54 protein-coding genes (1 of these 54 running past the window's edge) are annotated in these 55,220 nt (G+C 66.6%); 25 read left to right on the forward strand and 29 right to left on the reverse strand.

Annotated features, from left to right (window positions below):
* Positions 1-321: 321 nt before the first annotated feature.
* The 3 genes from hslU to AC3WG5_RS12565 form a co-directional block, all read right to left on the reverse strand.
* Entirely contained in the window at positions 322-1,665 is a 1,344-nt protein-coding gene (gene hslU / locus AC3WG5_RS12555; RefSeq protein ID WP_492568931.1) for an ATP-dependent protease ATPase subunit HslU, read from the reverse strand.
* 228 nt (positions 1,666-1,893) lie between these two features.
* Positions 1,894-2,430 (reverse strand): ATP-dependent protease subunit HslV, encoded by a 537-nt coding sequence (gene hslV, locus AC3WG5_RS12560; RefSeq protein ID WP_008955334.1) that lies wholly within the window; start codon positions 2,428-2,430, stop codon positions 1,894-1,896.
* A gap of 84 nt (positions 2,431-2,514) precedes the next feature.
* The gene (locus AC3WG5_RS12565) at positions 2,515-2,760 is read right to left on the reverse strand and encodes an HP1242/YdcH family protein (protein ID WP_492568932.1); all 246 of its coding nucleotides are present in this window, start codon (positions 2,758-2,760) and stop codon (positions 2,515-2,517) included.
* A gap of 135 nt (positions 2,761-2,895) precedes the next feature.
* Here AC3WG5_RS12565 and AC3WG5_RS12570 point away from each other — a divergent pair, with 135 nt between their 5' ends.
* The 9 genes from AC3WG5_RS12570 (at position 2,896) to AC3WG5_RS12610 (ending at position 11,445) form a co-directional block, all read left to right on the forward strand.
* Complete coding sequence (locus tag AC3WG5_RS12570) at positions 2,896-3,591, forward strand: energy transducer TonB (protein WP_492568933.1); 696 nt, start codon at positions 2,896-2,898, stop codon at positions 3,589-3,591.
* A 3-nt stretch (positions 3,592-3,594) separates the two neighbouring features.
* Positions 3,595-4,272, forward strand: coding sequence for a MotA/TolQ/ExbB proton channel family protein (locus AC3WG5_RS12575; protein WP_492568934.1), 678 nt, complete (start codon positions 3,595-3,597; stop codon positions 4,270-4,272).
* The gene (locus AC3WG5_RS12580) at positions 4,259-4,669 is read left to right on the forward strand and encodes an ExbD/TolR family protein (protein ID WP_492568935.1); all 411 of its coding nucleotides are present in this window, start codon (positions 4,259-4,261) and stop codon (positions 4,667-4,669) included. Before AC3WG5_RS12575 ends, AC3WG5_RS12580 begins: the two co-directional genes overlap by 14 nt.
* A gap of 111 nt (positions 4,670-4,780) precedes the next feature.
* The gene (locus tag AC3WG5_RS12585) at positions 4,781-5,935 is read left to right on the forward strand and encodes a TonB-dependent receptor (RefSeq protein WP_492568936.1); all 1,155 of its coding nucleotides are present in this window, start codon (positions 4,781-4,783) and stop codon (positions 5,933-5,935) included.
* Positions 5,899-6,198, forward strand: coding sequence for a TonB-dependent receptor domain-containing protein (locus AC3WG5_RS12590; RefSeq protein ID WP_492568937.1), 300 nt, complete (start codon positions 5,899-5,901; stop codon positions 6,196-6,198). The genes AC3WG5_RS12585 and AC3WG5_RS12590 overlap by 37 nt, the downstream gene beginning before the upstream one ends.
* Positions 6,199-6,304: 106 nt before the next feature.
* Positions 6,305-6,985: a Fe2+-dependent dioxygenase gene (locus AC3WG5_RS12595; RefSeq protein WP_492568938.1), complete on the forward strand. Its 681-nt coding sequence runs from the start codon at positions 6,305-6,307 to the stop codon at positions 6,983-6,985.
* A 111-nt stretch (positions 6,986-7,096) separates the two neighbouring features.
* On the forward strand, positions 7,097-7,648 hold the full coding sequence (locus AC3WG5_RS12600; protein ID WP_014088740.1) for a PAS domain-containing protein: 552 nt from the start codon (positions 7,097-7,099) through the stop codon (positions 7,646-7,648).
* Between the two features lie 599 nt (positions 7,649-8,247).
* Positions 8,248-9,081, forward strand: a complete 834-nt coding sequence (locus AC3WG5_RS12605) for a methyl-accepting chemotaxis protein (RefSeq protein WP_492568975.1) — start codon at positions 8,248-8,250, stop codon at positions 9,079-9,081.
* Between the two features lie 774 nt (positions 9,082-9,855).
* Positions 9,856-11,445 carry a methyl-accepting chemotaxis protein gene (locus AC3WG5_RS12610; protein WP_492568939.1) on the forward strand — a complete coding sequence of 530 codons (1,590 nt, stop codon included), beginning with the start codon at positions 9,856-9,858 and terminating at the stop codon, positions 11,443-11,445.
* Positions 11,446-11,527: 82 nt separating this feature from the next.
* On the opposite strand, the gene AC3WG5_RS12615 is transcribed toward AC3WG5_RS12610, so the two are convergent.
* From AC3WG5_RS12615 to parC, 5 genes are all read right to left on the reverse strand, one after another.
* Positions 11,528-15,793, reverse strand: coding sequence for an ATP-binding protein (locus tag AC3WG5_RS12615; protein ID WP_492568940.1), 4,266 nt, complete (start codon positions 15,791-15,793; stop codon positions 11,528-11,530).
* 3 nt (positions 15,794-15,796) lie between these two features.
* The gene (locus tag AC3WG5_RS12620; RefSeq protein ID WP_482583801.1) at positions 15,797-16,522 is read right to left on the reverse strand and encodes a response regulator; all 726 of its coding nucleotides are present in this window, start codon (positions 16,520-16,522) and stop codon (positions 15,797-15,799) included.
* 216 nt (positions 16,523-16,738) lie between these two features.
* The gene (locus AC3WG5_RS12625; RefSeq protein WP_492568941.1) at positions 16,739-18,085 is read right to left on the reverse strand and encodes a sigma-54-dependent transcriptional regulator; all 1,347 of its coding nucleotides are present in this window, start codon (positions 18,083-18,085) and stop codon (positions 16,739-16,741) included.
* Positions 18,078-19,628 (reverse strand): two-component system sensor histidine kinase NtrB, encoded by a 1,551-nt coding sequence (locus AC3WG5_RS12630; protein ID WP_492568942.1) that lies wholly within the window; start codon positions 19,626-19,628, stop codon positions 18,078-18,080. The genes AC3WG5_RS12625 and AC3WG5_RS12630 overlap by 8 nt, the downstream gene beginning before the upstream one ends.
* Complete coding sequence (gene parC / locus AC3WG5_RS12635; protein ID WP_492568943.1) at positions 19,625-22,000, reverse strand: DNA topoisomerase IV subunit A; 2,376 nt, start codon at positions 21,998-22,000, stop codon at positions 19,625-19,627. The genes AC3WG5_RS12630 and parC overlap by 4 nt, the downstream gene beginning before the upstream one ends.
* Before the next feature lie 73 nt (positions 22,001-22,073).
* Between parC and AC3WG5_RS12640 the strand changes: the two genes are divergently transcribed.
* Entirely contained in the window at positions 22,074-22,541 is a 468-nt protein-coding gene (locus AC3WG5_RS12640; RefSeq protein WP_008955349.1) for a GNAT family N-acetyltransferase, read from the forward strand.
* 149 nt (positions 22,542-22,690) lie between these two features.
* Here the strand turns inward: AC3WG5_RS12640 and AC3WG5_RS12645 are convergent, their stop codons facing one another.
* Entirely contained in the window at positions 22,691-23,440 is a 750-nt protein-coding gene (locus tag AC3WG5_RS12645) for a BPSS1780 family membrane protein (protein ID WP_014088750.1), read from the reverse strand.
* Between the two features lie 219 nt (positions 23,441-23,659).
* Between AC3WG5_RS12645 and tkt the strand changes: the two genes are divergently transcribed.
* The 5 genes from tkt (at position 23,660) to fba (ending at position 29,910) form a co-directional block, all read left to right on the forward strand.
* Positions 23,660-25,648 carry a transketolase gene (tkt, locus tag AC3WG5_RS12650; protein ID WP_492568944.1) on the forward strand — a complete coding sequence of 663 codons (1,989 nt, stop codon included), beginning with the start codon at positions 23,660-23,662 and terminating at the stop codon, positions 25,646-25,648.
* Positions 25,649-25,741: 93 nt separating this feature from the next.
* Positions 25,742-26,755 carry a type I glyceraldehyde-3-phosphate dehydrogenase gene (gene gap, locus AC3WG5_RS12655; RefSeq protein WP_014088752.1) on the forward strand — a complete coding sequence of 338 codons (1,014 nt, stop codon included), beginning with the start codon at positions 25,742-25,744 and terminating at the stop codon, positions 26,753-26,755.
* Positions 26,756-26,823: 68 nt separating this feature from the next.
* A complete protein-coding gene (locus AC3WG5_RS12660) occupies positions 26,824-28,002 on the forward strand; it encodes a phosphoglycerate kinase (protein WP_014088753.1) in 1,179 nt (392 codons plus the stop codon).
* Positions 28,003-28,122: 120 nt separating this feature from the next.
* Complete coding sequence (locus AC3WG5_RS12665) at positions 28,123-28,755, forward strand: LysE family translocator (RefSeq protein WP_492568945.1); 633 nt, start codon at positions 28,123-28,125, stop codon at positions 28,753-28,755.
* 90 nt (positions 28,756-28,845) lie between these two features.
* Positions 28,846-29,910 carry a class II fructose-bisphosphate aldolase gene (gene fba, locus AC3WG5_RS12670; RefSeq protein WP_014088755.1) on the forward strand — a complete coding sequence of 355 codons (1,065 nt, stop codon included), beginning with the start codon at positions 28,846-28,848 and terminating at the stop codon, positions 29,908-29,910.
* Positions 29,911-30,101: 191 nt separating this feature from the next.
* Here fba and AC3WG5_RS12675 read toward each other — a convergent pair whose 3' ends face one another.
* From AC3WG5_RS12675 to AC3WG5_RS12695, 5 genes are all read right to left on the reverse strand, one after another.
* The gene (locus AC3WG5_RS12675; RefSeq protein ID WP_492568946.1) at positions 30,102-32,225 is read right to left on the reverse strand and encodes a 3'-5' exonuclease; all 2,124 of its coding nucleotides are present in this window, start codon (positions 32,223-32,225) and stop codon (positions 30,102-30,104) included.
* A 19-nt stretch (positions 32,226-32,244) separates the two neighbouring features.
* Complete coding sequence (locus tag AC3WG5_RS12680) at positions 32,245-32,613, reverse strand: response regulator transcription factor (protein ID WP_008955357.1); 369 nt, start codon at positions 32,611-32,613, stop codon at positions 32,245-32,247.
* 41 nt (positions 32,614-32,654) lie between these two features.
* Positions 32,655-35,390, reverse strand: a complete 2,736-nt coding sequence (locus AC3WG5_RS12685) for an ATP-binding protein (RefSeq protein WP_492568947.1) — start codon at positions 35,388-35,390, stop codon at positions 32,655-32,657.
* Positions 35,391-35,403: 13 nt separating this feature from the next.
* Positions 35,404-35,604 (reverse strand): hypothetical protein, encoded by a 201-nt coding sequence (locus tag AC3WG5_RS12690; RefSeq protein WP_008955359.1) that lies wholly within the window; start codon positions 35,602-35,604, stop codon positions 35,404-35,406.
* Positions 35,605-35,742: 138 nt separating this feature from the next.
* Positions 35,743-36,906, reverse strand: coding sequence for an HPP family protein (locus AC3WG5_RS12695; RefSeq protein WP_492568948.1), 1,164 nt, complete (start codon positions 36,904-36,906; stop codon positions 35,743-35,745).
* Positions 36,907-37,019: 113 nt separating this feature from the next.
* On the opposite strand from AC3WG5_RS12695, the gene AC3WG5_RS12700 reads away from it, so the two are divergent.
* The 5 genes from AC3WG5_RS12700 to AC3WG5_RS12720 are packed head-to-tail and all read left to right on the forward strand — an operon-like array spanning position 37,020 to position 39,282.
* Positions 37,020-37,157, forward strand: coding sequence for a hypothetical protein (locus AC3WG5_RS12700; RefSeq protein ID WP_008955361.1), 138 nt, complete (start codon positions 37,020-37,022; stop codon positions 37,155-37,157).
* Positions 37,158-37,409 carry a MoaD/ThiS family protein gene (locus AC3WG5_RS12705; RefSeq protein ID WP_008955362.1) on the forward strand — a complete coding sequence of 84 codons (252 nt, stop codon included), beginning with the start codon at positions 37,158-37,160 and terminating at the stop codon, positions 37,407-37,409.
* Position 37,410: 1 nt separating this feature from the next.
* A complete protein-coding gene (gene moaE / locus AC3WG5_RS12710; RefSeq protein ID WP_492568949.1) occupies positions 37,411-37,869 on the forward strand; it encodes a molybdopterin synthase catalytic subunit MoaE in 459 nt (152 codons plus the stop codon).
* On the forward strand, positions 37,866-38,456 hold the full coding sequence (mobA, locus tag AC3WG5_RS12715; RefSeq protein WP_492568950.1) for a molybdenum cofactor guanylyltransferase MobA: 591 nt from the start codon (positions 37,866-37,868) through the stop codon (positions 38,454-38,456). Before moaE ends, mobA begins: the two co-directional genes overlap by 4 nt.
* A gap of 31 nt (positions 38,457-38,487) precedes the next feature.
* A complete protein-coding gene (locus tag AC3WG5_RS12720; RefSeq protein ID WP_492568951.1) occupies positions 38,488-39,282 on the forward strand; it encodes a TIGR00266 family protein in 795 nt (264 codons plus the stop codon).
* Positions 39,283-39,383: 101 nt separating this feature from the next.
* Here the strand turns inward: AC3WG5_RS12720 and aroG are convergent, their stop codons facing one another.
* The 6 genes from aroG to AC3WG5_RS12750 all read right to left on the reverse strand — a co-directional run bounded on the left by aroG (position 39,384) and on the right by AC3WG5_RS12750 (position 43,770).
* Positions 39,384-40,460, reverse strand: coding sequence for a 3-deoxy-7-phosphoheptulonate synthase AroG (gene aroG / locus AC3WG5_RS12725; RefSeq protein WP_085276645.1), 1,077 nt, complete (start codon positions 40,458-40,460; stop codon positions 39,384-39,386).
* Positions 40,461-40,639: 179 nt separating this feature from the next.
* Positions 40,640-41,050, reverse strand: a complete 411-nt coding sequence (gene dksA, locus AC3WG5_RS12730; protein ID WP_008955367.1) for an RNA polymerase-binding protein DksA — start codon at positions 41,048-41,050, stop codon at positions 40,640-40,642.
* Positions 41,051-41,257: 207 nt separating this feature from the next.
* A complete protein-coding gene (locus AC3WG5_RS12735; protein ID WP_008955368.1) occupies positions 41,258-41,563 on the reverse strand; it encodes a c-type cytochrome in 306 nt (101 codons plus the stop codon).
* Between the two features lie 73 nt (positions 41,564-41,636).
* The gene (locus tag AC3WG5_RS12740) at positions 41,637-42,218 is read right to left on the reverse strand and encodes a YggT family protein (protein WP_008955369.1); all 582 of its coding nucleotides are present in this window, start codon (positions 42,216-42,218) and stop codon (positions 41,637-41,639) included.
* 1 nt (position 42,219) lies between these two features.
* The gene (proC, locus tag AC3WG5_RS12745) at positions 42,220-43,023 is read right to left on the reverse strand and encodes a pyrroline-5-carboxylate reductase (protein WP_492568952.1); all 804 of its coding nucleotides are present in this window, start codon (positions 43,021-43,023) and stop codon (positions 42,220-42,222) included.
* A gap of 51 nt (positions 43,024-43,074) precedes the next feature.
* Positions 43,075-43,770: a YggS family pyridoxal phosphate-dependent enzyme gene (locus AC3WG5_RS12750; RefSeq protein ID WP_492568953.1), complete on the reverse strand. Its 696-nt coding sequence runs from the start codon at positions 43,768-43,770 to the stop codon at positions 43,075-43,077.
* A 166-nt stretch (positions 43,771-43,936) separates the two neighbouring features.
* Here AC3WG5_RS12750 and AC3WG5_RS12755 point away from each other — a divergent pair, with 166 nt between their 5' ends.
* Both AC3WG5_RS12755 and AC3WG5_RS12760 read left to right on the forward strand, forming a co-directional pair.
* A complete protein-coding gene (locus AC3WG5_RS12755; protein WP_014088767.1) occupies positions 43,937-44,974 on the forward strand; it encodes a type IV pilus twitching motility protein PilT in 1,038 nt (345 codons plus the stop codon).
* Between the two features lie 235 nt (positions 44,975-45,209).
* Entirely contained in the window at positions 45,210-46,346 is a 1,137-nt protein-coding gene (locus AC3WG5_RS12760; protein WP_008955373.1) for a PilT/PilU family type 4a pilus ATPase, read from the forward strand.
* Between the two features lie 141 nt (positions 46,347-46,487).
* Here the strand turns inward: AC3WG5_RS12760 and AC3WG5_RS12765 are convergent, their stop codons facing one another.
* Positions 46,488-47,702, reverse strand: coding sequence for an EAL and HDOD domain-containing protein (locus tag AC3WG5_RS12765; RefSeq protein WP_294866963.1), 1,215 nt, complete (start codon positions 47,700-47,702; stop codon positions 46,488-46,490).
* 33 nt (positions 47,703-47,735) lie between these two features.
* Between AC3WG5_RS12765 and thpR the strand changes: the two genes are divergently transcribed.
* Complete coding sequence (gene thpR / locus AC3WG5_RS12770; RefSeq protein WP_492568954.1) at positions 47,736-48,272, forward strand: RNA 2',3'-cyclic phosphodiesterase; 537 nt, start codon at positions 47,736-47,738, stop codon at positions 48,270-48,272.
* Positions 48,273-48,511: 239 nt separating this feature from the next.
* On the opposite strand, the gene AC3WG5_RS12775 is transcribed toward thpR, so the two are convergent.
* The 8 genes from AC3WG5_RS12775 to cyaY form a co-directional block, all read right to left on the reverse strand.
* Positions 48,512-49,246 carry an amino acid ABC transporter ATP-binding protein gene (locus AC3WG5_RS12775; protein ID WP_482584334.1) on the reverse strand — a complete coding sequence of 245 codons (735 nt, stop codon included), beginning with the start codon at positions 49,244-49,246 and terminating at the stop codon, positions 48,512-48,514.
* A 5-nt stretch (positions 49,247-49,251) separates the two neighbouring features.
* Complete coding sequence (locus tag AC3WG5_RS12780; RefSeq protein ID WP_014088770.1) at positions 49,252-49,926, reverse strand: amino acid ABC transporter permease; 675 nt, start codon at positions 49,924-49,926, stop codon at positions 49,252-49,254.
* Positions 49,923-50,666, reverse strand: coding sequence for an amino acid ABC transporter permease (locus AC3WG5_RS12785; protein WP_008955378.1), 744 nt, complete (start codon positions 50,664-50,666; stop codon positions 49,923-49,925). Before AC3WG5_RS12785 ends, AC3WG5_RS12780 begins: the two co-directional genes overlap by 4 nt.
* A gap of 246 nt (positions 50,667-50,912) precedes the next feature.
* Positions 50,913-51,818, reverse strand: a complete 906-nt coding sequence (locus AC3WG5_RS12790; RefSeq protein WP_482583779.1) for a glutamate/aspartate ABC transporter substrate-binding protein — start codon at positions 51,816-51,818, stop codon at positions 50,913-50,915.
* 95 nt (positions 51,819-51,913) lie between these two features.
* Positions 51,914-52,648, reverse strand: coding sequence for an amino acid ABC transporter ATP-binding protein (locus AC3WG5_RS12795; RefSeq protein WP_492568955.1), 735 nt, complete (start codon positions 52,646-52,648; stop codon positions 51,914-51,916).
* Between the two features lie 142 nt (positions 52,649-52,790).
* Complete coding sequence (rsmA, locus tag AC3WG5_RS12800) at positions 52,791-53,567, reverse strand: 16S rRNA (adenine(1518)-N(6)/adenine(1519)-N(6))-dimethyltransferase RsmA (RefSeq protein ID WP_008955381.1); 777 nt, start codon at positions 53,565-53,567, stop codon at positions 52,791-52,793.
* Between the two features lie 308 nt (positions 53,568-53,875).
* On the reverse strand, positions 53,876-54,292 hold the full coding sequence (locus AC3WG5_RS12805) for a YqaA family protein (RefSeq protein ID WP_482583776.1): 417 nt from the start codon (positions 54,290-54,292) through the stop codon (positions 53,876-53,878).
* Positions 54,289-54,606, reverse strand: coding sequence for an iron donor protein CyaY (gene cyaY / locus AC3WG5_RS12810; protein WP_014088774.1), 318 nt, complete (start codon positions 54,604-54,606; stop codon positions 54,289-54,291). Before cyaY ends, AC3WG5_RS12805 begins: the two co-directional genes overlap by 4 nt.
* Before the next feature lie 181 nt (positions 54,607-54,787).
* Here cyaY and lptM point away from each other — a divergent pair, with 181 nt between their 5' ends.
* Both lptM and AC3WG5_RS12820 read left to right on the forward strand, forming a co-directional pair.
* A complete protein-coding gene (lptM, locus tag AC3WG5_RS12815; protein ID WP_367180154.1) occupies positions 54,788-54,904 on the forward strand; it encodes an LPS translocon maturation chaperone LptM in 117 nt (38 codons plus the stop codon).
* A gap of 121 nt (positions 54,905-55,025) precedes the next feature.
* Positions 55,026-55,220, forward strand: the 5' portion of a protein-coding gene (locus tag AC3WG5_RS12820) for an aminotransferase class I/II-fold pyridoxal phosphate-dependent enzyme (RefSeq protein ID WP_492568956.1). 903 nt of this gene lie beyond the right edge of the window; 195 of the gene's 1,098 nt are visible here — the first part of the coding sequence; its start codon is at positions 55,026-55,028; the stop codon falls past the right edge of the window.

Raw genomic sequence — 55,220 nt, forward strand, 5'->3', positions numbered from 1 at the left:
TTGTTAAAGAGCGGTGCTGACTGCGTCGTTTCCGTCGCTGCGTCAGCTGAGGAGGCGAACTATACGCCCCGACCCCCACCCCGTCAACGCCTTTTTGCAGAAAAACACCAAAAAAAGCGCCTCCCAGCAAAAATCAGCATGCAAACGCCTGAATAGAAACAACTTACCCGATAGACATTTTTTACCGCCCACCCAACTCACCCGCCTGCCGCGCCGCTTCCGGCCCGCCGGCACCGCGCTGAAAATGCAAAAAGCCGGCGAAATCGCCGGCTTTTTTTGGAAATACCGCTTCCGCACAATCGGAAGCGGTACAGCATCCCGTTACAGCACGTAGCGCGCCAGGTCTTCGCGCTGCGACAGCATGTCAAGCTTGCTGTCGACGTAGGCGGCGTCGACTTCGAAGCGGCCGGTGCGGGCGTCGAAGGAGATTTCCTCGAGCAGCTTTTCGATCACGGTGTAGAGGCGGCGCGCCCCGATGTTCTCGGTCTTTTCGTTGACGTGCCAGGCGATCTCGGCCATGCGCTGGATGCCGCTGTCGGCGAACACCAGCTCGACGCCTTCGGTCGCGAGCAGTGCTTCGTACTGGCGCGTCAGGCAGGCGTCGGTGTTGGTGAGGATCTGGCGGAAGTCGTCGACGGTCAGCGAGGTCAGTTCGACGCGGATCGGGAAGCGGCCCTGCAGTTCCGGAATCAGGTCGGACGGCTTGGCGAGGTGGAAGGCACCGGAGGCGATGAACAGGATATGGTCGGTCTTGACCATGCCGTACTTGGTGGTGACGGTGGTGCCTTCGACCAGCGGCAACAGGTCGCGCTGCACGCCGGCGCGCGACACGTCGGCGCCGTTGCCTTCGCTGCGGCTGGCGACCTTGTCGATTTCGTCGATGAAGACGATGCCGTTCTGTTCGACGTTCTGCAGCGCTTCTTGCTTGATCTCGTCTTCGTTGACCAGCTTGGCGGCTTCTTCTTCGATGACTAGCTTGAGCGCTTCGGCCACGTTCAGCTTGCGCGCCTTCTGCTTGCCGGCGCCCAGGCCCTGGAACATGGTCTGCAGCTGGCTGGAGAAGTCTTCCATGCCCGGCGGGGCGAGGATTTCCATCTTGCCCTGCGGCGCGGCGACGTTGATTTCGATTTCCTTGTCGTCGAGCTTGCCCTCGCGCAGCATCTTGCGGAATTTGAGCCGGGTGGCGCTGTCTTCGGGCTTGCTGGCGGGCGCTTCTTCCTCGCCGGAGAAGAAGCCGGCCGGCTGACGGGCCGGCGGCAGCAGCACGTCGAGGATGCGGTCTTCGGCGGCGTCTTCGGCGCGGTGACGCAGGCGCTTGATGGCGGTGTCGCGGGTGTCCTTGATGGCGATCTCGGTGAGGTCGCGGATGATGGTGTCGACGTCGCGGCCGACGTAGCCGACCTCGGTGAACTTGGTGGCTTCGACCTTGATGAAGGGGGCGTTGGCGAGCCGCGCCAGGCGGCGCGCGATTTCGGTCTTGCCGACGCCGGTCGGCCCGATCATCAGGATGTTCTTGGGGGTGATTTCGCTCTTGAGCGGTTCGCTCACCTGCTGGCGGCGCCAGCGGTTGCGCAGGGCGATGGCCACGGCGCGCTTGGCGGCGTCCTGGCCGATGATGTGCTTGTTCAGCTCGTGAACGATTTCCGGCGGGGTCATTTGGGTCATGGCGTATTTCCGGCAAGGTTGACCGAAGGCGTCGGCCAAGCTGGGGTCCGGCTCCGGCTGGGACCACCGCACACTCTTATATAGAGTCGCGGCGGTCGGATGTTACGGTGGCCCCGAGACGGTCGGGGCGTGCTTTGGCAAACCCCATCGCGACGGGCGTGCCGGCCTCCTCGGTGCGAGCGCCGCTGGCGCTCAGGGGACGGAGGCGGTCGCCGGGTCGATGGGCTTTCAGTCCAGCGTCTCGATCAGGTGGTTGTGGTTGGTGTAGATGCAGATGTCGCCGGCGATCTCCAGCGACTTCTTGACCACCACGGCCGGGTCGAGTTCGGTGTTCTCGAACAGCGCGCGCGCCGCCGACTGGGCGTAGGCGCCGCCGGAGCCGATCGCCGCGATGCCCTGCTCGGGCTCGAGCACGTCGCCGTTGCCGGTGATGATGAGCGTGCTTTCCTTGTCGGCCACGATCAGCATCGCTTCCAGGCGGCGCAGCATGCGGTCGGTGCGCCAGTCCTTGGCGAGTTCCACCGCCGAGCGCACCAGGTGGCCCTGGTGCTTTTCCAGCTTGGCTTCGAAGCGCTCGAAGAGGGTGAAGGCATCGGCGGTACCGCCGGCAAAACCGGCCAGCACCTTGTCGTGATAGAGGCGGCGAACCTTGCGCGCGGTGGCCTTGATCACGATATTGCCGAGGGTGACCTGTCCGTCACCGCCCAGCGCCACGCGCTGTCCACGGCGGACGGAGACGATGGTGGTTCCGTCAAACTGCTGCATGTTCTTGTTCCAATGAAAAAAGCTACCGGCGAGCTGCCAGCAGCTTTTCAGGATATGTAGGCAAGTGGACGGATTGCAAGCGGGTCAGGACACGCCGCCGCGGATCAGCCGGTAGAGTTCGTCCTTCAGCGCCAGACGGGTTTTCTTGAGCCGTTCCAGTTCCACATCGCTGGCGGCCTCCAGCTCGTTCTCGATGCGCACCACGGCCTTGTCGGCCTGCTCGTAGTCCATGAACAGGCGGGTAAAGCGAGCGCTATCCTGCTTGAGCTGGTGGATCTCGTCCTGATCGCCGGGAAACTCGGCGGCGAGGGGGTGATGGTCGATGTGCATGGCACGCTCCGGCAAGTGATGGAAGGCAATAGGGGATGAAACCATGCTACGCCCGACGCCGGATGACCCCGTTGACCTGTATCAAATACGCACAGTCTCCATGTTAATGATAATAATTTGCGTTATCATTCTTGCATGAACTCGCGTACCGAACGTTTTGCCGCCCTGAGCGGCGTCACGCTGCTGCACGTCGCCGCGCTGGCCGGGCAGACCCTGCTGGCCGCTCAACACGTGCCGATCACGCCGCCGCAATTGGCACGCATGGAACTGGTGTCCCTTGTCGCGCCGCATCCGGCCGCTCCGGCGCCGGTCGTGCCGACGGCGCCACACCCCGAACCGAAGCCCAGGCCCGAGCGCCCGGCCGCGCGCCGTAGCGCGGCCACCTCCCAGCCGCTATTGAGTACCTCGGCGCCGCGCCCCAGTGCGGCGACACCGAGCGCCAGGCCGTCCCCGGCCCCGGCGCCGGAGGAGCACCGCAGCGAGGCCACAGCCACCGCCAGCAGCGCGGCCCCGGCCAAAGCGGCCGAGGCGGCCGACGCCCCGATCACCCCGCCGCTCTACCGCGGCGGCTACCTGGACAACCCCAAGCCGCGCTACCCGGCGCTGTCGCTGGAGCTGAACGAGACCGGCACGGTGCGGGTACGGGTGCAGGTGAGCGCCGAAGGCCGCCCGCTGGACGTCAGCCTGGCGCAGAGCAGCGGCTACCTGCGGCTGGACCGCGCGGCGCTGGAGGCGGTGCGCCAATGGCGCTTCGTGCCGGCCCGGCGCGGGCAGGAGGCCATTCCCTTCAACTTCATCGTACCCGTCGATTTTTCCATCAAAAGCCACTGAACCATGAATCTGCTGACCGTATTCCACCAGGGGGACGCCGTGCTCGTGACGGTGTTCATGCTGCTCATCGCCATGTCGATCCTGACCTGGTACGTCATCGCGCTGCGCGCCGTGCAGGGCTGGCGTGCGCGCCGCGACAACAAGTTGGCCGAAGCCGCGTTGTGGAACGCCGCGAACTGGCCGACGGCGGAAGCGGCACTGGCCGAGTCGAATTCGGCCTACGCCAACCTGGCGCGCGACGGCCTGTCGGCGCTGCGCCACTTTCATGCCAACGCGCAGCGCTCGCTGGGGCAGGCCTGCGACCTGAACGAATTCCTCACCCGCGCCATCCGCAAACGGCTGGCGCAGGAGACCGGCCGCCACGAGGCGGGCATGACGCTGCTGGCCTCGGTCGGCTCGACCGCGCCGTTCATCGGCCTGTTCGGCACGGTGTGGGGCATTTACCACGCGCTGGTGAACATCGGCGCACAGGGACAGGTGTCGATCGCGACCGTGGCGGGGCCGATCGGCGAGGCGCTGGTGGCGACCGCCGCCGGCCTGGCGGCGGCGATTCCGGCGGTGCTGGCGTACAACACCTTCATGCGCCTGCAGCGGGTGATGGCGCAGCAGATGGACCACTTCGCGCACGACCTGCACGCGCAACTGCTGACCCAGGCGGGAGAGATCGATGGCGTTCGGTAGTTTCGACAAGGGCGAGCACGCCCCGATGGCGGAGATCAACACCACGCCGCTGGTCGACGTGATGCTGGTGCTGTTGGTGGTGTTCATCATCACCGCGCCGCTCTTGACCAACGCGGTCAAGGTCGACCTGCCGCAGGCGGCGGCGGCCCGCTTCGAGGACAAGCCGGAGGCGATCCGCCTGGCGGTCCAGCCGGACGGCCGCTACTTCTGGAACGACGCCCCGGTGGCGCGCGAGGCGCTGGCGGCGCGCTTCGCCGCCGCCGCGCGCGCCAACCCGCAGGTCGAACTGCACCTGCGCGCCGACAAGAACGCGCGCTACGAGTACGTCGCCGAGGCGCTGGCCAGCGCCCAGCAGAGCGGCGTGAGCCGCATCGGCTTCGTCACCGAAGCCCCCTGATCCACCCCTGATTCCCGCGCGACACGCCCCACGGACCTCCATCACAGAGGGAGGCCGCGGGTCGTCTTGCGCCCGGAATCCGTCACCACCCACCCTTTTGCAGAGGAAACCATGAGCCCAAAGAGCCTGAAGGCTTCGGCCAACGTCGCTCAATCCAAACTGCCGGCCCGGCTCACCGCCGGCATGCTGGCGGCGGCGCTGTCGCCGGCGCTGGCCTACGCCGCCGGCACCACGGCGGACAGCGCCGAACTCGAGACGGTCAGCGTGACCGCCGAGCAGCCGCTGCGCGTCAGCTACAAGACCGAGACCTCGAACATCGGCAAGCAGAAGCAGGCGCTGAAGGACATCCCGCAGGCGATCACCGTGGTCAACCGCCAGTTGCTGGACGACCAGCTGGCCAGCAACCTGAAGGACGCGCTGAAGAACGTGTCGGGCATCACCTTCGCCGCCGGCGAGGGCGGCCGCTCCGGCGACCAGGTCTACCTGCGCGGCTTCGCGGCGTTCCAGGACACCTACCGCGACGGCCAGCGCGACGTGGCGCAGTACAACCGCGACCCGTTCAACGACGAGAAGATCGAGGTGCTGAAGGGGGCGAGTTCGATGCTGTTCGGCCGCGGCAGCACCGGCGGCGTGGTCAACCAGGTCAGCAAGACGCCGTTCGCCGGGGAAAAGCTCGAGGGCAGCCTGAGCGTCGGCACCGACGACTTCCTGCGCATGACGCTGGACATCAACCAGGCCTTCAGCGACACGGCGGCCGCGCGCCTGAACCTGATGGCGACCAACGACGGCACGCCCAACGGCATCGAGGTGGCGAAGCGCTGGAGCGTGGCGCCGTCGCTGGCCTTCGGCCTGGGCGAGCCGACCACGCTGACGCTGTCGCACCTGCACCTGACCGAGAACAACACGCCGATGCTGGGCGTGCCGTACGACCCGAACACGCACCGTCCGATCGACGTGCCGGCCGACCGCTACTACGGTCTGCAGGGCATGAACAGCGAGGACATCCAGACCGACATCTCCACCGTGCGCCTGAGCCACAAGTTGGCCGAAGACCACGAACTGAGCAGCCAGCTGCGCGTCGGCCGCTACGACCGCTGGCTCACCGTGGCCCAGCCGCAGCTGCGCAACGACAGCAACAGCGGCGGCGTCAGCGCCGGCACCCCGGTGACCGACGCCACCCTGCTGCGCTATTCCGGCAAGAACCGCGGCTCGCTCACCGAGGTGCAGGCGTGCGGACCGCCAACCTGTGGACCACCTACAAGCTGAGCGACACCGTCACCGCCGGTTTCGGCGCCTACTACACCGGCAAGCGCTATTCCAGCGACAGCAGCAAGGACCAGTCGGCAGCCAACTACCTGCCGGGCTTCATCCGCTACGACGCGATGCTGGCGTACGAGACCCGCAAGTACAAGGTGCAGCTCAACCTGAACAACCTCACCGACAAGAAGTACTACATCGGCCAGAACACCGGCCACGCCTACGCCGGCAACCAGCGCGAGGCGCAGCTGACCATCGGCTACAAGTACTGAGCCCCCCCGCGTCCGGGCTTCGGCCAACCCCGGGGTTGGCCGAAGCCCTTGCCCCCGACTCCGCATCGAACAACCGCGCCGGCACGGCGCCCGAAAGGCAACGCACATGCTGCTCCACGTCCCCGACGTCCTCACCCCCGAAGAACTGGCGCACGGCCGCGCCCTGCTCGAACGCGCCCCGTGGGCCAACGGCCGCCTCACCGCCGGCAGCCAGTCGGCGCAGGTCAAACGCAACCTACAGCTGCCGCAGGACTGCGCCGAGGCGCGCGAGCTGTCCGCCATGGTGGAGGCCGCGCTCCAGCGCAACAGCCTGTTCTTCTCCGCCGCCCTGCCCAAGAAGGTCTTTCCGCCGCTGTTCAACTGCTACCAGGGCGGGATGGACTTCGGCAACCACGTCGACAACGCGGTACGCGCCGACCCCTTCGGCGGCGACTGGGTGCGCACCGACGTGTCCTACACGCTGTTCTTCACCGGCCCGGACGAATACCAGGGCGGCGAACTGGTGGTCGAGGACTACTACGGCCTGCACCAGGTGAAGCTGCCCGCCGGCGACATAGTGCTGTACCCGTCGACCAGCCTGCACCGCGTCGAACCGGTCACCGCCGGCGCGCGCATCGCCTCGTTCTTCTGGACCCAGAGCATGGTGCGCGACGACGCCAGGCGCAGCCTGCTGTTCGACATGGACAGCGCCATCAGCAGCCTGCGCCGCACGCACGGCGACAACGACGCGCTGATCATGCTCACCGCCAACTATCACAATCTCTTGAGAATGTGGGCCGACATCTGATACCACAGCCGCGTTGACAATGTTCTTGCCGCGCCCGAGGAGCTCATCCACACTGTCATAACAAAGCCTTGGGTGCGCACACCCAGCGGGCAGACAAGATGGGAGAGAAACATGGACGCCACGACGACGGCCAGCCGGGAAGTCACCCTGCAGCCGGACGAACTGATCATCACCAAGACCGACCCCAAGGGCCACATCAGCTACGCCAACCGGGTCTTCATGCGCATCTCCCGGTACGCCGAACCGCAGCTGCTGGGACAACCGCACAACATCATCCGCCACCCCGACATGCCGCGCGGCGTGTACCGCCTGCTGTGGAAAACGCTGCAGGCCGGCCAGGAGTTCTTCGGCATCATCAAGAACTACACCGCCGACGGCGACTATTACTGGGTCATGGCCAACATCACGCCGGATTACGACCGGCACGGCCAGCTGATGGGCTACTACTCGGTGCGACGCTGCGCCACGCGCAAGGCGATCGACACCATGACCGAGCTCTACCGCCGCATGCGCGAGATCGAGGCCAGCAGCGGCAAGGCCACTGCTCCCGACGCCTCGGTGGCCTGGCTGCTGGAAGAGGTCAAACGCCGCCAGTACAGCTCGTTCGAAAACATGGTGCTGGACCTGAACAAACCGGCCCAAGCGGGAGCAGCCCAGCGATGAACACTCCACTCCAGCGCAAACGTTCCCCCTTCATCCGCGACTACATCAAGTTCGCCCTGCTCGCCTTCAACCTGCTGCTGGTGCTGAGCTTCGTCGCCCACTTCTTCGCCCCGGACGGCGCCCAGCCCTACATCCTGGGCCTGGTGTTGCTGTGCTCGCTGCTGGCCTCGGCCTTCATCCAGCGCCAGTCCGGCCGCATCCTGGCCACCCTGGACACCCTGCACGAACAGCTCGGCTACGCCCGCTCGGGCGAACTGCACCACCGCGCCACGCGCACCCAGAAACAGGGCGAGGTCGGCATGGTGGCGTGGGAGCTGAACGACTTCATGGACCTGGTGGAAACCTACTTCAAGGAAATGAACACCTGCTTCGGCCGCGTCAGCCGCGGCGATTACAGCCGGCGCCCGCTGAAGGAGGGCCTGCCCGGCGTGTTCGCCAGCTCGATGGACAACATCGACAAGGCGATCCAGGCCATGGAAGACAACAGCGAGTTCGTGCGGCGCAACCGGCTGTCCTCGCAACTGAACCATCTCAACGCCCCCAACCTGCGCCAGAACCTGGCCGCCAACCAGGCCGACCTCGCCGCCATCAGCGAGGCCATGGAAACCGTGTCGGACATCACCCGCAGCAATGCCGACGGCGCCCGCGAAAGCCTGGAGAGCGCCGCCCGCCTGAGCGGCAGCCTCGACACCATCGCCGCCAGCGTGCACAGCATGAGCGACGCCAGCCATGCGCTGAACCAGGCGTGGCAAGGCATCGAGAGCTCGCTCTCGGCCATCTCCGACATCGCCGACCAGACCAACCTGCTGGCGCTCAACGCGGCCATCGAGGCAGCGCGCGCCGGCGAGACCGGGCGCGGCTTCGCCGTGGTCGCCGACGAGGTGCGCAAGCTGGCAGAGCGCAGCAAGGACACCGCCCACCAGGTGCAGACCGTGCTGGCCTCGCTGTCGGCCCGCATCGCCGACATGCAGAGCAAGTCGCAGCAGGCCGGCGGCGTCGCCAACGAGGTCAAGACCTCGGTCGACGCCTTCCGCCAGCATTTCGCGCGTCTGGCGCAAAGCTCGGACGAAGCGACCAGCCAGGTGTACCGGGTGCGCGACAAATCGCAATCGTCGCTGGTCAAGGTCGGCCACATCATGTTCAAGCAGCACGTCTACCATGCCGTCGAGGAGGGGCAGCAGGCCGGCCCGCCACCGCGCCAGGAGCAGCTGGACGAACACCTGCACGCCTTTGCCGCCACCCGTGCCTACGGCGAATACCGGCAGCCACAAGCCGCCCTAGAGCAATGCGTGTCGTCGGCGCTCAGCGCCTCGCAGCAGCCGGACGGCATGGACGAAAACCAGATCATCCAGTTGATGAGCGAACTGGAGCAGCACAGCCAAGCCATGCTGCAACTGTTCGACCGCATGGCCGACGAGCGCTCCGCCCACTAGCCATGACCCGTGCCGGCGTCTTCCCTGACGGGGCGCCGGCCCTCACCCTCCCCTGCTGCCTCGTGTCACCCGGCGCTTCCTGCGCCGACCGCTGCAACGCTCCTCCCTCCGCCTCCCGCCCCGCCTCTCGACCTGCCGTCGACTCCTGGCCATGCCCTGATTCAGCCCCACCGGTCCCAAGGCGGTACTGCCGTGCCCCAGGATAAGCACCTTTGCAAAGCCCTGACCGCCCAAGCACCGCGACGTCGTTGCGCGGCGTTGCCGTGCTACGTGTACTGCCTGCCGCCGCGCGCCTGGCCAAAATCGCCGCACCGGGTTTTGTCCGCGCCCCGTAAAGACAGCGAGTCCGCAGGGATACACCAGCACTGCAGCGCTCAATCCTGCAAGAGCCCGACATCGCCGGAATACAATTATTTACGTAAATAAATAATGTATTTCATTTTATAAATTACAAACAAAGAAAAGACCGTCATAACTCCACCACAGCGTCAGAAAAATCCGTCCGCAAAATAACCCCCGCTTCACCCCAAAAAAGCACCAACCCATCCGGCCAGGCCATGCCCCATGGGAACCGCCTCCCAGCCCGCCAGGGTTTGAAACAAAAACCAAGGATGCGTGGCCGTTTGTTTACACACATAATTTAAAATCCAACGACCACGGCCCTGACAACAACATCCACACCGCCGTGGCCCGGCTGGCCAGCCTCCCGGCAGACCGGACGACACTCGACACAGACCATCTGGAGCACACCGCATGCGCCTACGCACACGACTAATGATCCTTGTCCTCGCCAGCTTTCTCGGCACCCTGCTCATCGCCGGCCTGGCGCTACACTCGCTGCGCAGCGAGCTCTACAGCCAGAAGAGCGAACAGATCACGGTGGCCCTGCGCATGGCGGAGGGCGTGATGAACCGTTATGGCGCACTGGAACAACAGGGCAAGCTGAGCCGCGCCGAGGCCGAACGGCAGGCCAGCGCCGCCCTCAACATGCTGCGCGTGGACGACCTCTACTTCTTCGCCCGCGACGCCAACAACGTGCTCAAGGTCCATCCCAAGGCGGAACGCGTGGGCAAGGAGGATCTCGGCAGCACACTGCCGGACGGGCGCACCACGGTGGCGGCCTACGAGGAGGCGCTGGCGGGTCACAAGTACGGCATCACCACAATCCAGACCTCGCGCGGCAGCAGCCAGCAGCCGATACCGAAGCTCAACGGCGTGGTGCGCTACGAGCGCTGGGGCTGGACGGTCGGCACCGGCATCTTCGTCGACGACGTCGACGCCATCTTCTGGCGCGAGGCGTCACTGCTGCTCGGCGTCAGCGCGGCGGTCATGATCGGGGTCGGCCTGCTGTCGCTGGCCATGTCACGGCGCATCATCGGCACGCTGGGCGGTGAACCCGCCTACGCCGCCGAGATCATGGAGGCCATCGCCGCCGGCGACCTGAGCCGCGACATCGTCGCTCAGGGCCAGGAACACAGCTTGCTGATGGCGATGCGGCGCATGCAGTCCGGGCTGCGCCAGATGATCGAGCAGATCAACCGCTCGTCGGCGCTGATGACGCATACCGCCCAGGAGCTGGCCGGCGAGATGCGCAAGCTGGACCTGGTATCGAACACGGCCAGCGAGTCGACCACCTCCGCCGCCGCCGCCATCGAACAGCTGTCGGTCAGCATCGACCACGTTTCCGACAGCGCACGGCAGACCGAAAGCGACTCGCAGACCATGGCGGAGCTGGCACGCAGCGGCTGCGGCGTCGCCCAGGCAGCGGCCGGAAGCATCCTCGCCGTCTCCGGCCAGGTAACCGGCGCCGCCGCCATGGTGGTGCGCCTGGCCGAGCACACCAGCAGCATCAGCGGTATCGCCGAGACCATTCGCGACATCGCCAACCAGACCAACCTGCTGGCGCTCAACGCGGCCATCGAGGCGGCGCGCGCCGGCGAGACCGGGCGCGGCTTTGCCGTGGTCGCCGACGAGGTGCGCAAGCTGGCGGAACGCACCGCCGAGGCCACCAGCGAGATCGCCAGCATCATCGGTGCGGTGGTGAGCGAGACGTCGACGGTCTCGGCACGCATGGAGGAAATCCGGCCGGCGGTGGAAAACGGCGCGAGCCAGGTGCATGAAGCGGCCGAGACCCTCCATCGCATCAGCCGCAGCGTCGAACAGACCCTGGCGCTGTTCCGCAACGTCGCCTATTCGATGTCCGAGCAAAGCCAGGCCGGCACCAGCATTGCCGGCAGCGTGGAACAGGTGGCGGGGGTGGTGACGGAAACGCGCAGTGCCGTGGCCCTGGCCACGCGGGTGGTGCATGACATCGACAGCATGGCCAAGGGCCTGCACGACGCCGTTTCGCGCTTCCGGCTGTAACGCAAGCGTTGGCCGAAGCCGGACCGCCAGGCGCAAGGCTGGCGGTTTTTTCATGGCGCTGCGGACCAGCGCATGCGCCGGCTCAGGCCGACTGGCCTTCCGCCTCCAGCCAGACGGTGAGCTCCTGCAGCCGGGCCTCGAACTCCGCCATGCCGGTTCCGAACCCGCCCGGATCCGGCTGGCGCGCGGCCGTTTCCAGCGCCTCGGCCACCGCGCCCAGCGCCATGGCGCCGACCATGCGGCTGGCCCCCTTGATACGGTGCGCGGCCCACGCCACGCGCGCGCCGTCGTTGGCGTCTACTGCGGCGCGCAGCGCGACGACGTCTTCCTGGTTGCTCTGCAGGAAGTCCTGCAGGATTTCCCATTCCAGCATGCGGTCCCCATTGCTGTAGACCGCCAGGGCGGAGCGCTCCACCGGCTCGCCCTTAGGCGCCGCCGGCTCCGGGCCGGGCTCCGCCGCCATGTCGGCCATGTCCGCTACGGCCGGGCGGCACAGCCACTTCTCCAGCATCCGGCCAAGCTGGGCCAGGTTGAGCGGCTTGGTGAGAAAATCATCCATGCCGGCCGCCAGCGCGCGGTCCGCCTCTTCCTTGCCGGCGTTGGCGGTGCAGGCGACGATCGGGATCCGGCCGCCCCCCTCGCCAAGCTGCTCGTGCTGGCGGATGGCGTGTGCCAGCTGATAGCCGTCCATCACCGGCATGTGGCAATCGCTCAGGATCAGCGAGAAGTGCCCACTGCGCCAGCGCTGCAAGGCCTGCACGCCGTCTTCCGCCACCTCCACCGGGTAGCCCAGCAGCTCCAGCTGCTTCTGTCCCAGCTTGCGATTGGTCGGGTTGTCTTCGACGAAGAGGATCGGCTTGAAACCGGCCAGCACCGTCCGGTCGAGGCCCAAGGGCACGGGCGGCGCATCGGCGTGCGGCGCAGGCGACGCCTCCAACACCACAGCCGACAGCGTCAGCGTGGCGCAGCTGCCTTGCCCCGGTTCGCTGTCGAGGCTGACGTCTCCCCCCATCAGCCTGGCCAGGCGGCGGCAGATGGCCAGCCCCAGCCCGGTGCCGCCGAAGCGGCGGGTGGTATCGCTCTCGGCCTGAGTGAACGGCTCGAACAGGCGCACCACGGTGTCCCTGGCCATGCCGATGCCGGTATCGACGACGTCGAAACGCAGGGTCTGGGCCAGCTCATCCTCGGCCAGCAGCGAGACGCGCATCTCGACCGAGCCTTGCTGGGTGAACTTGAGCGCATTGCTGACGAAGTTCTGCAGGATCTGGCGCAGCCGCAGCGAATCGAGCAACAGGCAGGGCGCCACCCTGTCGTCGACCCAGGTGGTGAACCACAGCCCCTTGCGCCGGGCGTTTTCCAAGTACAGCCCATGCACCTGGGCGACGATGCCGGCCACCGACGTCGCCTCGGGTGCGAGGTCGAGTCGGCCGGCCTCGATCTTGGAAAAATCCAGAATGTCGTCGATCAGGCGCAGCAAGGTCTTGGCGGACTCCTGAATGGTGTCCACCGCGTCGTGCTGCTCGGGGTCGAGCGGGGTCAGCGCCAACAGTTCGACCATGCCCAGCACGCCGTTCATCGGCGTGCGGATTTCGTGGCTCATCGCCGCCAGGAAGGCGCTCTTGGCATGATTGGCGCTGTCGGCCTGACGGCACGCCTCGATCAGCTCCGCCTCCTGCTGCTTGAGCGCGGTGATGTTGGCCCAGACCCCGACCGTGCCGCGCCCGGGGATCTGCCGCTCGTTGATCTGCCACCACGCCTCGCCCAGTTGCAGCGAAAAGGACGAAGCGCCCTGGCGGTGGCGATGCACCCGCTCGGCGAGCCACTGCTCCGCGTCGAACCCCGGCTCGGGACGCTCGCCCTGCTGCAGCAACGCCCGCACCGTGTCCTCGAACGAAATGCCGAGCAGGGCGTCGGATGACTGCCCCTCGCTGACCAGGTCGGCGAAGCGCTGGTTGCACAGCAGCAGCTGATCGTGCGGTCCGTACAACACGAAGGCCTCGGAAATCGACTCGATCGCCCCCAGCAGCTGGTGGCGGGACTCCGCCGCCTCGTCGCGCGCCTGCTGCAGGGCAAACTCGGCCTGTTTGCGCTCGGTGATATCAAGGCAGGCCAGAATCATGCCACCCTGAACACTCTCGCCGTGCAGTGCCTGACCCTCGATCAGCGCCCACACCGGCATGCCGTTGCTGCGCAGACATTCTGCCTCATACTGCACGTGGCCGCCCTGTTCGCGCGCGTTGCACAAGGCCTGCCCCAGCGGGATCCAGATCTGCTGGTCGGCGACCAGTTCGAACAGATGCAATGGCAGCAAGCCGCCGCGTGCGGTGCCGAAGATCTGCTCCGCCGCATGGTTGGCGCGCAGGATCCGGAAGTCTTCGTCGATGCGCAGCAAGCCGACCGGCGAGGCCGCGTACACAGCTTCCTCTTCCTGCAACACGGCCCGCAGCCGCTGCTCCGATGCCTTGCGGCGGTTTTCTTCGGCGTAGAAGCCCATGATGCTGGCAAACGCCGCGAGCAGGGCGTCCTGCGCCTGCGCCATGGCGTCCCGATCCGGCGCCTTCAGGCACACCAGCGCCACCAGCCGCTGCTCTTGCCGGACCGGCAACAGCCGCCACGGCGCCGCCCCCATTTCCCGCTCGATGTCGCCGTCGGCCGTCGCCAGCAGCTCGGAGAGCGAATCCAGCAGAACGTCCCAGGCCAGGGTGTCGCGGCATCCTTGCCGGGCCAGGAAGCGGAAACGCTCGCCACCGGCCGGATCGGGCTCGACCACGATCAGCCCGCCCTCCGCGGCATGGCAGAATTCGAGAAACAGCGCCAGCAGCCGGCTGAAAACGTGCTGGCGGGCACGGTTGGCCAACAGCAGCGAGGTCACCCCCGAGATCGCCGACAGCAGGGCCAGGCTGCGCGCGTGCGCCATTTCCACCAGGCGCTGCTCGTGTTCGTCGCGCACCACCAGCAAGCGGCGCGTGTGACGCCCGAAGCGCCCCTGCGCCATGCCGCTCAAGGTGATACCGGTAAAGAAGCGGCTGCCGTCGCGGCGGATGCCGACCCCCTGCAGGCGGGTCTCGGCGCCCTCCGGGGTGACGCCGTCCTGCGGCGGCATGGCTTGCTCCAGTTCCAATAGCTCGCCGTAGGCCCGTCCTGGCAGTTCGTCGCGACGATAGCCGAACAGCTGCTCGGCCCCCAGGTTGGCCATCTGGATGATGCCTTCATCGTTGACCGTGAGAATGGCGTCGCGGGTAGCATCCAGCACCTGCTGCAGGCGCCGGAGCGGGCGCAGGATGCGGCGCATCACGGCGAACAGCAGCGCCGCGTACAGCGCGAACGCCAGCAGCGAGGCGAGCACCGTCAGCTGCAGCTCGCGATAAAGCGCCTGACGATGCTCCTCCAGCGTCGATTCCGCCAGCCGGGAGGCGTCGTCGAACAGGAACAGCACCTCGTCGTGCGCCCGGCGTATGGCCTCCACGTAGATTCCGCTGACCGGCAGCGAGGCCGCCGCGCCCTGCAATTCGGCAAGTTGCGCGTTGCTCATGCGAAACAACTGGTACGTCGCCGCGTTGAGCTTGGTGAGACGCTGCGACAGTGCACCCGGACCGAGATAGCGGATATTGCTCTGCAACAGCTCCAGCATCAGCAGGCCACGTTCGCGCTGAGACGCCAGGTCGGCTTCGTCGCTGGAGTTGAGGCGCCGTTTCAGCTCGAGGCGCATCAGCAGGGCCGCCCCTTCACTGCCGATCGCACGGCGCAGCAGCCAGGCATCGAACTTGACCCCGGCGAGCCGGCTCTGGAGCTCGTTGTCATCGTCGCCGAGACGGTACGAGTGGTTGGCGAGTTCGGCGTCGATGCTTTCGAACAGGTGGTTGCTGGCCAGTTGCCAGCTGAAGGCCAGGCTTTCATCGGCCCGGCCCGGGTGGTGTTGCAAATAGCGGTCGATCTCGGCGCGCAGCTTGGCCAGATGGTCATAACGCTGGCGGATCGCGCCCAGGTTGGCCCGGTCCCTCGTCCCTTCCAGCACTTCCACGCTGCGCAGCGCCTCGGCCAAGGCCCGGTCGCCCTGCTGACGCAGGCGCTGCAGCGCGGGCATTTCGTAGCGCCCCGGCGGCTGGGAGTGCACCAGCAGCAGGCGGGTCTGGGCGCCTTCCCGTTCCAGAAAATCGGCAGCAAGGAACAGTTGGTGCGAGGCGCGGTTGAGGTCGACCAGCCATTGGGCACGGCGGTACTGGTGCAGCGAGTCCTGGAGCAGCAGGTAGGAGGCCAGCCCCTGCAGCACGCCCAGCACGATCACCACCAGCACCACCGCCCGGCCGATGGCAACCGTCTGCGTCCAGCGCCCCTTGCCGTCGGTCATGGCTCAGTCCCGACCCGGCTGGTCGGGCTCCACGATGGACAGATGGCTGACGCCGTAGCGGTCGCGGAAGTTGCGCAGCGCAGCCAGCTGGGTGGCGGTGATGCGGGTCCCCTTGGGCAGCAGCAGGTGGCCGGACAGATTGGTCAGATCGCGTGCCAGCACCATGCCGGGCTTGACCCCCTCCAGGGGCAGCAGAATGGCGGCAGCATGGTGGGGCTCGTCCAGCGCCGCGTGCTCAAGCAGGGTGGAGGCGTGGGGTTGGTTGAAGTGCTGCACCTGGCCAGAGTGGGTCGATACCGAGAAATAGCGGAACGGGTCTGCCTCCGGGCGCGGCTTGGTCATGGCCAGTTCGATCGCCTTTTCCACGTCGGCCGGCTTGGGTGGTTTGACGATGAAGCCGTCGGCGTGCAGACGCGCCGCGGCCAGCACGTTGCTGCGGTCGGCGTGCCCGGACAGGAAAATGAACGGCAGGTTGGACGGGTTGGCGGTCTGCCCGCAGCGCAGCTCTTTCAAGAGTCCGATACCGTCCAGACCGTCCATCTGGATATCGCACAGCACCAGGTCGACCTGGCGGATATCCAGGGTGCGAATGGCGGCCGCGCCGTCGGCCGCCTGCAGGATGGCCTCCGGACGCAGGCCCATATTGCGCAGGGCCTGCGTCATCAGGGTTCGGATCAGGACCTGGTCGTCCACCACCAAGACCTTGAGTCTGGCAAAGTCGACACTCATTCGGTTGGCACCTCAGCATGGGACTTGAGCCTCCATGATGGACGCGAAGCCGGCACAGAGGCAAGGAGATTAAGCGTTTGGCATGGCTGCGGCGAGCCGACAGCCACTTTTCATCACCCTGCTCCAGGTTCTGCCATGGCCCTGGATGATCCGAGGCGTGCCCGGCCAGGTTGGCCGAACACCGGGTCAGTCCGGCTTCGGCCAACCTGGGCGACGCTACTTGATGCCGAGGCGCTCCAGGCGGTAGCGCAGCGAGCGGAAGCTGACCCCGAGCAGCTTGGCCGCCTGGGTGCGGTTGAAACGGGTCGCCTGCAACGCCTTGACGATGGCATCGCGCTCGACCCGATCGAGGTACTCCTGCAACCCTTCGCCCCCGCCCGCCACCGGCGGCTCAGCCCCGCCCTCGCTGCACGCGGCATCGGACAACTGCAGGTCGGCCACGTCCACCCGCGCGTCGCTGGCCAGCGCCACGGCGCGTTCGAGAATGTTTTCCAGTTCGCGGAAGTTGCCGGGATAGTTGTACCCCAACAGCGCCTTCACCGCGTCCGGGCTGAGGCGCGGACGCGGGCCGTCGCCGGCCAGCCGCTCCAGCAGGCGGCCGACGAACAGCGGGATGTCCTCGCGCAGCTCGCGCAGCGGCGGCATGGTGAGCTGGATGACGTTGAGACGGTAGTAGAGGTCCTGGCGGAACGCGCCGCTGTCGACCAGCGCCGCCAGGTCGTGGTGGGTGGCGCACAGCAGGCGCACGTCGACCGCCTCCTCGGGGCCGCCGCCCAGCTTGCGCACGCGCTTCTCCTGGATCGCGCGCAGCAGCTTGACCTGCATCGCCAACGGCAGGTCGGCCACCTCGTCGAGGAACAGCGTGCCGCCGTTGGCCTGCTGGAAGAAGCCGTCGCGTTCGCTGTCGGCGCCGGTGAAGGCGCCCTTGCGATGACCGAAGAACTCGCTCTCCATCAGGCTTTCCGGGATGGCGCCGCAGTTGACCGGCACGAACGGCCGCGCCGCGCGCGACCCCTGCTCGTGGATCAGCCGCGCGGCCTGCTCCTTGCCGGTACCGGACTCGCCGTGGATGTAGACCGCGGCCTGGGTACGCGCCAGCCGCTCGATCAGCCGCCGCACCTCCTGCATCGCCGGCGATTCACCCGCCAGCCGCACCGCGCCGTCCACGACACCACCAGCCGCGCGTCCCTCCAGCGCCAGCGCCGATTGCACCAGCGTCCTCAGCTGCGCCAGGCTGACCGGCTTTTGCAGGTAGTCGAAGGCGCCGGCCTTCATCGCCGTCACCGCGTTGTCGGCGCTGCCGTAGGCGGTGATCACCGCCACCGGCACGTCGAGCCCGGCCTGGCCGATGTGCTCGACCACCGCCAGCCCTTCGCCGTCCGGCAGGCGCATGTCGGTCAGCGCCAGGTCGAACGGCTGGCGCGACAGCTGGCGGCAGGCGTCGCCGACGCTGGCGGCGGTGACCACCTCCAGCCCCATCTTGATCAGCGTCAGTTCCAGCAGTTCGCGGATGTCCGGCTCGTCGTCGACGACCAGCACGCGGCGGGGGGAGGTTCTAGTCATAGGCTTTCCGGCAGTACAGTCTGAAACGCCCGCCCGGGCTCAGGTAGGCGAGCAGGGCATCGTTGGCCTCGGCCAGCTCGCGGGCGATGTAGAGCCCGAGGCCGGTGCCGCTGCTTTCGGTGGTGTAGAACGGCTCGAACAGGCGGGACTGGTGCTCGGCGCCGACGCCGGGCCCGTCGTCCACCACGTCGATCAGGAGCGCGCTCTCGCTCTCGTCGACCTCGATGCGCAGGGAACCGGTATGGCGCTGGCAGTAACGCCAGCCATTGGCCAGCAGGTTGCCGAGAATCTGCGCCAGGTGGCCACGGTCGAAGATCATGGCGCGCGGGCTGTTGAAGGTGGTGACGATGCGCCCGGCGGCGGCAGCTTCGCCGAGCACGAACTGCTCGACCAGCTCGGCCAGCACCGTCGCCGGGCGCAGCACCTCGGGGCGCACCCGGTCGCGCCGGTTGAGCGCCAGCACCTCTTCCACTAGGCGGTCGATGCGCCGCGTATTGTCGCGCACCATCGCCGTCAGGCGCCGCGTGGCAGGATCGACGGCGTCCTCGCCCAGCAGCTCGGCGGCGTGGCTGATCGCCGCCAGCGGGTTGCGGATTTCGTGGGCGATATTGGCCGTCAGCCGCCCCAGCGCCGCCAGCTTGAGCTGGCGCGCCTCCTCCGCCAGCTCGCGTGTCTCGCGCAGGAACAGCAGCAGCGTCGGGGTGTCCCCGGTCAGGATCGGCACCATGCGCCCGATCAGCGGCTGGGGCTGGGCGTTGAGCTGCACCGGCCGCGCCAGCAAGGGACAGCCGTCCTGGCGCCAGTGCGCCACCGGCGCCGCCAGCTCGGGCAGCAGCTTGCCACGCTCGACCAGGCTGAAGTGGCGCGTGGCGGCGTCGTTGAACTGGCGCACCCGGCCTTCCTGGTCGAGCACCAGCACCGCCTCGCGCAGGCTCTGCAGGGCCAGCTCGTTGAGGCGGTTGAGCTGGGCGATCTCGCTGCCGCGCGCCGCGGCGAGTTGTTCCGACTCGCGCGCCACCCGGGCCAGCTGGTGGGTGGTGACACTGGTGACGAAACCGGCGCTGGCCAACAGCGCCGCCTGTACCAGTTCGCCGGTGGTGCCGTTCAGCGCCAGGATGTCGTACAGCGTGACCCCCAGCAGCGCCAGACTGGCCAGCGCGGCGTAGAACAGCGCGTAGCGGCCGGAGGCCAGCAGTCCGGCCACCGCCAGGTAAGGCAGCAGCAACACGCCGTAACCGCTTTTCACGCCGCCATTGAGCGCCATCAGCGCGACGATCATGACGATATCGACGCTGACCCCCAGCGTGACCTGCACGCCGTGCGCCAGCGGGCCGCGCCCGAGCGACAGCCACAGCCCGATCAGGATCGAGTAGGCCAGCACCCAGCTGTAGAACGCCGGCCCGGCCACCAGCAAGGGTTCGCCATCGAAGCCGTGCAGCTGCGATACCAGCAGCAGCACCAGCACGATGGTGCCGCGGAACGCGTTGAACAGCCTGAGCGCGTTGGCCGAAGGCAGCGTGAGCGAACGCGGCAGCTCGATCATGCGCGTCCGGCCGGCTCGACGATGGCCGTCACCAGCCACTTCTTCGGCAGCAACTGGCCGCGCCGCGCGCGCTTGCCGTCGTACTCGGCGAGCGTCACCTTCTCCTCGCTCTGCTTGCCGCGCACCGACTGCGCCGTCAGCTGCGCCTTGTCGCCGCCGACGAGGCCGATCGCAGTGAGCGCCTCGCCTTCGCCCAGCTGCATCAGCATCAGGCCGCGGCCCTTGGCCAGTTCCTTGAGCTCACCGGCCGGGAACGCCAGCAGACGGCCATTGTCGGCGGCCGCCACCAGCCGCAGCCCCTCCAGCTTGGCCGAAGCCGGCACGGCCAGCGGTGCGAGCACGCTCTCGCCGTCCTCCAGCGTCATGAACGCCTTGCCGGCCTTGACCCGCCCGGCCATGTCGCCGATCTTGGCGATGAAGCCGTAGCCGCCGGAGTTGGCCAGCACGAAGCGCGTGCTGTCCGTGCCGGAGATCAGCTGCGCCGGCTTGGCGCCGTCCTGCAGCTCGACCAGGCTCGCCACCGGCACGCCGTCGCCGCGCCCGGTCGGCACCACGGCCGGATCGACGGTGTAGGCGCGGCCCTTGGAATCCAGCACGATGACCGGCCACACGGTACGCGTTTCCACCACGGTCGCGAGCGCGTCGCCGTCCTTGAAGGAAAGCGCGCTCAAATCGACGTTGTGGCCGACGCGGGCGCGGATCCAGCCCTTCTGCGACAGGATGATGGTGACCGGCTCGTCGGCGATGGTCTGCGTCAGCACCGCGCGCTCGGCGGCCTTGATCTCGCTGCGGCGCGCGTCGCCGTACTTGGCGGCGTCGGCCTGGATCTCGTCGCGCATCAGCCCGGTCAGCGCGTCCGGCGTGGCGAGGAGGTGGCGCAGGCCGTCGCGCTCCTCGCGCAGTTCGGACAGTTCCTTCTCCAGCTTGAAGCCTTCCAGCCGCGCCAGCTGGCGCAGGCGGATTTCCAGGATGTCCTCGGCTTGCACTTCGGTCAGGCCGAAGGCCTTGATCAGGTCGGGCTTGGGCTCGTCCGACTCGCGGATGACGCGGATCACCTCGTCGATGTGGATGAAGGCGATCATCCGGCCTTCGAGGATGTGGATGCGCTTGTCCACCTGGGAGAGGCGGTGCTCGAGGCGGCGCGTGACGGTGCGGCGGCGGAACGCCAGCCACTCGGCGAGGATGGGCTTGAGTCCCTTCTGGCCGGGACGGCCGTCGAGCCCGATCATAACCAGGTTGAGCGCGGCGTTGCCCTCGAGGCTGGTCTGCGCCAGCAGCACGTTGATGAACTCGTCCGGGTCCTGCCGGCTCGACTTGGGCTCGAACACCAGCCGCACCGGGCTGTCGCTGTCGGACTCGTCGCGCACGCGATCGAGCAGCGACAACATCAGACTCTTCAGATTCTGCTGTTCCTGCGTCAGCGCCTTCTTGCCGGATTTCACCTTCGGGTTGGTGGCCTCCTCGATCTCGGCCAGCACCTTCTGCGCGCTGGAGCCGGGCGGCAGCTCGGTGACGATCACGCGCCACTGGCCGCGCGCCAGCTTTTCCACCTCCCACTTGGCGCGCACGCGCACGCTGCCGCGGCCGCTCTCGTAGGCGGCGAGGATGTCTTCGGGCGGGGTGATGATCTGGCCGCCGCCGGGGAAGTCCGGCCCCGGCACGTAAGCCATCAGCTCGGCGGTGCTGAGTTCGGGGTTGTCGAGCAGGGCGACGGCGGCGCCGGCCACCTCGGTGAGGTTGTGCGGCGGAATCTCGGTGGCGAGGCCGACGGCGATGCCGGAGGCGCCGTTGAGCAGCACCATCGGCAAGCGGGCCGGCAACAGCGCCGGTTCGTCGAAGGCGCCGTCGTAGTTGGGCACGAAGTCCACCGTGCCCATGTCGATCTCGGCCAGCAGCAATTCGGCGATCGGCGTCAGGCGCGCCTCGGTGTAACGCATCGCCGCCGCGCCGTCGCCGTCGCGGCTGCCGAAGTTGCCCTGGCCGTCGATCAGCGGGTAGCGCAGCGTGAAGTCCTGCGCCATGCGCACCAGCGCCTCGTAGGCCGAGCTGTCGCCGTGCGGGTGATATTTACCGAGGATTTCGCCGACCACGCGCGCCGACTTCACCGGCTTGGCGCCGTGCGTCAGGCCCATGTCGCGCATGGCGTAGAGGATGCGGCGCTGCACCGGCTTCTGGCCGTCGGCCACTTCCGGCAAGGCACGGCCCTTGACCACGCTCATGGCGTATTCGAGGTAGGCGCGCTCGGCGTACAGGTCGAGCGGAATCCACTCGCCGGCGTCGCCGTCGGCGACGGGTGGCGGCGGCGCGGCGGGGGGAGTGCCGGCCACGGCAGGCTCGGCGATATCGTCTGCGAAGAGGTCGTTGTTGTCCATGGCGGGCCGGACACGCGCCAAGGCGCATGTCATGGTATGTTGGTTGTCGGAATTGATCGGGGAGGATTGTACTATGGCCAGCTTCATCCAGTGGCAATGCCACCGCTTCGACGGCTTCACTCTGCTTACCCTGTACGAAATGCTGCAGCTGCGCGGGCGGGTGTTCGTGGTCGAGCAGCGCTCGATCTACGAGGATATCGACGGCACCGACCTCGATTGCTGGCATCTGACCGGCCGCGACGGCCAGGGCCGGCTGGTGGCCTACGCCCGTCTGATCGCGCCGGAACAGAAATACCCGGATGCCGCCGCCATCGGCCGGGTGGTGGTAGAACCGGACTGGCGCGGCAGTGGCATCGGTCGCCAGCTCATGGCCGAAGCGGTGCTGCGCACCGCGCGGCTGTTTCCCGGCGCGCCGATGATGCTGTCGGCGCAGGCCTACGCCCAGGACTTCTACGCCCACTTCGGCTTCGAGCGCGTGTCCGAGCCGTACGACGACGGCGGCATCCTGCACGTCGACATGCGCCGCCCACTCGACGAGTAAACCCGCAATCCACGCCGGCCTGCCACAGCAGGCGAGCGAGCCAAAGCAGGTTGAGTGCCACCAGCGCACAGGAACCGGAATGTACATAAATTCCGAGCATTGCCTGCGCTCAAGATGCAAAGGCGCAGCCGCCTAATGTGGATAGGTTCTCAAGGTTGGCCGAACACATCCTTCCACGCCGTGTAGCCGGTGACGTAAACCACCGGGAACCACAGCAGCAGGCCAAGGAACAAGGGCAGCGCCGCCAGCACGAACAACACGGTCAGCATCAGCCCGCAGGTCAGCACCGCCGGCCAGTTGGCGAGGCCGGCGCGGATGCTGAGCTTGAGTGCCGGCCACGCCGCCAGGCCGTTCTGCACCACCAGCGCCGGCGCGAACCAGTAGGCCAGATTGACCACGAACACGATCACGCCCCCCAGCAGCATGCTCGCCATCATGGTTCCGACGTGGCCCGGCGCGCTCATCATCTCGGGCGTCGGCACCGTCCCCCCCAGCAAGCGCAACAGCAACCCGAACCCCAGCAGGGCCGCCAGCAACAGCGCCAGATAGAGCAGGCCGACGCCGAACAGGGCCTGGCCGGCGCGGCGGAAACCGCCGAACAGGTCGGCCACCCCCAGTTCGTCATGGTGCTCGGCACGCGCCGCCGCCAGCACGAAGCCGCCGGCGAACAACGGCCCCAGCAGGAACGCCAGCAGGCCGCCGATCATCGGCAGCGAGCTGACCAGAAGATGCAGCCCGAAATAGGCCAGTGCGAACAGCGCCCAGGTCAGTGGCTGGTCACGCACGATCAGGAAAGACTCGACTATCCAGCGCCAGCCATGCGCCGCGCCCACCTGGCGCGGTTGCGGCGGCGACGTCGGGGTGATGGTCCCCGGCGGAGAGGTAAAAAAATCGCTCATAAACTCCGATCCTCGGGGCTCAGCTTCCATCATAGCCCCAACAATATGACAAGGTTGATCGCCGCCGCCCCGAACTGGCGGCAGCCGGTTGCCGCCCGGGGGTCAAATCAGCGATAATTTCATGATTTAGCGACGGTTCCGCCGCTTCGGCCACTGTTACGGCAGCGGCCCGGGCCGGTTTCCGTAGTTGACCCACTACAGTTTCGAGGTTTCTCCCGAATGGTCTCCCGTACCGAGCTTGCCAACGCCATCCGCTTTCTCGCCATGGACGCGGTGGAACAGGCCAAATCCGGTCACCCCGGCGCCCCGATGGGCATGGCTGACATCGCCGAAGTCCTGTGGCGCGATCACCTGAAGCACAATCCGGCCAACCCGCACTGGTCCAACCGCGACCGCTTCGTGCTCTCCAACGGCCACGGCTCGATGTTGCTGTACAGCCTGCTGCACCTGACCGGTTACGACCTGTCGATCGAGGACCTCAAACACTTCCGCCAGCTGCACTCCAAGACCCCGGGCCACCCGGAATACGGCTACGCCCCCGGCATCGAGACCACCACCGGCCCGCTGGGTCAGGGTATCACCAATGCCGTCGGCATGGCGCTGGCCGAGAAGATGCTGGCCGCCGAGTTCAACCGCGAAGGCTTCCCGGTGGTCGATCACACCACCTGGGCGTTCCTCGGTGACGGCTGCCTGATGGAAGGCATCTCGCACGAGGCCTGCTCGCTGGCCGGCACCTGGGGCCTGGGCAAGCTGGTCGCATTCTGGGACGACAACGGCATCTCCATTGACGGCGATGTCGAAGGTTGGTTCACCGACGACACCCCGGCGCGCTTCGAAGCCTACGGCTGGCAGGTGATCCGCAACGTCGACGGCCACGACGCCGAGGAAATCCAGACCGCGATCCAGACCGCCAGGAAAACGGCCGACCGCCCGACCCTGATCTGCTGCAAGACCGCCATCGGCAAGGGCGCCCCGAACAAGCAGGGCGGCCACGATGTGCACGGCGCGCCGCTGGGCGCGGCCGAGATCGCCGCCGCGCGCGAACACCTCAACTGGCCGCACGCGCCGTTCGAGATTCCGGCCGAGATCTACTCCGCCTGGGGCGCCCGCGACGCCGGCGCGGCGCGCGAAAACGAGTGGAACGGCCTGTTCGCGCGCTACCGCGCCGCCTACCCGGAACTCGCCGCCGAATTCGAACGCCGCATGCAGGGCGAGCTGCCGCAGGGCTGGGAAGAGGCCAAGGCCGCCGCCATCGCCAAGATCAACGACGCCGCCCAGACCGTGGCCACGCGCAAGGCGAGCCAGATCGCGCTCGAGACGTTCTCGCCACTGCTGCCGGAATTCGTCGGCGGTTCGGCCGACCTGACCGGTTCCAACCTGACCAACTGGTCCGGCTCGAAGTGGATCGACGCCCAGGGCAACGGCAACTACATCAGCTACGGCGTGCGCGAGTTCGGCATGGCCGCGATCATGAACGGCATGACGCTGCACGGCGGCCTGCGCCCGTACGGCGGCACCTTCCTGATGTTCAGCGAATACGCCCGCAACGCGCTACGCATGGCCGCGCTGATGAAGATCAACCCGATCTTCGTGTTCACCCACGACTCGATCGGCCTGGGCGAAGACGGCCCGACCCACCAGCCGGTGGAGCAGGTCGCCACGCTGCGCTACATCCCCAACATGAACACCTGGCGTCCGTGCGACACCACCGAGGCCGCCGTGGCCTGGGCGCACGCCATCGAACAGAAGACCACCCCGAGCAACCTGATCCTGAGCCGCCAGAACCTGCCGTTCGTGACGCGCGGCGCCCAGCAGATCGCCGACATCGCGAAGGGCGGCTACGTGCTGCGCGAAGCGGCTGGCGAGCTGAAGGCGGTGCTGATCGCCACCGGCTCCGAAGTGGAACTCGCGCTCAAGGCCCAGGCCGCGCTGGCCGAACAGGGCGTGGCGGTGCGCGTGGTGTCGATGCCGTCGACCAACGTGTTCGACAAGCAGGACAAGGCCTACCAGGCCAGCGTGCTGCCCGCCGGCGTGCCGCGCGTGGCGATCGAGGCCGGCGTGAGCGACTTCTGGCGCAAGTACGTGGGCCTGGAAGGCGCCGTGGTCGGCATCGACCACTTCGGCGAATCCGCCCCGGCTTCCGTGCTGTTCAAGGAATTCGGCTTCACCGTCGACAACGTGGTGGCCCAGACGCTGGCCGTCATCTGATCCTGAATAAATACAATCAAGGCCATCCCGCCATGACGGGATGGCCGACAAGCAACACAAAGACTTCTTGTTAAAATCCGGGAGAGAACCAATATGACCATTCGCATCGCGATCAACGGCTATGGCCGTATCGGCCGCCAGGCCCTGCGCTCGATCTACGAATACAATCTGCGCGGCGATTTCGAGATCGTCGCCGTCAACGCCTCGGGCGACCTGGCCACCAACGCCCACCTGACCAAGTTCGACACCGTGCACGGCCGCTTCGCCGCCGAGGTGAGCCACGACGAGAAGAACCTGATCGTCAACGGCGACGTGATCCCGTTCTTCTCCACCCGCAACCCGGCCGAACTGCCGTGGAAGGCGCTGAACGTGGACCTGGTGCTGGAATGCACCGGCGCCTTCACCAGCAAGGAAAAGTGCCAGCTGCACCTGGACGCCGGCGCCAAGAAGGTGCTGATCTCCGCGCCGGGCGGTGACGACGTCGACGCCACCATCGTCTACGGCGTCAACCACGACGTGCTGACCGCCGACATGACCGTGGTCTCCAACGCCTCCTGCACCACCAACTGTCTGGCCCCGGTAGCCAAGGCGCTGAACGACGAGCTCGGCATCGTCAAAGGCCTGATGACCACCATCCACGCCTTCACCAACGACCAGGTGCTGACCGACGTGCGCCACAAGGACCTGCGCCGCGCCCGCTCCGCCACCGAAAACATGATCCCGACCAAGACCGGCGCCGCCAAGGCGGTGGGCCTGGTGCTGCCGCAGCTGAAAGGCAAGCTGGACGGTTTCGCGGTGCGCGTGCCGACCATCAACGTGTCGCTGGTCGACCTGACCTTCGAAGCCGGCCGCGCCACCTCGGTGGAAGAAGTGAACGCCATCCTCAAGGCCGCCGCCGAAGGCCCGATGAAGGGCATCCTGGGCTACAACACCCTGCCGCTGGTCTCGTCCGACTTCAACCACAGCACCGAAGGCTCGGTGTTCGACGCCACGCTGACCAAGGTCTCCAACGGCAACATGGTGAAAGTGCTGGCCTGGTACGACAACGAGTGGGGCTTCTGCCAGCAGATGCTGCGCACCGCCCGCGCGCTGTTCGCCGCCAAGTAAGCCTTTGATCGCCCTACGCCGCGCCTTCGGCCAACGTGCTGCGGCGCGGCGTCCGTACGGATAGAGCCATGCAATTTCTCAAACTGACCGAACAAGACCTCGCCGGCAAGCGCGTGCTGATCCGCGTCGACATGAACGTGCCGCTCAAGCACGGCACCATCGGCGACGACACCCGCATCCGCGCCAGCCTGCCATCCATCCTGCACGCCCTGAAGGCCGGTGCCGGGGTGATCCTGATGACCCACCTCGGCCGCCCCACCGAAGGCGAGCCGAAGCCGGAAGACAGCCTGGAGCCGGTGGCCGAACGCCTGTCCGAACTGCTGGGCCTGAGCGTGCCGGTCAACAACAGCTGGCAAGAGCAGCCGCTGGTGGTGCACCCGGGTGAAGTGGTGATGCTGGAAAACGTGCGCCTCAACAAGGGCGAGAAGAAGAACAACGACGAGCTGGGCCGCGCCTACGCCGCCCTGTGCGACGTGTTCGTCAACGACGCCTTCGGCACCGCGCACCGCGCCGAGGCCTCGACCCACGCCGTCGCCAAGTACGCCCCGCTGGCCTGTGCCGGCATCCTGCTGACCGCCGAGCTGGAGGCGCTGGCGCTGGCGCTGGAAGCCCCGGCACGCCCGCTGGTGGCGATCGTCGCCGGCTCCAAGGTGTCGACCAAGCTGACCATCCTCGAGGCGCTGGCCGACAAGGTCGACCAGCTCATCGTCGGCGGCGGCATCGCCAACACCTTCCTGCTGGCCGAAGGCCACGGCATCGGCAAGTCCCTGGCCGAACCGGAATTGGTGGCCGAGGCCAAGAAGGTCATCGCCAAGATCCGCGCCCACGGCGGCGACGTGCCGCTGCCCACCGACGTGGTGTGCGCCAGCGAGTTCGCCGAGAACGCCGAGGACACGCTGAAGCTGGTCGACGAGGTCACCAAGAACGACATGATCCTCGACATCGGCCCGGATTCGGCCAAGGCCCTGGCCGACATCGTCGCCCAGGCCGGCACCGTGGTGTGGAACGGCCCGGTCGGCGTGTTCGAGTTCGAGCAGTTCAGCCATGGCACGCGTACGCTGGCCGAGGCGATCGCCGAATCCGACGCGTTCTCGATCGCCGGCGGCGGCGACACCCTGTCGGCCATCGCCAAGTTCGGCGTGACCGACAAGATCAGCTACATTTCGACCGGCGGCGGCGCCTTCCTCGAATTCCTCGAGGGCAAGGAACTGCCGGCGGTGGCGATCCTGCAGCAGCGCGCGCGGTAAAACGACCACAGAACCTGTCTTGGACGGTGGCGGCGCCGCAACAGCCTGCCAAGTAGGCTGGACACTACAGCGAAGCTGGCGGACCCTATAAGGTCCGCCACCCCAAACGGAGTCAAACCCATGTCGCTCAATACCTGGCTGCTGTTCCTCGTCACCGTGTTCTTCGTCTCGGCCACGCCGGGGCCCAACATGCTGCTGGCGCTGTCGCACGGCATCCGCTACGGCGTGCGCCGCACCCTGCCGACGCTGGCCGGGCTGCTCAGCGCGCTGGGGCTGATCATGGCGGGCTCGGCGGCCGGCCTGGGGGCGATCCTGGCGGCGTCCGAACTGCTGTTCTCGCTGGTCAAGTACGCCGGCGCGGCCTACCTGATCTGGCTCGGCATCAAGACCTGGCGCGCCGCGCCGCAGCCGCTGGCACAGGGGCCGGATAGCGGCAAGCGCGCCGAAGGCAGCGCCTGGCAGCGTTTTCGCACCGGCTTCCTGGTGGCGATGAGCAACCCCAAGGCCTTCGTGTTCTTCACCGCGCTGTTCCCGCAGTTCATGGACGCCAGCGCGCCGCAAGGCCCGCAGCTGATGGCGCTGGCCGGCACCTTCTACGTGATCGAGAGCAGCTGGCAGCTGGCCTACGCCGCCGGCGGCTCGCGCCTCAGGAACTGGCTCAACAGCCCGCTGCGGCTCTCCTGGATGAACCGCTTCGCCGGCGGCTCGTTCATGGCGGCGGGCGTGGCGCTGTCCGGTGTCAGCCGGCACTGAACGCCGTTTGGCACCGGCTTCGGCCAACCTTTTGATTTGATACCGGTGCCGTCGCGATGACGGCACCTTGCCTTATTCTGGAGAATTACCATGGCACTCGTTTCGATGCGTCAGCTGCTGGACCATGCAGCCGAATTCAGCTACGGCCTGCCGGCCTTCAACGTCAACAACCTGGAACAGATGCGCGCCATCATGGAAGCCGCCGACAAGGTTGACGCCCCGGTGATCGTGCAGGCGTCGGCTGGTGCCCGCAAATACGCCGGCGCGCCGTTCCTGCGCCACCTGATCCTGGCCGCGGTGGAAGAATTCCCGCACATCCCGGTGGTGATGCACCAGGACCACGGCACCAGCCCGGACGTCTGCCAGCGCTCGATCCAGCTGGGCTTCTCCTCGGTGATGATGGACGGCTCGCTGAAGAGCGACGGCAAGACCCCGGCCGACTACGCCTACAACGTCGACGTCACCCGCACCGTGGTGAACTTCGCCCACGCCTGCGGCGTGTCGGTGGAAGGCGAGATCGGCTGCCTGGGCAGCCTGGAAACCGGCATGGCCGGCGAGGAAGACGGCGTCGGCGCCGAAGGCGTGCTGGACCACTCGCAGCTGCTGACCGACCCGGAAGAAGCCGCCCAGTTCGTCAAGGACACCGGCGTGGACGCGCTGGCCATCGCCATCGGCACCAGCCACGGCGCCTACAAGTTCAGCAAGAAGCCCACCGGCGACGTGCTGCGCATCGACCGCATCAAGGAAATCCACGCCCGCATCCCCAACACCCACCTGGTGATGCACGGCTCGTCCTCGGTGCCGCAGGAATGGCTGGCCATCATCAACGAATTCGGCGGCGAGCTGGGCGAGACCTACGGCGTGCCGGTGGAAGAAATCGTGGAAGGCATCAAGCACGGCGTGCGCAAGGTCAACATCGACACCGACCTGCGCCTGGCCTCCACCGGCGCCATCCGCCGTTTCCTGGCCCAGAACCCGAAAGAGTTCGACCCGCGCAAATACCTGGCGGCCAGCACCATCGCCATGCGCGACATCGTGATCGCCCGCTACGAAGCCTTCGGCGCCGCCGGCATGGCCAGCAAGATCAAGCCGGTGAGCCTGGACACCATGGCCAACAAGTACCTGAAGGGCGAGCTGGCGCAGATCGTCAAGTAAGCCGCTGGGAAATAAATCGGCTGCGCGGCCCCATACCGGCCCTGCGATGCTCGCCGTACCACTTGTACGGCTGTGCTTCTCGAACCGGCCTGGGGGCGCTCGCGGCGATTTCTTTCACCAGCGCCAAGCGCACGACCCGTCCAATCACACCGCCGCGGCTGAACAGCCCGGCGGTGTTTTTTTATCCCCGCTCAGTAGCGGATGCGCGCGTAGTAGGTCCGCTCCGACGCCTCGCGCGCCTCGCGTAGCGTGCGGATGCCCTTTTCCGCTAACAGCGGGATCATCTTCAGGAACACCTCGCCGGTGACGATGGCGTCGCCCATCGCGGTGTGGCGCCCGATGATGGTCACCCCCAGCCGCTCGGCGATCGCCTCCAGGCGGTGCGACTCCTGGTTCGGGTGCAGCACCGCCGACAGCAGCAGCGTGTCGAGCACCGGCTGGTCGAAACGCACCCCGGTCGACGCCTCCTTCAGCTGCAGGAAGCGCATGTCGAAGGCGGCGTTGTGCGCCACCAGCACGGTGTCGGCGCAGTAGGCGCGGAACGCCGGCAGCACGGTGTCGAGGGGCGGCTGGCCCGCCAGCATCTCGGGGGTGATGCCGTGGATCTTCACCGAGTCCTCCGGCAGCGGCCGCCGCGGATCGATCAACTGCTCGAAACCCTCGTGCTGCAGCAAGCGACGGTTGACGATGCGGGTGGCGCCGATCTGGATGATCTCGTCGCCGGCGGCGGGCTCCAGCCCGGTGGTCTCGGTATCGAACACGGTGTAGGACAGCTCCGACAGCAGGCGCTCGTCGAGGGCGTGCCCTCCCTCCGACCAGCGGAACAGGTCGAAGTCGTAGAACTCCGGCCGGCTGCCGCCGCGCAGGAAGCGCGTCTCTTCGTGACGCTCGCGGCGCGGCTCGACCAGCGGCAGCAGCAGCCGGAACAGGGCGCGGTGCGCGGCGCGCTGGCGCTCGAACCACATCTCGCCGTTGCAGCGCTCGACCACCTCGCGCACCGACGGCGCGCTGGTTCCGGCCCCCCGCATGGCGTCGAGTTCCCAGGACATCGCGGTCTCGGTGTTCATGGCGGTGCCGCTCCAGATCAGGTCGAGCTGGGCGTGGTGTTCGGCGCGGGACAACGCCAGGCGCACCTCGCGCACGCCGTACTCGTCGTGCAGGCGGCCGGTGAGGTAGCTCAGCGCCTGCAACAGCGAGAAACTGTCGACCTTGATCCACAGCGTGTCGTCGAGGTCCTCGGCCTTGCACGGCACGCCGGTCTGCGCCGTGACCCGCTGCAGCGCGGCCGTCACCACGTCCACGCCGCGCACCACCTCCAGCGGCCAGCGCGCCTTGAGGGCGTCGCCGTAGTCGCTGGCGGCATGCTCCAGGCGCTGCGACAGCTGTTGCGCCTCGTCGCGGATCACCCCGAGGAAACGGCGCCGCTCGTCTTCACCCATGTCGCCGTAGTCCGACAGCATTTCGGCGGCGGCACGCAGGCTGCCCAGCGGTCCGCGCACGCCTTCGGTAAAGGCCTGGATCACGGTATCGCGCCGCGACTCCTCGGCGAAGCTGGCGGTGATGTCGTCGAGGATCAGCACGAAGCCGGCGATCGTCGGCGCGGCCGTGGCGGCCTCCTGGGCGTCGCCGCCCAGCACCGGCGCCAGGTGCACGCGCAGCAACCGGCCGGCCGCGGTGGCGGCGACGAACTCCGCCGCCGGCGCACTCTCGCGCCCGAGGCGCTGGCCCACGCTCTCCAGCGCGTAGGCGATCAGGCCATGATCGAAAATGGCGTAGATCGAGCGCCCCAGCCCCAGCAACTCGTCGCCGACCTCGCTGCGCGCGTGCTGGTTGTAGAGCAGGATGCGGCCGTCGAGGTTGCACACCACCACGCTCTGGTGCAGCTCCGCCATCAGCGCCGCGAGGCGGTTCTTCTCGGCCTCGAGCGAGCGTTGCGCGGTGCGTACCTGTTCCGCCACGTCGCGCTGCAGCGCCGCGCGCGCCGCCGCCAGCTCGTTGATCGCCAGGACCAGGCCGTGCAACTCGCTGCCGCCGTCGGTCTTCACCCGGCGCGACGCGTCGGCCACCACGGTGGCGACTTCCTCGGCTAGGCGCAGCGGCGCCCGCACGTAGCGCGCCACCGCGTCGCGTAATGCCGCCACCGCGCTGCCGCACAGCAGCAGGGCGAGGATCAGCAGCGCCGTCACCAGGTCGTTGAGGGCGAGCCCGGTGCCGCGGGCGGCGTGCCAGGCCAGCCACGCCGTGGCCGCCAGTGCCGCGACGAGGACGAGACAGACGGTGCCGGCAGCCAGCCCCAGTTTGCGCGACGGCGTCATCGGTTCGGCCTCCGGCAGCTCATTGACCGACCAGCTGGCGTACCTTCTCCACCAGCTCGCGGGTCGAGAACGGCTTGGTCATGTAGACGTCGGCCCCCAACGCCAGGCCCTTGGCCACCTCGGTGTCGCGCCCCTTGGCGGTCAGCATCAGGATGCGCACCCCGGCCAGCGCCGGATCGGCGCGCACCGCCTGGCACACGTCGAAACCGTTCATCTTGGGCATCATCACGTCAAGCAGCACGATGTCCGGCCGATGCTGCCGAATTTTCGCCAGCGCTTCCTCGCCGTCGCCCGCCACCAGCACCTCGAACCCCTCGCGCTTCATCAGGTACTCGACGGAAATCACGATGTTGGGTTCGTCGTCGGCTATCAACAGTGTCTTGCTCATGCCCGGTCTCCTGTCGCAGTCTGAACGCTGCGTATGTCATGTCATTGTCCCACAGCCGCGCGCGGCAGCACGAAGGAAAAGGTCGCGCCAGCGCCGGGGATGCTCTCCACCCACAGCCGGCCGCCGAAGTGCTCGATGATGTGGCGGCTGATCGGCAGGCCGAGGCCGGTGCCGGCGGGCTTGTCGGTCATGCCGCCGCCGCCCTGGCGGAAGCGCTCGAAGATCAGTTGCTGCTCCTCCGGCGCGATGCCCTTGCCGTTGTCGGCGACGTCCACGCGCAGCCCCTCCGGGGTCTCGGCGAGACGCACCGTCACCTTGCCGCCGCGGCCGACGAACTTGGCGGCGTTCGACAACAGGTTGAGCATCACCTGGATCAGCCGGTCGCGATCTGCCAGCAGCAGCGGCACGCGTTCCGGCAGCTCGAGCGACAACGTCACCTCCTTGTCGCGGAACAGCTGCCCCGTGGCTTCGGCCGACTGCGCCACCAGTTGCTTGAGGTCGATTTCGGTGGTGTGCCACTCGGCGTTGCCGGATTCGATCTTGGCCAGATCGAGGGTCTGGTTCACCAGCCGCGTCAGGCGCTCGGTCTCGCCGACGATGATGGCATGGAAGCGCTGGCGCTCCGGCGGCGGGATGTCGGGGTCGTCGCGCAAGATCTCGGACAGGGCGCGGATCGAGGTCAGCGGCGTACGCAGCTCGTGCGTCACCGACGACATGAAATCGTCCTTGAGCCGGTCGAGCTCCTGCAGGCGCGCGTTGGCGGCGGTGAGTTCGCGCGTCGTCACCGCCAGTTGCTGCGACTTGCGCTCCAGCTCGCGGCTGTAACGGCGCAGCTGCGAGGCCTCGTCGAGGATCTCCATCACCTCGGCCGGCGACAGCGGCTCTTCCTGCGCCACCGAGGCCACCACCGCCCGCGCCGAGGCGCTGCCGATGGCGCCGGCCAGCTGCGACTCGGCGAAGTGCACCAGGTCGGCGTCGGCCTCCAGCATGGCGGGGTCGGCCACGCCGTGCCGCCGCGCGTAGCCGGCAAACGCGGCGCGCGCCCGCTCCGGGCCGAGGAAACGGCCAACCAGCGTCTGCAGTTCGCCGCTGTCGGCGCGGCCACGCCACAGCGCCACGCCCACCGGGCGGCTCAGCTTCAGGGCGTCGACGAACAGTCGTGCCTGGCCGGCCTCGACCGCCGTGGGCGGCCGGCGCAGCGACACTACGACGTAGGCGCCGATATTGGCGCACAAACTCCAGAACAGGCTGTGCGAAATCTCGTCCAGCCCGCTGAGGCCGAACAGCTGCTGCGGCCGCAGCAGGCCCAGGGCGAACGGCCCGTCGCTGAGGAAGCCGGCCGGCAGCCAGCCGGACTTGGCGAAGGACGGCAGCAGCAGGGTATAGCCCCACACCAGGAAACCCGCACTCAGCCCGGCCAGGGCGCCGTCACGGGTGCCGCCGCGCCAGTACAGGCCGCCGATCATCGCCGGGGCGAACTGGGCGACGGCGGCGAAGCTGATCAGGCCGATGCCGACTAGGGCGTAGGCCTCGCCGGCGAGGCGGAAGTAGAGGTAGCCGAGCAGCAGGATGGCCAGGATGGCGCCGCGCCGGATCGCCAGCAGCAGGCCGGAGAGATCGCGCGCGCCGCCCAGCGCCAGCCCCGTCCAGCGCAACAGCAGCGGCATCACCAGGTCGTTGCAGACCATGGTGGAGAGCGCGATGGTCTCGACGATGACCATGCCGGTGGCGGCCGAGAGCCCGCCGATGAACACCAGCAGCGCCAGCGCATCCTGGTGCGCGGCCACCGGCAACGTCAGCACGAAGGTGTCGGCGTCGACCCCCTGTCCGGAAAAACGCAGCAGGCCGCCCAGCGTGATCGGCAGCACGAAGACGTTGATCAGCAGCAGGTAGAGCGGGAACAGCCAGATGGCGCGCTTCAGGTGTGACTCGTTGACGTTTTCCACCACCGCCACCTGGAACTGGCGCGGCAGGAATAGCATCGCCAGCGCCGCCAGCAAGGTCAGCGAGAACCAGGTGGCGTAGCCCTGGCCCGCCGCCAGCGAACCTGCCAGCACGCGCAGCCGCTCCACCGCCTGGGCGCGCTGGAAAATATCGCCGAAACCGTCGTATAGGCCGTAGGTGACGAACAGGCCGGCGGCGCTGAACGCCACCAGCTTGACCACCGACTCCAGCGCCACCGCCGCCACCATGCCTTCGTGGCGCTCGGTGGCGTCGAGGTGACGCGTGCCGAACAGCACGGTGAAGGCGGCGAGGATCAGCGCGATGTAGAAGGTGCTGTCGGCAAAGAACGGCTGTGCCGCAGCAGGGCGCGACAGCAGCACCGCCGGATGCGGCAGCAGGATGGCGAGGCTGCCGGACACCGCCTTGAGCTGCAACGAGATGTACGGCACCACGCCCACCACCGCGATCACCGTCGCTAGCCCACCCAGCAGCTGGCTCTTGCCGTAGCGCGAGGCGATGAAGTCGGCGATGGAGGTGATGCGGTTGGCCTTGGCGCTGCGGATCATCTTCAACAGCAGGAACCAGCCCAGCGCCATCACCAGGGTCGGGCCGAGGTAGATCGGCAGGAAGCCGACCCCTGAGACGGCGGCGCGCCCGACGCTGCCGTAGAAGGTCCAGGTGGTGCAGTACACCGCCATCGACAGCGCATACACGCTGGGGTTGGCGATCACCGAGCGCTGCTGGTCGGCGCGGCGGTCCGCCCACCAGGCGACCGCGAACAGCAGCCCCAGGTAGAGTAGGGCGACGACGGCGAGGAGGGGGGCCGGGATCAAGGTCGGTTCCGCCTCAGTCGCGCCGACGCTCGATGATCCACGCCATCAGCGCGATCAGGCCGAACCAGGCGGCGAACAGGTAGACGAACAGCAGGGGCAGTCCGAACAGCTCGGCCGGGCGATCGAACAGCGCCAACACGGGGTAGTTGAACAGCAGGCAACCGGCGAGAAACAACGCGACCAGGCGCGGTCCCCTGAGAATGCTGCCCTGCATGGCCCTCTCCCCGATATGGTTATGCTTGCATTATAAGCACAAGCCACCGGCCGCAGGCAGAGGGCGGCCGCCGGCGGGGATCCGTAGCGATGGGCGGGTGCGGCGGCGGACCTCGCCACACCCCGCGGCCACGTCGCCTCAGGCGGCCAGCTTGCCCTGGTACAAGGCGGCGATCAGATCGGACTGGCTGATCATGCCGGTGAGCGTACCGTCCGCCCCCACCACCGGCACGTGGTGCAGGCCGCGGTCGGCGAACAGCGGCACCAGCTCGACCAGGTGCAGCGTCTCGCGCACGCTCACCACCGGCGTGCTCATGATCGCCGCCACGCGGTTGTCGGCACCGCGCCCGCCCAACAGCTTCGCCACGCGCTCGCGCAGGCCCTGCGGCGTGCCGTCCAGGCGCTTGAGGAAGTCCACCAGCGACACCATGCCCAGCACCTGGCCGAACTCGCCGAGCACCGGCAGCGCGCGCACCTTGTGCCGGCGCAGCAGGCGCCACGCCTCCTGCAAGCTGGCGTCCGGGCGCAGGCTGATCAGGTCGCGCGACATGATGTCGCGGCAGCGGATATCGCCGAGGCGGCGCCGGTAAGAGTGCATCTCGGCCAAGGTCATCACCTGTTCCAGGTCGCTGCGGCTGATGTCGAGCAGGTGGTTGAAACCGGCCAGCGCGGCTTCGACGTCCTCGTCGCGGATGCCCATACGCTCCAGCGGCTTGGGATCGCTGATCAGGTGGCGGTTGGGTTGCGGCAGCGGGCGCGGGTACGGGCGGCGCAGCACGCGGTTATTGAGCAGCAGCGCCAGCGCCAGCATGGCGAGGGCGTTGAGCAGTACCGGCCACAGCACGAAGCCGAAGCCCATGGCGTGGATCGCCGGGCCGCCGATCACGGCGTTGAGCGCGATCGCCCCGCCCGGCGGGTGCAGGCAGCGCAGCGAGATCATCGCAAAGATGGCGAGCCCGACCGCCAACCCGGCGGCGAGCCAGGGATTGGGCACCCAGCGCGCGCAGACGACGCCGATGGCGGCCGACAGCACATGGCCGCCGACCAGCGGCCAGGGCTGCGCCAGCGGGCTGCTCGGCAAGGCGAACAGCAGCACCGCGGCGGCGCCCATCGACGCCACCAGCCACGGCGCGTCGCCGACGGTCAGGTGGGTGATCAGCGCGGTCAAGGCGATGGCCGCCAGCGCGGCCACGGCCACCGCCAGCTGCTCGCGCCGGCTGATGACCAGGGGTTCGGGCCACCAGCGGCCGAGGCGGCGACGCACGGTGGCGGACAGGGGGAGGGCGGGGGCGAAGGTAATCATCCCGCTATTGTAAAGAACATGTATTGCAGATACCACTTCTACTACTTTCGGCCAACCAGCCCTCTGCCACCCGGCGCATTGGCCTGGGCCGCCGGCTTGCGTACACTGGCACCATGAGCGAACTGCTATCTCCCCTGGAATGGGTTTTCGTCGTCATCATGGCGCTGGTGCCGCTGGCCGGGCTGGCCTTTCACCTGTGGGTGATGCTGGCCGGGCGCGGCAAGCCGGATGCCGACCCGGAGTCGAAATAGATGAAACTGAACCTGTTGTATTTTGCGCGACTGAAGGACGCCTTCGGCCGTGATCACGAAACCCTGGAGAGCGATGCCGCCAGCGTCGGCGCGCTGCTCGCCGAGCTGCGCGCGCGCGGCGGCGCCTGGGCCGACGAGTTGGCCGAAGGCCGCGTGTTCCGCGTCGCGCTCAACCAGGAGCTGGCGACCGTGGATAGCGGACTCGCCGCCGGCGACGAAGTGGCGATCTTCCCGCCGGTCACCGGAGGCTGACATGGACGCCTTCACCATCCGCGTCGACGCCGCCGCCTTCGACGCCGGCCAGGAAATCGCCCGGCTGTCGGCCGATCCCGGCGTCGGCGCCGTGGTCAGCTTCGTCGGCGTGGTGCGCCGCCACGGCGACGGCGACAACGTCGCCGCGCTGGAACTGGAACACTATCCCGGCATGACCGAGAAGTCGCTCGCCGCCATCGTCGCCGAGGCGCGTACGCGCTGGCCGCTCTCCGCCGCGCTGATCCACCATCGCGTCGGCCGGCTGGCGCTGGGCGAACCGATCGTGCTGGTGGTCACCGCCAGCGCGCACCGCGCCGCCGCGTTCGCCGCCTGCGAATTCCTGATGGACTACCTGAAGACGCAGGCACCGTTCTGGAAGAAGGAAATCGACGCCGACGGTCACAGCCGCTGGGTCGAGGCCAAGTCCAGCGACGAGGGCGCCGCCGGACGCTGGCAATGAGCTACAGCGCGCTGATCCTGGCCGGCGGGCGCGCCACGCGCATGGGCGGCCAGGACAAGGGGCTGCTCGAGCTGTTCGGCCAACCCCTGATCACCCATACCCTCGCCGCGCTGGCGGCGCAGACTCCCGCCCCGGCGCGCATCCTGATCTCCGCCAACCGCCACCTCGATACCTACCGCGCCTTCGGTCACCCGGTGCTGCCGGACACGCTGCCGGACTACCCCGGTCCGCTCGCCGGCCTGCTGGCGGGCCTCGCCGCCGCCCCGCACGACACCCTGCTGATGCTGCCCTGCGACGCGGTGCGGCTGCCAGCCGAGCTGGCGCCACGGCTGCTGGCGGCGCTGGAAGGCGGCCTCGACGCCGCCTCGGCCAGCGATCCGGAACACTGGCATCCCACCTTGCTGGCGCTGCGTCCCGGGCTGCAGGGCGCGCTCGAAACCTACCTCGCCAGCGGCGGCCGCTCCATCCGCGGCTGGCTCGCCACGCTCGAGCACCGCATCGTGCCGTTCGACCAGGCCCTGCCCAACCTCAACACCCCCGACGCGCTGGCGGCACTGGCCGCGGCCGGACCCGCTGGGCTAGCATGATGGAACAGCCACCCCAGTCAGGAGAATGCGCATGGCGATGGACGTGATCGATTACGAGATTTTCGGCGACGACATGCAGTACGTCGAAGTGGAGCTGGACCCGGGCGAGGCCGCCGTCGGCGAGGCCGGTACCATGTACTACATGGAGGACGGCATCAGCATGGACACCGTGTTCGGCGACGGCTCGGCGGCGCAGGGCGGTCTGCTCGGCAAACTGATGGGCGCCGGCAAGCGCCTGCTCACCGGCGAGTCGCTGTTCACCACGGTGTTCGTCAACCAGGCGCCGAGCAAGAAACGCGTCGCCTTCGCCGCCTCCTACCCCGGCAAGATCGTGCCGGTGCACCTGCTGGAACTGGGCGGCACGCTGTACGCGCAGAAGGACAGCTTCCTCGCCGCCGCCAAAGGCGTCAGCCTCGGCATCGCCTTGCAGAAGAAGATCGGCACCGGGCTGTTCGGCGGCGAAGGCTTCATCATGCAGCGCCTGGACGGCGACGGCTATGCCTTCCTGCACGCCGGCGGCACCCTGACCGAACGCCAGCTGGCGCCGGGCGAGACGCTGCGCGTCGACACCGGCTGCGTGGTGGCCTACCAGCCCTCGGTCGATTTCGACATCCAGTACGTCGGCAAGCTCAAGAGCGCGCTGTTCGCCGGCGAGGGGCTGTTCCTCGCCACCCTCCGGGGCCCGGGACGGGTGTGGCTGCAATCGCTGCCGCTGTCGCGCCTGGCCGACCGGCTGATCGCCGCCAGCCCGAAAGCTGGCGGGCGCTCCAGCGAGCAGGGCTCGGTGCTGGGCGGGCTGGGCGACCTGCTCGACGGCCGGGACTGACCCTCAAGGTTGGCCGAAGCCCGCTGCGCCACAGCGGGCGCTCGTCCAGAAAAACAAAAAACCCGGCCTGAGCCGGGTTTTGTCATGCCGCGTAGCAGGGCTCACTTGCCCGCCGGCACGCCCACCTTGGCACGGCGCGCCTTGACCGCGTCGGCCAGGATCTGCACCAGATCCTCGGTATCCTGCCAGCCGATGCAGGCGTCGGTGATGCTCTGGCCATAGGTCAGCTCGCAGCCCGGCTTCAGGTCCTGGCGACCTTCCACCAAGTGGCTTTCCACCATCACACCGAAGATGTGGGTGTCGCCGGCGGCGAGTTGTCCCGCCACGTCGCGCGCCACTTCCATCTGGCGCTTGTAGTCCTTGCGGCTGTTGGCGTGGCTGAAGTCCACCATCAGCTTCTGCGCCAGGCCGACGCCGGCCAGCTCGGCCGCGGCGGCGCGCACGTGCTCGGCCGAGTAGTTCGGTTCCTTGCCGCCGCGCAGGATCACGTGGCAATCCGGGTTGCCGCCGGTGGAGACGATGGCGGAATGGCCGGTCTTGGTCACCGACAGGAAGTGGTGCGGCTGGCTCGCGGCACGGATGGCGTCGACGGCGATCTTCAGGTTGCCGTCGGTACCGTTCTTGAAGCCCACCGGGCAGGACAGCCCCGACGCCAGCTCGCGGTGCACCTGCGACTCGGTGGTGCGCGCACCGATGGCGCCCCACGAGATCAGGTCGGCGAAGTACTGCGGCGTGATCATGTCGAGGAATTCGGTGGCCGCCGGCATGCCCGCGTTGTTCAGGTTCAACAGCAGACGACGCGCCAGGCGCAGACCGGAGTTGATGTCGTACGACTCATCCAGGTGCGGATCGTTGATCAGCCCCTTCCAGCCCACCGTGGTGCGCGGCTTCTCGAAGTACACGCGCATCACCACGATCAGCTCGCGGGCATGCTCGTGGCGCAACTTCATCAGGCGTTCGGCGTACTCCTCGGCCATGGCCGGATCGTGGATCGAACACGGGCCGATCACCACCAGCATGCGATCGTCCTCGCCACGCAGCAGCGCGGCGATTTCGCGGCGGGTGTTGTAGATCAGCTCGGAGGCGGTTTCGGTGATCGGCAGCTCGTAGAGGTGCGCAATCGGAGGCAGGAGTTCCTTGATTTCGCGGATTCGGACGTCGTCGGTCTGTCGTTGCATGGTGATGTGCCTCGGGGCATTTTTCTGTGTATTGACTGCATCACACAATACCTGCATTTTGCGCACTGCGACAAGTCCCGCGCCCACCCGGCCGCATCTTGGCCGCGCCGCGCCAACCCGGATAAAAAACAAAAAAAGCGCCCTTTTGGGACGCTTTTTTCATTCACCCTCGCCGCGGATTAGTCGGCGTACTGGCGCTTCATGCGTTCGCGGCGCTCCTGTGCCTCCACCGACAGCGTGGCGGTCGGACGCGCCATCAGGCGCTTGAGCCCGATCGGCTCGCCGGTGTCTTCGCAGAAGCCGTAGGAACCGTCTTCGATATCGCGCAGGGACGACTGAATCTTCTGCAACAGCTTGCGCTCGCGGTCGCGGGTACGCAGTTCCAGCGCGTATTCCTCCTCGAGCGTGGCCCGGTCGGCCGGGTCGGGAGTGGCCTCCTGCTCCTGCAGATGGTTCGCCGTCGCGTTGGCGTTGCTCAACAACTCCTGCTGCATCTGCAACAGCCGCTCTTTGAAGAACTCAAGGTGGTCGGCGTTCATGTAATCCTCGCCTTCCCAGTTGAGGATATCCTGTTCGGTCAGCTTGGCCATAATTTAGTGCTTCCAGCATAGAGTTGGCAGACAAGCGCTGAAGATTACCGGTGGCATGGTCTTTGTGCAACTATATTGGACAGACGACTCGCCGGGAAAATCCCTCCTCATGTGCCCCGGTATAGTGCGATTCGCACACAATGACAAGCCTTATTACACGACAAAGGGCAGCCGAGGCCGCCCTTTGCGAATTCCGAGCCCGGCCGCTTATTTCAGCGACAGCACCCACTTCACCAGGGTTTTCAGGTCGGCATCGCTGACCTGCGGGTTCGGCGGCATCGGCACCGCGCCCCACACCCCGGAACCACCGGCCTTGACCTTGGCCATCAGCTTGGCTTCGGCGCCCTTGTCACCAGCATATTTCTTGGCGACATCCTTGTAGGCCGGACCCACTACCTTCTTGTCCACCGAGTGACAGGCCAGACAATTGTATTTCTGGGCAAGTTGCAGGTTGGCCATGGCCGGCGTGGCGACTACGCCCAGCATGACCGCAGCCAGCAGCGTCTTTTTCATACCTCTCTCCTTAAAGATTTGGATAGAACACACCCGTAATGTCGGGATTCAACCCGACAGCAAACCATAACAGCTATAACGCGACCTTGAGTTGCATCAGAAAAACGCTTTCCAGCGCCCGCACCGGCAGCATCAGGATCACCTGGATGATCAGGAACAGGATCAGCGGCGACAAATCCACCCCGCCGATGACGGCCCGGCGGAATGGCCGCAGGAACGGCCGGGTCAGCGCGTCTAGGATCGGTGTCAGCGGATTGTACGGATTCACCCAGCTCAGGATGGCCTGGACGATGACCGCCCCCATCAAAAGGTACAGCGACTGGCGGAACACGTCCAGCAGCGACAGGCACAACAGCCCCAGCCAGGTTTCCGGCGCGGCAAAACTGTACGGCAGGGGATTGAGCGCCAGCATCAGCACGTTGCTGAAGAGGCCGACCAGCAGCGCCAGCAGCAGCGTGGCCGTGTCATAGCCGTGCACGCTCGGCACCAGTTTGCGCATCGGCAGCACCGCGAAATTGCTCACCGCCATCACGAACTGCGACAACGGGTGCTTGAACGGCGCGCGCGCCACCTGCAGGTAGAAGCGCAGCAGCAGCACCAGCACGAACAGGTCGGCCAGCGTCTTGATCAGGAATTGCAGGGTCTCGGCGATCATCTCAGTCCTGGCTCAGTAGCTGGCCCAACTCCACCGAACGCGCCCGGCAATCCTGCATCCCGGCCTGGATCGCCGCCTTGACGCCGTCGGCCTCGAAACGGGCGACGGCCCGCTCGGTGGTGCCGCCCTTGGAGGTGACGTTGGCGCGCAGGGTGGCCACGTCGAGATCGCTTTGCTTTGCCAGCTCGACGGCGCCATCAAAGGTGCCCAGCACCAGCTGACGAGCGGTGGCGTCGTCAAAACCGAGTTCACGCGCCGCCGCAATCATCGACTCGATGAAGTAGAACACGTAGGCCGGGCCGCTGCCGGATACTGCGGTGATGTCGTCGATGCCGCTCTCGTTCTCGAGCCAGAACACCTTGCCCACCGCCGCCATGATGGCGGCGGCGTTGTTGCGATCGCCTTCGGCCAGGCCGAGCGGAGCGAACAGCCCCGAGACACCCTTGCCGACCATGGCCGGCGTATTGGGCATCACGCGCACGATGCGCCCGGAACCGAGCCAGCGCGCCAGCGCCGCAATGCCGACGCCAGCGGCGATCGACACCACCAGGGCATTGCCCAGCACCGGGGCCAGGGTCAGGCACACGTCCTTCAGCTGCTGCGGCTTGACCGCCAGCACCACCACATCGTCGGCTGACAGGTGTTGCGGCGGCTGTTCCAACGCGGTCACGCCGTAGGCCTGTTCCAACTGGTTACGCTTGTCGGCGCTGGGCTCCACCACGCTGATGCGGTGGCCGCCCTGTTTGGCCAGGCCGCTGATGATGGCGGAGGCCATGTTGCCGCCGCCGATGAAGGTGATCTGCATGCTGAGTCCTCTATTTGTCGATTGTATATCGTAGCCAATTTGGCAAAACCATTATGCTGGATACGTCCGGGAGCCGAAAATGGCCGTGCCGACCCGTACCAGCGTCGAGCCTTCCCGCACCGCCAGCTCCAGGTCGGCCGACATCCCCATCGACAGGGTGTCGAGCGCCAGGCCTTGTGCCGCCATCTCGTCGCGCAGCCGGCGCAACAGCGCAAACTGGCCCGTCAGCCGTGCCTGATCGGCGGTCGGCTCGGGGATGCACATCAGGCCGCGCAAGGTCAGACGCGGCAGGGCGGCGACGGCACGCGCCAGCGCCAGCACCTCGTGCGGTTCGCAACCGCTCTTGCTCTCCTCGCCCGAGACGTTCACCTGCAGGCAGACATTGAGCGGCGGCAAGGATGCGGGACGCTGCGACGACAAGCGTTCGGCGATTTTCAGACGCTCCACCGAATGCACCCAGTGCGCCAGCTCGGCCACCGGGCGCGTCTTGTTGGATTGCAGCGGCCCGATGAAGTGCCACTCGATGTCCAGCCCGCCCAGCACAGCGCCCTTGGCTTGCAGCTCCTGCACGTAGTTTTCGCCGAAAGCGCGCTGCCCGGCGGCGTACGCCTCCTGGATGGCGTCGGCCGGAAACGTCTTGCTGACCGCCAGCAGGCATACCGAGCCGGATGCACGCCCGGCGGCGGCCTCGGCCGCGGCCAGCCGCTGGCGGACCACGTCCAGAGAGGATGAAATAGCTGAAGTCATGATGTCCTTGGTGCAACCGCAACACTGCCGCCGCCCCACGTCGGGACGGCTCCCACTGCATCAGCATACCAAGTCCCGGCGCTTATGCTTACAATCAGGAAAGGTCATGCCGGTGGTCTGGCGCTGACGGCCCGCCGTAGCGGTATCGAATTGGGGAGAATTATAAATGGAAATTTCCGAGCTCTTGGCCTTCACCGTCAAGAACAAGGCGTCCGACCTGCACCTGTCGGCCGGCCTGCCGCCGATGATCCGGGTCAACGGCGACGTGCGCCGCATCAACCTGCCGCCGCTGGAGCACCACGAAGTGCACGACAAGGTGTACGACATCATGAACGACTTCCAGCGCAAGGCGTTCGAAGAAATGATGGAGTGCGACTTCTCGTTCGAGCTGCCGGGCATCGCCCGCTTCCGGGTCAACGCCTTCATGCAGAACCGCGGCATGGGCGCCGTGTTCCGGGTGATTCCGTCCAAGGTGCTGACGCTGGAGGAGCTGTCGGCGCCGAAGATCTTCCAGGAGATCGCCAGCTACCCGCGCGGCCTGGTGCTGGTGACCGGACCGACCGGCTCCGGCAAGTCCACCACGCTGGCGGCGATGATCGACTATATCAACGATAATGAATTCTCCCACATCCTGACCGTGGAAGACCCGATCGAATTCGTGCACCAGAGCAAGCGCTGCATGATCAACCAGCGCGAACTGGGGCAGCAGACCCACAGTTTCGCCAACGCGTTGCGCTCGGCGCTGCGCGAGGACCCGGACGTGATCCTGGTGGGGGAAATGCGCGACCTGGAAACCATCCGCCTCGCCATGACCGCGGCGGAAACCGGCCACCTGGTGTTCGGCACCTTGCACACCAGCTCGGCCGCCAAGACCGTCGACCGTATCGTCGACGTGTTCCCGGCCGGCGAGAAGGAGATGGTGCGCTCGATGCTGTCGGAGAGCCTGCGCGCGGTGATCTCGCAGACCCTGCTGAAGACCAAAGACGGCAGCGGACGGGTGGCGGCGCACGAGATCATGGTCGGCACGGCGGCGATCCGCAACCTGATCCGTGAGAACAAGATCGCCCAGATCAACTCGATGATCCAGACCGGCCAGCAGTACGGCATGCAGACGCTCGACCAGTGCCTGCAGGAACTGGTACGCCGCAACATCGCGTCGCCGGCCGAGGCACGGCTGAAGGCCAGCAACAAGGATTTGTTCTAAGCGCCCCTTTCACGAGACGGCAACCCCTTGTCCCGGTGAGCGGCCGCGTGCCGCACCCATCCCATGCCGAGCGAGTCGACGATTGGCCCGGCGCGATGGGCGCCGCGACGCGGAATCTCCATGTGCTCCCGGGCCCTCGTGGTTCCGTCACTCCGGCACCAAGCAACCCCGGGGACCCGCCTCGTGAGACAGGCCTGACACCGGCGTTCAGCGCCGGCAACGATGGAAAACGATCATGGAAAGAGACCAGGCCTCGAAGTTCATCCACGACCTGCTCAAGCACGCCGTAGGCAAGAACGCTTCGGACATCTTCATTTCGGCCGACTTCCCGCCGGCCATGAAGATCGACGGCAAGATCATCCCGGTGTCGCCGCAGCCACTGTCGGCGCAGCACACCAAGGAGCTAGTGCGTTCGGTGATGAACGACCGCCAGATGGAAGAGTTCGAATCCTCGATGGAGGCGAACTTCGCCATCAGCCCGCCGGGCATCGGCCGCTTCCGCGTCAGCGCCTTCATCCAGCAGGGTATGGCCGGCATGGTGCTGCGCAAGATCAATACCGAGATTCCCACCTTCGACCAGCTGCGCCTGCCGGAAGTGCTGAAGGACGTGGCCTTGATCAAGCGCGGCCTGGTGATCTTCGTCGGCGGCACCGGCTCGGGCAAGTCCACCTCGCTGGCCGCACTGGTGGACTGGCGCAACAGCCACAGCCAGGACCACATCATCACCATCGAGGACCCGATCGAATACGTGCACCCGCACAAGAAATCGATCGTGACCCAGCGCGAGGTGGGGGTCGATACCGACAGCTGGGACATTGCGCTGAAGAACACCCTGCGTCAGGCGCCGGACGTGATCCTGATGGGCGAGATTCGCGACCGCGAGACCATGGGCTACGGCCTGCAGTTCGCCGAAACCGGCCACCTCTGCCTCGCCACCCTGCACGCCAACAACGCCAACCAGGCGCTCGACCGCATCCTGAACTTCTTCCCGGAAGAGCGTCACCAGCAGGTGCTGATGGACCTGTCGCTGAACATGCGCGCCATCATCTCGCAGCGGCTGGTTCCGCTCGCCACCGGGCGCGGCCGGGTGGCTGCGGTGGAGGTGATGCTCAACAGCCCGCTGATGGCGGACCTGATCTTCAAGGGCGAGATCGCCTCGATGAAGGAGGTGATCGGCAAGTCGCGCGAGAGCGGCATGCAAACCTTCGACCAGGCGCTGTTCGATCTCTACGAGGGTGGTCTGATCAGCTACGAGGATGCGCTACGCAATGCCGACTCGGTCAACGACCTGCGCCTGAAGATCAAGCTGTACGGCGAGGGCGCCAAGGATCGCGACCTGCTCGAGGGCATCGACCACCTCGACATCATCTGAACACCCGCCCACTCCCGGCCACGGAGCGCAGACCGGGAAGGGCGACCTCGCCGGAGCGGGCTTAGCAAAGCGGCCGAGGCCTGGAGCATGGCCGGGTCCACGGGAAGGGGTAGCACGGGCGGGGTAAAGGCCCGGGCCGGCTTACGCCCACATGCGTTTGACCCAGTCCAGCGACTCGGTTTCGATTCGGGTGAGGAGTTCGGCATCGTAGCCGGCGGGCTGTACCGTGTTTTCGTCTTCCAGCGACACGGTGACCTTGAGCCATTCGCCGAGGATGTGCCGGCCATCGAGTACGGCGTCCTTGATGATCTGATCGACCGGCAGCTGCGGAATCAGCTCGGTCTTGGGGCGCAGCATCAGGGCGTCGACCAGCGACAGGATGCCGACCATGAAGGCCTGTTCGGCCAACTGGGGCGCCTCCGGCCGCAGGCTCTGGGCCAGCCGCTCCATGATGCGGCCGCGCATGGCCGCCAGTTCGAGCAGGGGATTGTGGCGGACCTTGTCGCCCTGGGGCGTGGCGGTGGCAAACATCAAGAGCAGGGTCCAGCGCTTGATCTTGTCCCGTCCCAGGAGCAGGATGGCCTGGCGGATCGAGGTGACCGCCGACTTGTCGGCCATGACCGCGGTGGAGGTGAGCCGGAGCAACATCAGCGCGATATCGGGCGCGCTCTTGAACGCTTCCTCCAGGGCATCGGTCTCGGCGTCGCTCAGGATCAACCCCAGCAAGCGCAGCAGTACCGATACCTTGGGCCTCACCTGGCGCGAGTGGATCACCGTGGGATGGGCGAAGAAGTAGCCCTGGAACAATTTGAAGCCGAACTCGCGACAGGTTTCGAACTGCTCGGGGTTGTCGACCTTTTCCGCCAGCAAGCTGCCGCGGAAACCTTCCAGCGCTTGCAGCAGCGCCGGCAACGCGCTCAGCTCGACCTGGCTGAGGTCGATCTTGACGATGTCGACGTAATCGAGCAGGGCGCGCTTGTCGCTGGTCAGCGATACCAGGTCGTCCATCGCCATGCGGAAGCCGCGCTGGCGCAGCTCGGCCAGCCGCACCAGCAGGGCGGGCGTCGCCCGGACCGTTTCCAGAATTTCCAGCACCACGGTGTCGTGCGGCAGCACGTTGACGAGGTCGCTCATCAACAGCTGTTCGTCGACGTTGATGTAGCCCAGCCGGTCGCCCAGCACCTCGGCGACGCCGAGGTCGACGAAGGCATGGCGGATTACCGTGGCGGTGGCGGCGAAATCGTCGACGACATGCGCGGCGTTGACCGGGCTGGAACGGAACAACAATTCATACCCCACCAGGTTTTCCCTGGCATCGACAATCGGCTGCCGCCCCAGATAGTGCGTTGAGTACATGAAGAAACCTGTGTCGTCCCTGAAAAGCGTCGAGTGATCAGTTTAGGGGAAAGGAATCGGGTCTTGAGACTCTTTTTTGCCATCATACCGGACAAGTCGACTTCCGTGTCATTGCATGCCAATGGCAACTTATTGGCCAAACACAGCCGCGGCCATGTCGTCGCCGCCGAGCGACTGCACCTGACCCTGGCCTTTCTAGGCGAGGTCGCTCCCGAGCGGCTGGACGAGCTCCTGACGATCGGGGAGAGCCTGCCGCGTCTGGATGGGGCGGTATGGACGATAGACCGCGTCGGCGGCTGGCCCAACGGCATCGTCTGGGCCGGCAGTTCTCAGCCATGCCTCGTGCTGAGCGAACTGGTGGCCGCCTTGCAGCAAGGACTGGCACAGGCCGGGTTCCCGACCGAGACGCGTCCATACGTGCCGCACGTGACGCTGCTGCGCCGGGCGCGCCACCGGCTGCCGCCCCAGGGCATCTCCCCCTTACCGTTCGTCTTGCGGCGCGTGTCGCTGATGCAATCCACACTAACGCCGCAGGGGCCGCAGTACCGCGAGCTGCGGCGCTGGCCGTGACAGGCGGCTTGCTCGAGGACTGGAAGGCCAGCGCCTCCCTTACCGGCAGAACAGGTTTCACGTGAAACATCGTCCACCCCGACGGCCTCCCGTCTCTCGGACAAAGCCGGGGGATACCATCGGCCCTGCTGCAGGCTGCCTTTTCCAACGGCAGCGGATATGGAAAACGCCACCGGGTTGCGGTGGCGTTGCTCGGTCAAGGCGGGCGGAAGATCGTTCGGCTCGCCGGCATCGCTGGCTCAGTGCTGCAGGATCTTCGACAGGAAGTGCTGGGCACGCTCGGAGCGGGCCTGGATGTCGCCGAAGAATTCCTCCTTGGCACAATCCTCGACGATGGCGCCCTTGTCCATGAAGATGACGCGGTTGGCCACCTTGCGCGCGAAGCCCATCTCGTGGGTCACACACATCATGGTCATGCCCTCGTGCGCCAGTTCCACCATCACGTCCAGCACCTCGTTGACCATTTCAGGGTCGAGCGCCGAGGTCGGTTCGTCGAACAGCATGGCGATCGGGTCCATCGACAGTGCGCGGGCGATCGCCACGCGCTGCTGCTGACCGCCGGAGAGCTGGCCCGGAAACTTCGCGGCGTGCGCCTTGAGGCCGACGCGATCGAGATAGTGCAGGCCTTTCTGGCGCGCCTCGTCCTTGCTGCGCCCCAGCACCTTTTCCTGGGCAATGGTCAGGTTGTCGGTGATCGACAGGTGCGGGAACAGCTCGAAGTTCTGGAACACCATGCCGATCCGCGCGCGCAGCTTGGGCAGGTCGGTCTTCGGGTCGCCCACCGACAGGCCGTCGACGATGATCTCGCCCTTCTGGAACGGCTCCAGCGCGTTGACGGTCTTGATCAGGGTGGATTTGCCGGAGCCGGACGGGCCGCACACCACCACCACTTCGCCCTTTTCCACGGCGGTCGAGCAATCGGTGAGCACCTGGAAGTCACCGTACCATTTGCTGACGTTCTTGAGAGTAATCATCGCGCTCATACTGCCAACCTCTTTTGCAGACGCTTCACCACGGTGGAGGCGCCGAAACTGATAACAAAATAAACCACCCCGGCCAGGATCAGGAACTCATTCGGCTGACCGACGATGTCCCCCTTGGAGCGGGCGGTGTTGAGGAAGTCCATCAGGCCCACGGCGTACACCAGCGAGGTGTCCTGGAACAGGATGATGGACTGCTGCAGCAGCAGCGGCATCATCTTGCGGAAGGCCTGCGGCAGGATGATCAGCCGCATTGCCTGGCCGTAGGTCATGCCCAGCGCGTAGGCGGCATTGAGCTGGCCCTTGGAAATGGACTGGACGCCGGCACGCACAATCTCAGCATAGTAGGCCGCTTCGAACATCATGAAGGCCACCAGGCAGGAGGTGAAGGCGCCGACCGCGACGAACTCGCCGGAAATCCACTTGAAGATCAGCGGCACCACGAAGTAGAACCAGGTGATCACCAGCAGCAGCGGAATCGAGCGGAAATAATTGACGTAGAACTTGGAGGCACCGGACAGCAGGCGGTTACTGGACAGGCGCATCAGCGCCAGCACCGTCCCCAACGCCACGCCGCCGCTTACTGCCAGGAGCAGCAGCTTGAGCGTCAGCGCCATGCCGTCGATCAGGCCGGGCAGGGCCGGGCCGATCTGGCTGAAATCGAAACCCATCATTTGGCACCTCCCATCATGCCCGGCACCCGCAGACGGGTTTCCACCCAGCCCATGAACTTCATCAGGCTCATGTTGAGCACGAAGTAGATCACCGTGGCGAGCGTGAACGCTTCAAACAGGTTGGCCGAAAACTCGGCGGTCTGCTTGGTCTGCGCCAAGAGTTCCATCAGACCGATCAGCGAGGCCACCGAGGAGTTCTTGAAGATGTTCAGGAACTCGCTGGTGAGCGGCGGGATGATGATGCGGAAAGCCTGCGGCAGCAGCACATAGCGGTAGATCTGCGCCTGCTGGAAACCCATCGCCATGGCAGCGTAGTTCTGCCCCTTGGGCAGCGCCTGGACGCCGGTGCGCACCTGTTCGCACACCCGCGCCGCGGTAAACAGGCCGAGGCAGACCACCACCGACAGGTAAGCCGAGGTCGCCGGGCTCAGGTCCTGCTTGAACCAGATCTGCGCGCGTTCCGGCAGCAGGTCGGGCACCAGGAAGTACCAGACGAACAGCTGCACCAGCAGCGGCACGTTGCGGAACAGTTCGACGTAAGCGGTGGCAATGCCCGAGGCGGTCTTGTTGGGGAGCGTGCGCATCACGCCCAATACCGACCCCAGGATCAGCGCGATGATCCAGCCGGCCAGCGCCACGGCGATGGTCCAGCCCAGACCGGAAATGAACCAGTCGAGGTAGATTTCCGTGCCGATGCCGGTGGACTTGAAGAAGACGTTCCAGTCCCAGTTGTAATTCATACCCAATCTCCAAACAAAAAGGGGGAGACGACCTCCCCCCGGAGCCTGGCATGTTCCTGTTCGTCAGCTATACCGGGAGGAGGGTATGGCGCGGGCAGCAGCACCCCTCACGACCAATGCGGGATTGGCTGTGAATCGTCCCGCCACAGGCGGCGGGCTGGCGCTGCGAGCCGGCGCGTGGCGGCGGCAATGCCGCCGGTGCGCGCCGGGAACAGGGTCACGACAGGCTCGAGTCGCCCATCAGGATTACATCTGCTCGGCAGACTTGTCGGTCGGGTTCTTAATCAGAGCCTTGAGTTCGGCCGACATCGGGAAATTCAGGTTGAGGTTTTTCGGCGGAACCGGGCTGGTGAACCACTTGGCGTAGATCTTGTTGATCTCGCCGGACTTGTAGGTGGCCTTGATGGCGTCGTCGACGACTTTCTTGAAGGCCGGGTCGCCCTTGCGCATCATGCAGCCGTAGATTTCGAACGACTGCGGCTTGCCGGTCACCACCCACTCGGCCGGGTTCCTAGCTTTCACCATTTCGCCGTACAGCAGCACGTCGTCCATCATGAAGGCGACGGCACGGCCGGATTCGGCCATCAGGAACGATTCGCCGTGGTCCTTGGCCGAGATGATGTTCATGCCCATCTGCTTCTCGGCGTTCATGGCCTTGATCAGGCGCTCGGAGGTGGTGCCGGCGGTGGTCACCACGTTCTTGCCCTTCAGATCGGCGAAGTCCTTCACGCCGGAGGTCTTCTTGGTCAGGAGACGGGTGCCGATCTCGAAGATGCCGACCGAGAAGTCGACCTGCTTCTGACGCTCCAGGTTGTTGGTGGTGGAACCGCATTCGATGTCGACGGTGCCGTTCTGGACCAGCGGAATGCGCGTCTGCGAGGTCACCAGGTTGTACTGGACCTTCAGGCCCGGCATCTTCAGGTCTTTCTTGACGGCTTCGACCACCTTGTTGGCGATGTCCATCGAGTAGCCGATAGGCTGCTGGTTGTTGTCGAGGTAGGAGAAGGGAATGGAGGCATCACGGTGACCGATGACGATGGTCCCGGAGTCCTTGATCTTTTTCAGGGTGCCGGTCAGCTCGGCGGACATGGCCGGAGCAGCGAGCAGGGCGCCAACGGTGGCGGTGCAGATGAGTCGAGTGGTAAAGCGCATGCAAGTTTCTCCTGTTCTATTGATCTCGGCGCCCCCGTTATTCGGGGGTCGCTGTGCTGACAGCGTGCCCCGCCCCCGTTGCCTGCTTCGCCGGCTTATTGCATCGGCGTCAGCAACTGGCGCAGGAACTGCTTGGCCCGATCGTGCTGGGGGTTCATGAAAAACTCCTCAGGCTGGGCTTCTTCGATGATCTGGCCATGATCGACAAACACCACCCGGTCGGCCACTTCGCGAGCGAAGCCCATTTCATGGGTCACCACCATCATGGTCATGCCCGATTCCGCCAGGTCTTTCATCACGCGCAGCACTTCACCGATCATTTCCGGATCCAGCGCCGACGTGGGCTCGTCGAACAGCATTACCTGAGGCTGCATGGCCAGGCCGCGGGCGATAGCCACACGCTGCTGCTGCCCACCGGAAAGCTGCGCCGGGAAGGCGTCTTTCTTGTGGGCCAGTCCCACGCGTTCTAGCAATTGCAATGCCAGCTTCTCGGCGGCCGCCCGTTCCATATTCTTAACCATTAGAGGTGACAATGTGATGTTGTCAAGTACAGACAGGTGCGGGTAGAGGTTGAAGTGCTGGAACACGAAGCCCACTTCGGCGCGCAGGGCGTTGAGATCGGTCTTGGGGTCGACCACGTTCTTGCCGTCCACCCAGATCTCGCCGGAGTTGATCGATTCGAGCTGGTTGACGGTGCGAATCAGCGTGGACTTGCCCGAGCCGGACGGGCCGCACACCACCACCACCTCGCCGGCCGCGACGTTCAGGCTGACGTCGTTGAGGACATGCAGGTCCTTGAACCACTTGTGCACGTTCATGAATCGGATCATCGTTACCGCTCTTTCTGTTTACTGATTTTCATTTATGTTTCAAGGCGTTGCCTTTGCCTGCCGGCAGCAGGCCGGCGTGCCGCGCCACGATTTTCGGGGCAGGCCGCGGCCGGCGCAAGCTGCAACGCAGCAAGGGCCGGGGTCAGCGCCGGCTGCTCAGCAGGTTGGCCATGGCCACGTACTGCTCCACCGTCAGGTTCTCCGGGCGCAACCCCGAGTCGATGCCGAGCGCGGCGAAGTCCGCCTCGTCCAGTACGCCCTTGAGGTTGTTGCGCAGCGTCTTGCGGCGCTGCGAGAAGGCCAGGGTGACCAGGGCCTCGAGCTCGGCTTCGTCGGTCGCCACACCGCAGCGGCCGGGCGCCGGGATCATGCGCACCACGGCCGATTCCACCTTGGGCGGCGGCCAGAAGGCGCCCGGCGGCACATGCAGAATCTGTTCCATTTCAAAGCGATACTGCAGCATCACCGTGAGCCGGCCGTAATCGGCGGTGGACGGTTCGGCCACCATGCGCTCGATGACTTCCTTCTGCAACATGAAGTGCATGTCGACCACGCGGTCGCCGTAGCTCGCCAGGTGGAACAGCAGCGGCGTGGAGATGTTGTAGGGCAGGTTGCCGATCAGCTTGAAACGCGTGCCGATGCTGGAAAAATCGAAGGCCAGCGCGTCGCCTTCGTGGATGGTGAGGCGCTCGGGCGGGAACTCGCTTTTCAGCCGGCTGATGATGTCGCGGTCGATCTCGACCACGTGCAGGTGCGGCAGACGCGCCAAGAGCGGGCGGGTCAGCGCGCCAAGGCCCGGGCCAATCTCGACCACGATGTCGCCGGGCTGCGGGTTGACCGCGTGCACGATGCTTGCGATCACGCTGGCGTCCTGCAGGAAGTTCTGGCCGAAGCGTTTACGGGGTATGTGTTTTGTCATGGGCTTTCGTCATGAAGCGCTCATCCGATCCATGACGGATGGCGAAAAAAAGAGTGGCCGGTGTAGCTTTTTTTGTCTCACTGGCGTGGCAAAACGACATGAAAATCAATCGACATCAAAATACCCATAGAAAAATTTTCTATCGCCACGCCGATTTTGCCACCCTGACCGTGCCCGGCCGGACCGTCCCGGCGCCGGGGCGGGGTGGGCAACGCGGCATTCCGTTCGGAAAACCGAACAACATTGCCGTCGCCGGAACGGATTTCCGAACCAAACGACGTCAGCAGTCAGCAGTCAGCAGTCAGCAGTCAGCGTGTCAGCACCTGCAGCGTCAGCGCGATGGCGGCGTAGCGCAGCCCCTTGCCGGCGGTCAGCCACAACACGCTCGGCAGCAGCGGCAGGCGCAGCCAGCCCGCCGCCAGCGGCAGCGCGTCGCCGATCAGCGGCACCCAGGCCAAGAGCAGGGTGGCCGGGCCGAAGCGCTCGAACCAGCGCGCGATCCTGGGCGACAGCTCCTTCCTCGGCGCGAGCCGCCCCAGCCACAGGCTGCTGACGCTGCCGGCGCTGTTGGCCAGCGTCGCCAACAGCAGGGCCGGCCACAACCAGTCGGGCCACTTGTAGAGGAAGGCGGTGAGCGCGAGCTCGGAATTGCCGGGCAGCAGCGTGGCGGAGAGGAAGGCCGAGGCGGCCAGCCCGGCCAGCGCCAGCGCCGCCGTGTCCATCATTCGGCGAGCTCGAAGTCCTGGCCGGAGGCTTCGCGTATGGCCTGCGATAGGGTGGCGAAGAATTCGGCGCCGTCGCGCGCGGCAAGCCACTGACCGTCGCTCAGGGCGAAGTGGTAGCCCCCGCTCTTGGCAGCGATCCACAGTTCGTGGTTGCTGCTGTGGCGGTTGACCACGATCTTGGCGCCGCTGTCGAACTCGATTTCCAGCACGTTGCCGTTGGTGAGGAAGTCGGCGTCGAGGCCGGCGTCGTCGATGGCGTTCTCGATGCGGGCGAAGATGCCGTCGGTCAGGATGAGGAATTCGCTGTCGGTCATGTCGTCTTGTCCAGTTGGGTCGGCGCGCCGCCGTATGCCGGTTTCGCCAGGCGGACGGGCCAGGACAGCCCGGATGGGCTGCGCGGGGAGGACCGCCGGAAGAAACGGGCGCTATGTATCGGCACGGCGCGCTTTGCTAGTATCGTAATTTTGCCACATCGGACCCGCCTCCATGCGAACCATGATCTCCCTCGTGGCCTTGTGCCTTATCGTCACGGCCTGCGGCTACAAGGGCCCGCTCTATCTACCCAAAGACGCGCCGGCGAAACACCGGCACCACGATGCCTCGGCGCCATGACCCCGGCCCGCTGCCATGCCCCGCCTGCCGGGGCATTTTTCATCGGGCCCGCCGCTGCGGTGGCGGACCCTGCCGCCGCCATGGCCTAGAATGATCCGCACTGCGTTTGTGGAGTGACCCCATGACCCGTTTTGCCCGCCATCTCGCGCATCACCCCATCGTCAATCCGTTTCCCGGCATCGTGAAGCTGGAAGCGGCGCTCGGCCACCCGATCCGGGCGCGCATCGGCTCCAACGAGAGCATGCCGCAGCCGGCGTCGCCGCTGCTGCAGTTGCTCGGCGCCGCCGGGGCCGAGCTGGCACGGCTCTACCCTGAC

This window comes from Pseudogulbenkiania sp. FW507-F1 (assembly GCF_058781125.1).

What these genes read in the sequence shown, in the direction of transcription:
- AC3WG5_RS12665 (WP_492568945.1), top strand. Translation starts at nt 28,123, where the DNA reads ATGTCGCTCAATACCTGGCTGCTGTTCCTCGTCACCGTGTTCTTCGTC.
- AC3WG5_RS12620 (WP_482583801.1), bottom strand. Translation starts at nt 16,522, where the DNA reads ATGAGTGTCGACTTTGCCAGACTCAAGGTCTTGGTGGTGGACGACCAG.
- AC3WG5_RS12785 (WP_008955378.1), bottom strand. Translation starts at nt 50,666, where the DNA reads ATGAATTACAACTGGGACTGGAACGTCTTCTTCAAGTCCACCGGCATC.
- AC3WG5_RS12615 (WP_492568940.1), bottom strand. Translation starts at nt 15,793, where the DNA reads ATGACCGACGGCAAGGGGCGCTGGACGCAGACGGTTGCCATCGGCCGG.
- dksA (WP_008955367.1), bottom strand. Translation starts at nt 41,050, where the DNA reads ATGGCCAAGCTGACCGAACAGGATATCCTCAACTGGGAAGGCGAGGAT.
- AC3WG5_RS12690 (WP_008955359.1), bottom strand. Translation starts at nt 35,604, where the DNA reads ATGCAGGGCAGCATTCTCAGGGGACCGCGCCTGGTCGCGTTGTTTCTC.
- cyaY (WP_014088774.1), bottom strand. Translation starts at nt 54,606, where the DNA reads ATGACCGACAGCGAATTCCTCATCCTGACCGACGGCATCTTCGCCCGC.
- AC3WG5_RS12565 (WP_492568932.1), bottom strand. Translation starts at nt 2,760, where the DNA reads ATGCACATCGACCATCACCCCCTCGCCGCCGAGTTTCCCGGCGATCAG.
- AC3WG5_RS12680 (WP_008955357.1), bottom strand. Translation starts at nt 32,613, where the DNA reads ATGAGCAAGACACTGTTGATAGCCGACGACGAACCCAACATCGTGATT.
- AC3WG5_RS12775 (WP_482584334.1), bottom strand. Translation starts at nt 49,246, where the DNA reads ATGATTACTCTCAAGAACGTCAGCAAATGGTACGGTGACTTCCAGGTG.
- AC3WG5_RS12755 (WP_014088767.1), top strand. Translation starts at nt 43,937, where the DNA reads ATGGAAATTTCCGAGCTCTTGGCCTTCACCGTCAAGAACAAGGCGTCC.
- AC3WG5_RS12790 (WP_482583779.1), bottom strand. Translation starts at nt 51,818, where the DNA reads ATGCGCTTTACCACTCGACTCATCTGCACCGCCACCGTTGGCGCCCTG.
- AC3WG5_RS12640 (WP_008955349.1), top strand. Translation starts at nt 22,074, where the DNA reads ATGGCCAGCTTCATCCAGTGGCAATGCCACCGCTTCGACGGCTTCACT.
- aroG (WP_085276645.1), bottom strand. Translation starts at nt 40,460, where the DNA reads ATGCAACGACAGACCGACGACGTCCGAATCCGCGAAATCAAGGAACTC.
- AC3WG5_RS12705 (WP_008955362.1), top strand. Translation starts at nt 37,158, where the DNA reads ATGAAACTGAACCTGTTGTATTTTGCGCGACTGAAGGACGCCTTCGGC.
- AC3WG5_RS12580 (WP_492568935.1), top strand. Translation starts at nt 4,259, where the DNA reads ATGGCGTTCGGTAGTTTCGACAAGGGCGAGCACGCCCCGATGGCGGAG.
- AC3WG5_RS12630 (WP_492568942.1), bottom strand. Translation starts at nt 19,628, where the DNA reads ATGATCGAGCTGCCGCGTTCGCTCACGCTGCCTTCGGCCAACGCGCTC.
- AC3WG5_RS12605 (WP_492568975.1), top strand. Translation starts at nt 8,248, where the DNA reads ATGGAAACCGTGTCGGACATCACCCGCAGCAATGCCGACGGCGCCCGC.
- AC3WG5_RS12760 (WP_008955373.1), top strand. Translation starts at nt 45,210, where the DNA reads ATGGAAAGAGACCAGGCCTCGAAGTTCATCCACGACCTGCTCAAGCAC.
- tkt (WP_492568944.1), top strand. Translation starts at nt 23,660, where the DNA reads ATGGTCTCCCGTACCGAGCTTGCCAACGCCATCCGCTTTCTCGCCATG.
- parC (WP_492568943.1), bottom strand. Translation starts at nt 22,000, where the DNA reads ATGGACAACAACGACCTCTTCGCAGACGATATCGCCGAGCCTGCCGTG.
- hslV (WP_008955334.1), bottom strand. Translation starts at nt 2,430, where the DNA reads ATGCAGCAGTTTGACGGAACCACCATCGTCTCCGTCCGCCGTGGACAG.
- AC3WG5_RS12805 (WP_482583776.1), bottom strand. Translation starts at nt 54,292, where the DNA reads ATGATGGACACGGCGGCGCTGGCGCTGGCCGGGCTGGCCGCCTCGGCC.
- proC (WP_492568952.1), bottom strand. Translation starts at nt 43,023, where the DNA reads ATGCAGATCACCTTCATCGGCGGCGGCAACATGGCCTCCGCCATCATC.
- rsmA (WP_008955381.1), bottom strand. Translation starts at nt 53,567, where the DNA reads ATGACAAAACACATACCCCGTAAACGCTTCGGCCAGAACTTCCTGCAG.
- lptM (WP_367180154.1), top strand. Translation starts at nt 54,788, where the DNA reads ATGATCTCCCTCGTGGCCTTGTGCCTTATCGTCACGGCCTGCGGCTAC.
- AC3WG5_RS12695 (WP_492568948.1), bottom strand. Translation starts at nt 36,906, where the DNA reads ATGATTACCTTCGCCCCCGCCCTCCCCCTGTCCGCCACCGTGCGTCGC.
- AC3WG5_RS12575 (WP_492568934.1), top strand. Translation starts at nt 3,595, where the DNA reads ATGAATCTGCTGACCGTATTCCACCAGGGGGACGCCGTGCTCGTGACG.
- AC3WG5_RS12750 (WP_492568953.1), bottom strand. Translation starts at nt 43,770, where the DNA reads ATGACTTCAGCTATTTCATCCTCTCTGGACGTGGTCCGCCAGCGGCTG.
- mobA (WP_492568950.1), top strand. Translation starts at nt 37,866, where the DNA reads ATGAGCTACAGCGCGCTGATCCTGGCCGGCGGGCGCGCCACGCGCATG.
- moaE (WP_492568949.1), top strand. Translation starts at nt 37,411, where the DNA reads ATGGACGCCTTCACCATCCGCGTCGACGCCGCCGCCTTCGACGCCGGC.
- AC3WG5_RS12675 (WP_492568946.1), bottom strand. Translation starts at nt 32,225, where the DNA reads ATGACGCCGTCGCGCAAACTGGGGCTGGCTGCCGGCACCGTCTGTCTC.
- AC3WG5_RS12610 (WP_492568939.1), top strand. Translation starts at nt 9,856, where the DNA reads ATGATCCTTGTCCTCGCCAGCTTTCTCGGCACCCTGCTCATCGCCGGC.
- AC3WG5_RS12625 (WP_492568941.1), bottom strand. Translation starts at nt 18,085, where the DNA reads ATGACTAGAACCTCCCCCCGCCGCGTGCTGGTCGTCGACGACGAGCCG.
- AC3WG5_RS12795 (WP_492568955.1), bottom strand. Translation starts at nt 52,648, where the DNA reads ATGATCCGATTCATGAACGTGCACAAGTGGTTCAAGGACCTGCATGTC.
- AC3WG5_RS12600 (WP_014088740.1), top strand. Translation starts at nt 7,097, where the DNA reads ATGGACGCCACGACGACGGCCAGCCGGGAAGTCACCCTGCAGCCGGAC.
- AC3WG5_RS12735 (WP_008955368.1), bottom strand. Translation starts at nt 41,563, where the DNA reads ATGAAAAAGACGCTGCTGGCTGCGGTCATGCTGGGCGTAGTCGCCACG.
- AC3WG5_RS12660 (WP_014088753.1), top strand. Translation starts at nt 26,824, where the DNA reads ATGCAATTTCTCAAACTGACCGAACAAGACCTCGCCGGCAAGCGCGTG.
- AC3WG5_RS12585 (WP_492568936.1), top strand. Translation starts at nt 4,781, where the DNA reads ATGAGCCCAAAGAGCCTGAAGGCTTCGGCCAACGTCGCTCAATCCAAA.
- AC3WG5_RS12595 (WP_492568938.1), top strand. Translation starts at nt 6,305, where the DNA reads ATGCTGCTCCACGTCCCCGACGTCCTCACCCCCGAAGAACTGGCGCAC.
- AC3WG5_RS12765 (WP_294866963.1), bottom strand. Translation starts at nt 47,702, where the DNA reads ATGTACTCAACGCACTATCTGGGGCGGCAGCCGATTGTCGATGCCAGG.
- gap (WP_014088752.1), top strand. Translation starts at nt 25,742, where the DNA reads ATGACCATTCGCATCGCGATCAACGGCTATGGCCGTATCGGCCGCCAG.
- hslU (WP_492568931.1), bottom strand. Translation starts at nt 1,665, where the DNA reads ATGACCCAAATGACCCCGCCGGAAATCGTTCACGAGCTGAACAAGCAC.
- AC3WG5_RS12700 (WP_008955361.1), top strand. Translation starts at nt 37,020, where the DNA reads ATGAGCGAACTGCTATCTCCCCTGGAATGGGTTTTCGTCGTCATCATG.
- AC3WG5_RS12780 (WP_014088770.1), bottom strand. Translation starts at nt 49,926, where the DNA reads ATGATGGGTTTCGATTTCAGCCAGATCGGCCCGGCCCTGCCCGGCCTG.
- AC3WG5_RS12645 (WP_014088750.1), bottom strand. Translation starts at nt 23,440, where the DNA reads ATGAGCGATTTTTTTACCTCTCCGCCGGGGACCATCACCCCGACGTCG.
- AC3WG5_RS12570 (WP_492568933.1), top strand. Translation starts at nt 2,896, where the DNA reads ATGAACTCGCGTACCGAACGTTTTGCCGCCCTGAGCGGCGTCACGCTG.
- fba (WP_014088755.1), top strand. Translation starts at nt 28,846, where the DNA reads ATGGCACTCGTTTCGATGCGTCAGCTGCTGGACCATGCAGCCGAATTC.
- AC3WG5_RS12740 (WP_008955369.1), bottom strand. Translation starts at nt 42,218, where the DNA reads ATGATCGCCGAGACCCTGCAATTCCTGATCAAGACGCTGGCCGACCTG.
- AC3WG5_RS12720 (WP_492568951.1), top strand. Translation starts at nt 38,488, where the DNA reads ATGGCGATGGACGTGATCGATTACGAGATTTTCGGCGACGACATGCAG.